General features: G+C 45.8%; 29 protein-coding genes (1 of these 29 only partly in view). 4 read left to right on the top strand and 25 right to left on the bottom strand.

Going from position 1 to position 57,671, the window contains the following annotated elements; genetic code table 11:
- Positions 1-298 precede the first annotated feature (298 nt).
- Positions 299-1,174, top strand: a complete 876-nt coding sequence (locus H509_RS28500; protein WP_051287446.1) for a collagen-like triple helix repeat-containing protein — start codon at positions 299-301, stop codon at positions 1,172-1,174.
- 176 nt (positions 1,175-1,350) lie between these two features.
- Here H509_RS28500 and H509_RS0119870 read toward each other — a convergent pair whose 3' ends face one another.
- From H509_RS0119870 to H509_RS26085, 11 genes are all read right to left on the bottom strand, one after another.
- Complete coding sequence (locus tag H509_RS0119870; protein WP_084159302.1) at positions 1,351-2,496, bottom strand: Ger(x)C family spore germination protein; 1,146 nt, start codon at positions 2,494-2,496, stop codon at positions 1,351-1,353.
- A gap of 2 nt (positions 2,497-2,498) precedes the next feature.
- Entirely contained in the window at positions 2,499-3,611 is a 1,113-nt protein-coding gene (locus tag H509_RS0119875; protein ID WP_028546625.1) for a GerAB/ArcD/ProY family transporter, read from the bottom strand.
- Between the two features lie 12 nt (positions 3,612-3,623).
- Positions 3,624-5,060: a spore germination protein gene (locus H509_RS26075; protein WP_051287448.1), complete on the bottom strand. Its 1,437-nt coding sequence runs from the start codon at positions 5,058-5,060 to the stop codon at positions 3,624-3,626.
- A gap of 197 nt (positions 5,061-5,257) precedes the next feature.
- Complete coding sequence (gene gntK / locus H509_RS0119885; RefSeq protein WP_028546626.1) at positions 5,258-6,808, bottom strand: gluconokinase; 1,551 nt, start codon at positions 6,806-6,808, stop codon at positions 5,258-5,260.
- A 57-nt stretch (positions 6,809-6,865) separates the two neighbouring features.
- On the bottom strand, positions 6,866-8,227 hold the full coding sequence (locus H509_RS0119890; RefSeq protein WP_028546627.1) for a GntT/GntP/DsdX family permease: 1,362 nt from the start codon (positions 8,225-8,227) through the stop codon (positions 6,866-6,868).
- Positions 8,228-8,336: 109 nt separating this feature from the next.
- Positions 8,337-9,014, bottom strand: coding sequence for a GntR family transcriptional regulator (locus H509_RS0119895; protein WP_028546628.1), 678 nt, complete (start codon positions 9,012-9,014; stop codon positions 8,337-8,339).
- A 143-nt stretch (positions 9,015-9,157) separates the two neighbouring features.
- The gene (gnd, locus tag H509_RS0119900) at positions 9,158-10,057 is read right to left on the bottom strand and encodes a phosphogluconate dehydrogenase (NAD(+)-dependent, decarboxylating) (protein ID WP_028546629.1); all 900 of its coding nucleotides are present in this window, start codon (positions 10,055-10,057) and stop codon (positions 9,158-9,160) included.
- Between the two features lie 175 nt (positions 10,058-10,232).
- A complete protein-coding gene (locus H509_RS0119905; RefSeq protein WP_084159303.1) occupies positions 10,233-11,342 on the bottom strand; it encodes a Ger(x)C family spore germination protein in 1,110 nt (369 codons plus the stop codon).
- Positions 11,329-12,432, bottom strand: coding sequence for a GerAB/ArcD/ProY family transporter (locus H509_RS0119910; RefSeq protein WP_028546631.1), 1,104 nt, complete (start codon positions 12,430-12,432; stop codon positions 11,329-11,331). Before H509_RS0119910 ends, H509_RS0119905 begins: the two co-directional genes overlap by 14 nt.
- Positions 12,413-13,876, bottom strand: a complete 1,464-nt coding sequence (locus H509_RS26080) for a spore germination protein (RefSeq protein WP_051287450.1) — start codon at positions 13,874-13,876, stop codon at positions 12,413-12,415. The genes H509_RS0119910 and H509_RS26080 overlap by 20 nt, the downstream gene beginning before the upstream one ends.
- Before the next feature lie 1,083 nt (positions 13,877-14,959).
- Entirely contained in the window at positions 14,960-16,363 is a 1,404-nt protein-coding gene (locus H509_RS26085) for an arsenic transporter (protein ID WP_084159304.1), read from the bottom strand.
- A gap of 223 nt (positions 16,364-16,586) precedes the next feature.
- Between H509_RS26085 and H509_RS0119925 the strand changes: the two genes are divergently transcribed.
- Positions 16,587-17,273, top strand: coding sequence for a chitinase N-terminal domain-containing protein (locus H509_RS0119925; RefSeq protein WP_028546632.1), 687 nt, complete (start codon positions 16,587-16,589; stop codon positions 17,271-17,273).
- A 65-nt stretch (positions 17,274-17,338) separates the two neighbouring features.
- Here the strand turns inward: H509_RS0119925 and H509_RS0119930 are convergent, their stop codons facing one another.
- The 5 genes from H509_RS0119930 to H509_RS0119950 all read right to left on the bottom strand — a co-directional run bounded on the left by H509_RS0119930 (position 17,339) and on the right by H509_RS0119950 (position 22,783).
- On the bottom strand, positions 17,339-18,430 hold the full coding sequence (locus tag H509_RS0119930; protein ID WP_028546633.1) for a GerAB/ArcD/ProY family transporter: 1,092 nt from the start codon (positions 18,428-18,430) through the stop codon (positions 17,339-17,341).
- Positions 18,431-18,438: 8 nt separating this feature from the next.
- Positions 18,439-18,660 carry a hypothetical protein gene (locus tag H509_RS0119935; protein WP_028546634.1) on the bottom strand — a complete coding sequence of 74 codons (222 nt, stop codon included), beginning with the start codon at positions 18,658-18,660 and terminating at the stop codon, positions 18,439-18,441.
- Positions 18,661-18,669: 9 nt separating this feature from the next.
- The gene (locus tag H509_RS0119940; RefSeq protein WP_169450968.1) at positions 18,670-19,836 is read right to left on the bottom strand and encodes a Ger(x)C family spore germination protein; all 1,167 of its coding nucleotides are present in this window, start codon (positions 19,834-19,836) and stop codon (positions 18,670-18,672) included.
- Positions 19,829-21,361, bottom strand: coding sequence for a spore germination protein (locus H509_RS0119945; RefSeq protein WP_245596201.1), 1,533 nt, complete (start codon positions 21,359-21,361; stop codon positions 19,829-19,831). The genes H509_RS0119940 and H509_RS0119945 overlap by 8 nt, the downstream gene beginning before the upstream one ends.
- A gap of 195 nt (positions 21,362-21,556) precedes the next feature.
- Positions 21,557-22,783: an RICIN domain-containing protein gene (locus H509_RS0119950; protein WP_028546637.1), complete on the bottom strand. Its 1,227-nt coding sequence runs from the start codon at positions 22,781-22,783 to the stop codon at positions 21,557-21,559.
- 288 nt (positions 22,784-23,071) lie between these two features.
- On the opposite strand from H509_RS0119950, the gene trhO reads away from it, so the two are divergent.
- Both trhO and H509_RS0119960 read left to right on the top strand, forming a co-directional pair.
- Entirely contained in the window at positions 23,072-23,968 is an 897-nt protein-coding gene (gene trhO, locus H509_RS0119955; protein WP_028546638.1) for an oxygen-dependent tRNA uridine(34) hydroxylase TrhO, read from the top strand.
- Positions 23,969-24,248: 280 nt separating this feature from the next.
- Entirely contained in the window at positions 24,249-25,313 is a 1,065-nt protein-coding gene (locus tag H509_RS0119960; RefSeq protein WP_028546639.1) for a hypothetical protein, read from the top strand.
- Positions 25,314-25,480: 167 nt separating this feature from the next.
- Here the strand turns inward: H509_RS0119960 and H509_RS0119965 are convergent, their stop codons facing one another.
- From H509_RS0119965 to H509_RS26105, 9 genes are all read right to left on the bottom strand, one after another.
- Entirely contained in the window at positions 25,481-30,157 is a 4,677-nt protein-coding gene (locus H509_RS0119965; RefSeq protein WP_028546640.1) for a non-ribosomal peptide synthetase, read from the bottom strand.
- 22 nt (positions 30,158-30,179) lie between these two features.
- A complete protein-coding gene (gene panD / locus H509_RS0119970) occupies positions 30,180-30,563 on the bottom strand; it encodes an aspartate 1-decarboxylase (protein WP_028546641.1) in 384 nt (127 codons plus the stop codon).
- 78 nt (positions 30,564-30,641) lie between these two features.
- On the bottom strand, positions 30,642-35,603 hold the full coding sequence (locus H509_RS0119975; RefSeq protein ID WP_028546642.1) for a type I polyketide synthase: 4,962 nt from the start codon (positions 35,601-35,603) through the stop codon (positions 30,642-30,644).
- Positions 35,600-39,811, bottom strand: a complete 4,212-nt coding sequence (locus H509_RS26925) for a type I polyketide synthase (RefSeq protein ID WP_051287454.1) — start codon at positions 39,809-39,811, stop codon at positions 35,600-35,602. The genes H509_RS0119975 and H509_RS26925 overlap by 4 nt, the downstream gene beginning before the upstream one ends.
- A 54-nt stretch (positions 39,812-39,865) precedes the next feature.
- Positions 39,866-53,269, bottom strand: a complete 13,404-nt coding sequence (locus tag H509_RS26095; protein ID WP_051287456.1) for a non-ribosomal peptide synthetase — start codon at positions 53,267-53,269, stop codon at positions 39,866-39,868.
- Positions 53,241-54,041, bottom strand: coding sequence for a CPBP family intramembrane glutamic endopeptidase (locus H509_RS0119990; protein WP_028546643.1), 801 nt, complete (start codon positions 54,039-54,041; stop codon positions 53,241-53,243). Before H509_RS0119990 ends, H509_RS26095 begins: the two co-directional genes overlap by 29 nt.
- The gene (locus H509_RS0119995; RefSeq protein WP_036698222.1) at positions 54,038-54,862 is read right to left on the bottom strand and encodes a CPBP family intramembrane glutamic endopeptidase; all 825 of its coding nucleotides are present in this window, start codon (positions 54,860-54,862) and stop codon (positions 54,038-54,040) included. The genes H509_RS0119990 and H509_RS0119995 overlap by 4 nt, the downstream gene beginning before the upstream one ends.
- Positions 54,863-54,928: 66 nt before the next feature.
- A complete protein-coding gene (locus H509_RS26100) occupies positions 54,929-55,780 on the bottom strand; it encodes a CPBP family intramembrane glutamic endopeptidase (RefSeq protein ID WP_051287458.1) in 852 nt (283 codons plus the stop codon).
- Positions 55,781-55,817: 37 nt separating this feature from the next.
- Positions 55,818-57,671, bottom strand: the end of a protein-coding gene (locus H509_RS26105; protein ID WP_051287460.1) for a non-ribosomal peptide synthetase. The gene runs 10,602 nt beyond the window's last position; 1,854 of the gene's 12,456 nt are visible here — the last part of the coding sequence; its start codon lies beyond the right edge, outside the window — the gene reads right to left on this strand; its stop codon occupies positions 55,818-55,820.

Genomic DNA, 57,671 nt, shown 5'->3' on the forward strand with positions numbered 1-57,671 from the left:
TCATATCCCATTGCATGAAACCGTATGCAAAAGCTAGGTCCCTCAAACTATAGTAATTGTGCCTCTCACATTTTCAATTTGCTAGAATATACTAAATATGTAACTTCTAACAGAATTATCGAATAAACGCCCTGAGTCTGCTTCTTCAGTTTGTCGTTTCTACTGATATGACCATTACGTAGTGAACATCTGCTAGAAATAAAGGCTGCTTCACAACGACTTCAAATAACATTCCATATCCTATTAAACGTGTTTAAGTTTCTATGATAAAAAAATGTCCAGGAAAGCGGTGAGTAAAATGTCTCAAGCAAATTTGCCAAATATAACACCTAGTATTACGATTTCAAGAGGTGACGCACTTAACCTGCTGCTAGCATCAATTGCGATAGAGGAATTAGGTCTTGGTCATGTTATTAACGCAGAAGCTGAGAAAATTCAATATGCAGTTGGAACTTTACCGGGTCTAACGATCCCAGCTACGATTAGCGACCTGCTTGCTGTTGATGCCAGTGTAAAGAGTACTTTACAGGAAGTGATAAAAAAGGAAATGCTGCTTCAATCGAAACTCGAAAGCATATTGTTAGCCCCTTCCCTTACTGGACCGACTGGCGCTACAGGCTCAACGGGACCTGCTGGAGGACCTACCGGACCTGCTGGACCTGCTGGTCCTACTGGGGCTACTGGTGATATCGGTCCTACTGGATTGACGGGTCCATGTGCAACATGTACGTCTGTATTAGGCTTATTCACCTATTTGGCTCCAGGTGGCGTCACTACTGTTATTCCTGAAAATGGAATAGTTCCACTTGCTAGTTCATCATTAAATAGCCCAGCAGGATCTTTTACCCTTAATGGCAATGGCTCAGTAACCGTTAATGTACCAGGCATATACCAGATTGATGCCAGAGCTCAAACGGAAGACTCGGGTGCGTTCTGTGTCTTTATTAACGGTGCACTTCCAGCTACATTCAGTGGTGGTGCGGTCTCAAACGGTGGCGGCGGCACTATAATTATTCCAACTTATTTTAATTTGCAAGCTGGAGACGTTGTTTCACTTGTCAACTGTAATACAGATGGAACTGCTAACACCTTAACTGGTGCTGAAAGTGGACGCAATACAGCCGCTGGCGTTCTCCGATTTGAACGCGTCGATCCTATATGCAGTTGCCCCTAACAGTGTATGAAACGTAGATATCACGTATCCGTTTTTTCACGAATCGCTACGTGCTGAAGTCGATCATATACACCTTGATCTTATTTCTATTAAGAAGTTACGTACACTCTAAAAATAACCCGTTCATGGCCACCTTATCACAAGGTTTCCATCCTTCGGGTTATTACAATATGCCCCTAACTGGTAATACCTACATTCGTAAATACTACTTTAATATCGGTTCGGATCCGCGCGTGCTTATACATGTCTCTCCACTGTTCTGTTGCAAACTGTTTCGTGCGAACGGAAGTACGATAAACAGCCCCATAGCCGATAGGGTCAACCTGCATTTGCTGGAGGCGCTTAAACAATACTTCATATTGTGCTGCAATCTGTCGACTTGCTGCATGCTCAAGTGCATGGATCGTTTCTCGTTTTTCCAAATCAATCTGCTCGCTAACCTCCTTTAACTGTCCCTTGACACGGATACGTACGTCAAAGACAGGTCCTTCTTCTTGTGCCAGCTTTATATTTGATTTGATTTTAATATTCGTCAACGTAATAAATAAGGGAGAAATACGCGGCAAATAGTGATGGTTAGATTCTTTTAATGAAAGTGCCAGTTCAAAAGAATCAAATTTGTAATTACCCATTGCAGATTTTAGCAATAAGCAATCATCTTCATTCAATCGACCGACCATTCGATCATCCTTCATCAGCGCCACACCTGAAATAACCACCTCATTTTGCTGGAGTTCAAGATAAGGAAGAACGGGATCTTTTCCCCCTCGATAATAGGTGCTCAAGAAATGGTGCAAGTTGGAGGATGGGATAATACCGTAATTGACATTTTTACGAATCAATTCGTACAAGTACTCCCCCATATTAATTTGCTGTTTATTCGTCGCAGACATAATCTGTTCAGCTGAACCTCCGGCAATAGCTAAATATACGTTAGTACCAATATCCGAATCCCGCTGCAACGTATCCGTTAATGTAATGATACCTTTTCTGGCAATGGGCTCACCATAAGCAATCACCCTGACCTGCCCAATCACATCTTGGGTGGGCATCTTCAAATTAAGTTTAGTGCGCACACCTTTACTTGTATTGTTGGATGCGCTGGTGAGCAGTGTGTTTTTAGCTTGATTATCGGTTGCGTGGTACGCAATAATAGTGGTCCGTATCCGCTCCTGTTCTTGCTGGCTTTGATCATATCCTAGTGCAATTACAATACTTAACTTATCAATGATCATTTGTCTCGCACAGCCGATACATAATACTAGCACCATGATCAGTAAAACGAGGCGTTTTCTTCTGGATCGTATTATCCTGATTATCATATTTATATATGTTCCTTCCGGCGTCGACAACGTATCCCAAGAATGATTGTGGCCATAACAAATAATACGAACGGATACATAAACGATAAAAAAATCGCTACATCGTTAATCAAGTTAGACAACACAGCTAATTGATCGCCTGTTTGTAACATTTGTATAATAATAAGCTGCACCAAGCATAGACCGATGTATACATTTTTTCGTTTCACTTTTACCATCCTCGTTATCCCTTGAATAATAACCCAACTTGTAATCATTAAATTAGCCAACACAATAATGAACCACATCATAATGACGATATACTCAAACCGCTCCAGAAAGCTGAATCCAACTGTTTTGAGCATCGTTAATGTATCCCATGAGTTATTGACAATTTGTTTGGGGCTGTAGTAACCAATCGATACTAGCATAATCATCAAATACAACACATTTACGATAAATAGTGCCATATGTGCATAACGATGAATACGGTGCGGCTCTTTCATATGTGAACTTGTATAAAATAAAACGTCATAACCACCAATCGTGGCCCCCATTGCTAACATTCCTTTAAAAAGCTGACTGATATTTGCCTCTATAACAGGAGTTAATTGATGAAAATCAGCTGTTTTCAAAGGAAAATAAAGCAACAGAATGAGCCAACTGACCAAAAGCAAATGTATAAAGGAGATCACGGATATAACCGTCAATCCCCCTGCTAAACCATATGCAATTAGTACAAAAAACATCAAACCAAACACCCAAATCGGAACATCAGGAAAGATCCAGATGAGAAGCACCTCAATGTAATTTCGTAATACATAAGTGGATACCGCCAGCCAATAACAGATGAGAACCCCGTTTATTATACTGCCTCCCCATTTGCCAAACAGTTGATTGTGGATTTCATACAAACTGTTAAAGTTAAATCGACTCAACGTCTTTACAATCATAAATACCGAAAAATGTGCGCAAATACCTGCTGCAATCACAGAGAACCATGCATCATGCCCTGCTTCTTTATACACATACTTTTGAAAAGCCAACATCCCTACCGTTATTTGAGATGTAATGACTATGGACATTGTAAATGCAGGGTGGATTTTCCTGCGAGTTGGTACCGTACACTCACTCATCACATCTGCTCCCTATTCCTTAAAATCCTTGTTACGTTTTACCATCTGGGAAGCGGCACTTCTTGTTATCACACTCCACCAGGGGTGCACCTTTGCATGTTCCTCAGTACGGGTTGACAATATACTTTGGGGCTGGAGATACGGCTTCCCAATGCTCGTCTGACGAGCCAAATGAATCGTCAGAAAGCTTATGCCGATGACAATACCTATACCACCCCAAAATCCAGCCAAAATAATGAAAGGAAATCGTAATATTTGCTGCGTATTGCTCATGGAGAAATTAGGAATGGTGAACGATGCTAGTGCGGCAAGCGCAACAATCATAAGCAGGACGTTGCTCACAAAGCCAGCTTCTACAGCCGCTTGGCCGATCACGATACCGCCTACAATACCCATCGTTTGACCCACTTTGGTCGGCAAGCGCACTCCCGCTTCACGTAACAGCTCAACGACTATCTCAAGCAGAAGTGCTTCGAATATCGGTGGGAACGGCACTTTGGAGTGAGAGCGTATTAATGTTTTCAACAGCTCTGGCGGTAAAATTTGATAGTGAAACGTAATTGCGGCCACATAAAAAGCGGTACCAAAAATCGAAAAAAACATCGCTGTAATCCGTAATAAGCGCAGCAATATTCCGATACTCCTGCGAGCGTTCATATCCGTGTTTACATGCAAAAACTCGTACAACGTCACAGGACATACAATGGCAAACGGGCATCCATCTACAAGGAGTGATATTTTGCCTTCGAGAAGAAATTTACAAACACGATCAGGACGTTCCGTATGTAAAATCGTTGGAAATAAAGTGCTGGAATTATCATCTATCAGCTGTGCGAGCTTTAAAGAGTCAAACACTCCATTTAGCGGTTCCAGTTCAGCTACTCTCATTTTTAACTGTTCGACAATGTGCGCATCAGCGGCCCCCTCCAGATAAAGCAACGAGACAGTTGTTTTTGTTGCTGTGCCAATCTGGATCACCTCTGAATGCAGTTTAGTATCAGGCAGCAATTGATAAATTAAGCCTAAATTAGTAGCCAGACGTTCAACAAATGCAACCTGTGAGCCAAAAATATCTGTTTCAATCTCTGCTTTAGCTAAAGTGCGATGTGGCAGAGCAGCCGTATTAAGCAGTAGCCCCTGATCCAGTTGTTCAAACTGGACGTAACACCAGCCATTCAACAGTTTGCTGCTTATATCAACCAGTTCGTCTGAGATATAAGCCTCCTTAATCGGGAGCGCATTCAGCAACACTTCAGGAGTAATAATCACGTGGCACCTTGTGACAGGCGGACATTGAATCTCATGAAGTACAGCTTCTTGGATCAGTTTCTCATCCGCCAACGAGCTAATAAATAATACGTGTAACATCTGGGTGCCAACCTGAACACTTCTACATTTAAATTCACTGTGGTGAGCGAACATATGCTGAATAGTATGAAGTTTCACCATGTTCCCTCCGATTTGTGTACAATAAAATGTTGTGATTTAGTATGAGCAATTTGGTGACTTTTTACATACGAATCTTTCTAATGTGAAAAATAAACAAAAAAGGTCAGTGATAACAAAATTTGTTATCACTGACCTTTTTGATGTGAGGCAGCTAGTACAGCCTGCAACCTGCTTATAAGTTTAAAAGTTACACCGCTCTATTCGACTTCAAACAACTTTTGTTGAAATTTCGATATTGCCGCATATTCGTCTTCCAACTTGCGAGGAATGGAAATAAATATCGGCAGCAGTTGATGATACAACTCCGCATGTTCTTTAATCGGCTTATGCTGATGAGTGGCACCAACCATATCAGATACGATATTCAAAGAGTCGGCGCGGCCGGTCGCATATAAACCAAGTACGACTGCCCCCAAGCAGGAGCTTTCATAACTTTCAGGTACGATTACTTCCTGATCAAATATATCGGCCATCATCTGACGCCATAAGGCTGAACGAGCAAATCCCCCAGTAGCATGAATCTTCCGTGGGCGACCGATCCGCTCTTCCATCGCCAACAACACCGTATACAGGTTAAAAATAACACCTTCAAGAACGGCACGGATCATATGCTCTTTGCGATGATGCATCGTCAAACCAAAGAATGAGCCACGTGCGTCTGCATTCCATAATGGCGCACGTTCACCTGTCATGTACGGGTGGAACAGCAAGCCGTCCGCGCCTGGGCGTACCTGTTGTGCAATGCTAGTCAGCAAGTCATAAGCGTCGATCCCTAGCCGCTTGGCCGTCTCTACTTCTGCTGCTGCAAATTCGTCACGTGCCCAACGGAACAGCATGCCCCCGTTGTTCACAGGACCGCCAATTACCCAATGCTTGTCCGTTAAAGCATAACAGAAGATGCGGCCTTTTGGGTCTGTAACGGGCCGGTCAATCACGGTACGGACTGCTCCGCTCGTTCCAATTGTAGCCGCGACCACCCCAGGCTCAATTGCATTCACGCCAAGGTTAGAAAGTACACCGTCGCTTGCCCCAACAATAAAAGGTGTAGAAGCAGCTAATCCCATTGCTGCCGCATATGTCGCATCAAGTCCTTGCACACTATGAGTTGTGGGTACAAGCTCCGACAGTTGGCTGCGTCTAATGCCTGCAATTTGCAGTGCTTCTTCATCCCAATCCAGTCGATTCAAGTTCATCATCCCCGTTGCGGATGCAATCGAGTAATCGACCACATATTGCTGAAACAGCTTGGCAAATACATACTCCTTTATTGAAATAAACTTAGCCGCTTGCTGAACAAGCTCAGGCTCCTCTGCGCTCAAATACATTAACTTCGTAAGTGGAGACATCGGATGGATAGGTGTGCCAGTCCGCAAATATAAGGCATGGCCGTCTAGCTCCTGTTTTAATTTCGCAGCATAATGACTGCTGCGATTATCTGCCCACGTCATACATGGTGTAAGCGCATTGCCGCTATCATCCATAGCAATGACACTATGCATGGCCGAACTAAACGAAACAAACAAGATACGCTCCGGACGGACAGCACTCTCCACCATGACCTGCTTTACGGTATAAATGACCGCCTGGAAAATAAGCTCCGGGTCCTGCTCCGCTATCGTCGCATTTGGTGTATATAAAGGATAACCTTTGCTGCTCTTGGCTACGACCCGACCATTTTCTTCGAATAATACTGCCTTCGTACTTGTTGTTCCGATATCTATACCGATCATATAATTGATTATACTCATAAGTGGTAAACCTTCTTTCCCGCCATCCTGCTTGTTTCTGTGTTGTACGAATTGTATCTACAAGACAACACTGAGTAGAAGTATAAACATCAACCCCACAAGTGACAATAGCGTTTCCATAACCGTCCATGATTTTAACGTTTGCGGGACGGACATATTAAAAAATTCCTTCACCATCCAAAATCCAGCGTCATTTACATGTGACAGTACGATGGAACCTGCTCCTGTCGCCAGTACGACAAGCTCCACGTTAGCCCCTGGGTTCATCGCCAGTACAGGAGCAACGATACCAGCCGCCGTTGTCATTGCAACAGTTGCTGAACCGGTAGCCACACGAATTAATGCCGCCACGAACCATGCAAACAAAATAATATTCACATTAGCTTGTGTCGCAATCTCAGCAATTGCGCCCCCAACACCGCTATTGATTAATACTTGTTTGAATGCGCCGCCTCCGCCAATAATTAATATGATAGTTGCCGTAGGCGCTAAACACTCACTTGTAAATCGTGACAAATCTTCTTTCGAAAAACCTCTCGCAAAGCCAAGCGAGAAAAAGGAAAAGACAACGGCAATGAGCAAGGCCATAATTTCATGGCCGATAAATTCACAAAATACGGTAATGCCACTTGCTGCTTCTGGATCAACGATGTGAGCAACAGATCCAACGAGCATAAGCAGAACTGGCAACATTATCGTAAACAACGTAATGCCGAAGCCAGGCAATTTCCGTTCGCCCTGTAAAGCAAACTGTTCGGCCAACTTTGCTGGCGGCTCTAATTGAATACGCTTACCGATAAACTTGCCAAATAGGGGCCCTGCAATAATAGCTGTAGGCAAGCCAATAATTAAAGAGTACAAAATCGTCTTGCCTAGATCCGCCTGATAAGCATCAATCGCAATCATCGGTGCAGGATGTGGCGGCACGAGTCCATGTACCGTTGATAAGCCGGCCAGTATAGGTATTCCGATCTGTAACAGCGGCATCTTAGTCTTGCGAGCTACGGTAAATACAATCGGAATTAAAAGAATGAGTCCGACCTCAAAAAAGACCGGTATGCCGACGATAAAACCAACAAGCATCATCGCCCAATGAACTCGTTTCTCTCCAAACCTGTCAACGAGAGTGGAAGCGATCTGCTCCGCACCTCCAGATTCAGCCATCATCTTGCCCAGCATCGTGCCAAGTGCGATCACGATCGCGATCGTTCCTAATGTGCCGCCAAGTCCACCTGTGATGGAACTAACGACTTCAAGCGGCTTCATTCCAGACAGCAAGCCGAGCATTAAAGCTGACAATAGCAAGGTAACAAATGGATTCCATTTATATTTTGCAATAAATACAATCAGAAACACAATGGCAACCAATGTCCAAATAAGTAATGTGGCATTGTGGCTAAGGCCAAAAATAGTAGTCATCCAATAGTCCCCCCTGTTGTAGGTTAGCATCTACTTTAAATGCGGTTAGCATACCTTTGATTTCATGTATACTTGTCGACAAGTTTGTGTAAAAGGAACGGCTTGTTCCTTAAAATTGTGGCAAGCTCTTGTGTAATGTTTGCCGCGAGTCTGCATAATAGTCTCTTACGACCTGCTGTATCGTATCCGAATTGTGCGACTGAAGCCCCTGAAGCATGATGCGATGCTTATCAATTACCGTGCTTAGCTTCTCCTGTTCGGCTGAAAAAATCTCTTCTGTTGTAATGAGCATCACCGTCATCACGATATGCCGGATGCTTGTCCACAAATGTAAAATCCGCTTATGATCAGCAGCCACGACGATCGCTTCATGAAATGAAAAATCCTGATAGGCAAATTCGACCACATCGTTATATTTAACGGCCAACTCCATTTTATCGATCATCTGATTACACTTCGTAACTAATGCATCTTGGTTGGCATTTGCAAGCCGCTGCTGAACAAAGCTCTCAATAAGAAAACGGACATCGTACAGTTCTTCCATATCTGCGGCGCTTAACCCCAATACGATTGCTCCCATCCGCTCCAATCGGATTAAGCCTTCATTGGATAGCATTTTTAATGCCTCTCTCACCGGAGATCGGCTTGTTCCAAATTCAGCAGCCACTCCGTTTTCTGAGATCACTTCACCGGGTCGAATGATTCCCTTGATGATCTGTAGACGTAATTCACAAGCAATGGAATCCCCTAATGAAACTCCCTGAAGCCACGAGGCTGGATAATGCATGAGACTCAACTCTCCTAATAAGTGTTTATTCGCCCTTATAACTAGCTCTGTTCATTCTATCACATCCACTTATGAACAGGCTATGAAGCTCTTTGGAGAGCGGACTTATTTTCACGATAGGAGACGTCTATTGTCATCTTTCTTTACTTACTCTTCACCACACCATGACCACCAAACTCATTTCTTAGTGCGGCAACAATCTTGCCGTGGAAAGTATCAGCATCCAAGGAACGGTATCGCATAAACAGCGACATCGCAATTACTGGCGCACTTGCTTGCAGTTCAAGCGCTGTTTCTACAGTCCATTTCCCTTCACCTGAGCTGTGCATAATGCCGCTAATTCCTTCAAGCTTGGGATCTTTTGCGAATGCGCTTTGCGTTAAATCCATCAGCCAGCTGCGAATGACTGATCCATTGGACCAGACACGAGCAACTTCTTCATAGTCGTATTCGAAGTCACTCTTGTCTAGTAATTCGAATCCTTCCGCAATTGCTTGCATCATGCCATACTCAATACCATTGTGGATCATTTTTAAAAAATGTCCGCTGCCATTCTTGCCTGCATACAAGTATCCCTCATTGACCGCAATGTCACGGAACAACGGTTCAATCAGGCCAAATTGCTCCTGATCTCCGCCGATCATAAAGCAGCCGCCTTGCGAGGCTCCCTCAGTTCCACCTGAAGTGCCGACATCATAGAAATGAATATGATGCGCACGCAGTTTCTCAGCGCGTGCAAGTGATTGCTTGTAATGTGAATTACCCCCGTCCATCACAATATCGCCTGGAGATAATAGCGGCATTAGTGTATCGATTACGCCGTCCACGATCTCACCTGCCGGAACCATAATCCACACGACACGCGGGGCGCTCAAATTCGCAACCAACTGCTCTATTGAATCAGCAGATACAGCACCTTCTGCTGCCAATCGCTGACGCGGCTCTTCATTTACATCATACACAACGACTTCATGCTGATGCCCAAGCATATTAAGTACAAGGTTATATCCCATCTTGCCTAGACCAATCATCCCTAATTTCATGCTGCTTCACTCCTAGAATAAGACTACAAGTATACTTGTATACAAGTTCGATTTTTATAATACTTGTTTCTTGCTAATCTGTAAAGACATTTTTGTAAGCGCTATTTTTAATCGTCATTTCACCGTCATTTCATAACGGGACAACAACCACTAGGATGTATGAAACCGCCTGAATCTAGTGCTCAATACCCGATTTAATTTTATCAATGACGATATTTGGACTAAACTTCACTTGTCTGAAATATTGCTCTTTATCTAATCCCCTCCATACGTCTGGATGATAAGCCATAAGCATACGTCCGATACCAAAGGCATCGCAGTTCGCACGTTGCAATTGATGAATGACTTCACCTGTTAGCTTGGTGAAGTATGCTTTATATTCGCGCAACAACTTGTCTTTATCTGCCTCCACATCGCCATTTGGATACTCGATCACACGCAGGACTAACTTCAAATGTAACGCCACATGAATTTGTTTATGCTCATCCACAGTAAGTTTAAGTTTCCGATTGCTCTTGGTGATGAGAAACGATACAATCTGACGTTGTGGAAACTCCTCTTTTGGGGACCCAAAGTTGAAAGAGAAACTGTTCTGCCTCGGCTTTCCTCCTTTTAACAGTAATAACAGTGGAGACTGTGTATCATTTAAATAAAATCCGGTATATTTGCGCTTGTCAAACAACGCAATGCCTTTTACACTTGCAAGCTGACTGCTACTTTCCAATTCAATATAAGGCAATGTAACGTCCTCTCCTGGGTCCATAATTACGGAAGCGATCGCTTGGATGTCTTCTTTCGGAATAAGCAGACTCTCTTCTGCACTTTGAATCAGGTTAAGCAAATATCTGCTTACGTTGCTTTCACTTTTACTTCTTAGTTGGATCAAAGGCAGCGCTTCCCCCTTCACTACCGCTAATCTGGCATCTAAAGCATTTCTTGGATTGCGATAATGAATGTCCAAAAAGGGAAGTATGTCATGAACAGCATAGGCCTCACCTAGCAAAAGCAGCTTATTTTTGGAGCTATCCAGCAAGCCGGAAGCTTTACGATTTAGTAAAATACGAGCTTCGCCTGGTGTGTTTGCCTCTGCTACAAGCGTCATATTTTGAAGGGAGTCCGCACTATTTAAGACAGGCGTAGCAGCACCAACACGCAGCCGCTTTTTAGAAGTCAGATCGTACGTCACCGTCTGCACAAGCGTCGCATTTTTCATTAAATGCTGATCCCAACAACCCGTGCACATTAAACTACAGCAAATGAGCAGCCATATTTTATTGTTCTTCACGCTTATCACCTGTCTTCTTTCTCACGATCGATATGAACAGCAGTAACGCCGGGATAATAGCTTGGAATAAATAGTGACACACGGTCAAATAGTTATTTACCACGTTCAGCTTGTCTGAGTCCAAAAGCCACAACGAAGTAATTAAAGTCAACAGACATATAACAGGTAAAAACGTTACATGTTTAGGAGCAGCAAATAAATGAGCCAACCCTTTCGCAGACAACAATAACAAATACATAAAGGAGGTCGCTACCGACACGATCCAGATGGAAATAAAAAATAGATCCATCCGTTCAATCACTCGGAAAGAATAAGACTTGATCATATAAATAAATGGCTCAGGTACTCGTTTAATATCGTTTGGACTCATAAAATAGACGAGGCTAATAAATACAAGATACGTATATAGCAGCGTCACCATCAAATGGGCCCTTATAACAGATTTTAATATTTGCGTATGACTTGCACGAACATAAGGGTATAAGAAAAAAACCAAGTCACACCCCAACATCGAAAAAATAGCTTCTCTGGAACCTTTAAAAATCGGCATCCATCCATTTTGAGCAACAGGTAATATGTATAAGAAATTTGCATTTCGCAGCGCATAAGAACTGAGTGCAATTAACACGATTAGCAGCGGAGTAACTAACATAAAAAAGCGAATCATACTTTGCAAGGAGTCTTTTACGATGTATGCACTAGTCAGCACCATCAACGAAAGCACAATCCAATGTGGGGTTCGTTCCAGTATCCAGCCCTCAATTATTTTCCCATATTTGGATAAAACATAACTACTTTGCAGCATAAAATAGATTGTATAGCCTATAATTAAACATTTTCCTAATTTATTCCCAGTTAATTGTTTGAAAATATCAAACATCATCATCCCCGGATATGATTTGCAAAGCAGCCACATAATTAAAATAACGAGCAGCATAATGACACCCGCAACTAATGTTGAGATCCAACTGTCCTGATTAGCATATTTAGCAATGTTGTACGGCAGGGATAAAATGCCTACACCAACCTGCGCCTGAATGACCATGTACACAATCTGATTTTTGTGGATGTTATCTTTTTTTACGACCAAGGAAGTTCCATCCTTTTGCACTTATTTGCTGCTGTATACGCTGCCATTTCGTCTGGCGTGGAGAAGGATCAGCTTTTCCGAACAGGAACGCCTGCACTTGTTTCTTTACATCCTCAAATGTAATGATCATAAAATAAGGAGACCCAAACGACTCCAATTTACACAAATGCCCCCATATTAAAATGATGCCAAAGGACATGCCTACAAAGCCTAGACAAGCCGCCAGCAGCATAAATGGAAATCGCAGCAGCCTCACCGTCTCACTCATTTCATGTGTAGGAATACAAAATGCGGCAATCGCCGTAATTGCAACCACGATAATCATCGTGGTCGAGATTAAGCCTGCTTTGACTATCGCATCCCCAATGACAAGACCACCCACGATGCTGACGGTTGCCCCAATTCTCGCAGGCAATCTGAGGCCTGCTTCACGAATAAGCTCGATCGTTAGCTCCATAATAAAAGCTTCAATGAGCGGTGGGAAAGGAATTTCGTTAATCGAGGTTTTGATAGGCATGACAAGCTCATCGGGCAACACCTCAAAATGAAAAGCAACAACAGCAATATAAAAAGCTGGCAGAAATATAGCTACGATGATACTAAGCCATCTCAAGCCACTAATGAACATACTACTCATCCAACGACTGTTATAGTCATCCGATGCACGCATAAAGTCATTAAAATGAACAGGCGCTATTAAGCAGGCCGGCGAGCCTTCTACAAAAATAATGACTTTCCCTTGTTTAAGCAGCGCAATGACACGATCTACTCGTTCTGTATTTAACATTTGCGGAAAAGGAGAACGTGGAGAATCTTCTATTAATTGCTCCAGGTCGCCTATACTGCGCAGACCACTAGTTGTTGCGTTCAAAATACGCTGCTCCATTTCCTCGATAACTTGTTGTTCCGCTCGTTGCGGCATATAAATGAAGCACAGTTCAGATTGTACGTCATCCCCTATTTTCATATATTTTACGACTAAATCCTTCGTTTTTAACGTTTTGCGAATTAAATAAACGTTACGTCTAAGCTCTTCCACAAAGCCTTCATGCGAACCCTGAATTACTTTTTCATTTTCCGGCTCCTCCACAGTACGAGGCGACTCAATGGATACATCTACTGCATAAATGGGATGCTCTCCTTCTATTTGAATCAAGCAGGAGCCTGTTAGCAGCAGCTCCTGTAAATTGTCCACCTTCTGTATGATCTTAAAATGTAGCGTAGAGGAGATCGCGATATTTTGCTGCTCCGCAACGACAGGCATTAGAGCTTCCATCACATAACGATGCAGCTTCTTTTTATCTGCAAGTGTGTCAAAATAAGCGATGAGGATGTTACACTGCGGTCCTTGGAGCGTTTCAATTGTAAAATCTTCTGCATGTTTAAATATAGCGTTTAAATGATGCTCCAGATGGACGCTGTCCATCGTTGTAGAGTTACACATCGTTCTATCCCCCCCTTGCTACACTTATCGATATGATTACCGAAACTTGGAATCGTATGCACAGGATTAGGAAGAGTTTGTTGTTATATCCCCTATATCGTAACGATAACGTAAGCCAGACTAGATTTTCATAGGGCTTAAAGGTAGGTGCGAGCTGGTGTTTGTTTAATAGGCTGTTCTTCCACTGCTCCTAGAGGAAGTGTCCACTGCTAGTATACTGTACTGTAGTAGTCATTTGACTCCGCATAAAAACTGTTCGGGTAGTGGTACGGTAGTGCGCGGTAGTGCGCGGTAGTGCGCGGTAGTGGCGCGGAATACGTGATCGGACAAGAGATCCGTTACGGGGTTGATGTAAGGATTATTAGGCAACTGAGCGGACAGGAGATACGCTTTTGGCATATTTCATCCCGATTTGGCGGTAGTTTGGAGGCAATAGCGGAATTCCTGTCCGGTAGCTGCACCAAAAGCGTGTTTTTGCCGCCCATAACGGATCGTCTGTCCACCAAAGCCAGCCTATTCAACCCAGATATCATCGCTCTCTATGCTCTCCGCTATTGTCTTGTATTTCTTAATGTGAACGTAGCAGCCATTCGGGCACACGAACCGATCATCGTTCCCTTCATAAGTCCAGTTCAAGGTATGCCATATGTCCTTTTAGTAACGACGTATGTTTTTTCCTTCATATAGCTGCCGTAAGGCAGGAGCGCATCAAAACGCGGTTCTTTGCCTCTCCTATCGCATACAAATCATTTCCTCCCTGCCATAGCCTGCTTCGGCTAGCACCGTCTCGGGTATCGGCAAAGAAGAAGCAGCCAGGGCTTCATAATGAGGGATGAAGCAGCGCGTATCGGTAGGGCGTTGGTACCAACTGTATAACATACTGTTCCGTTGTAGTCATTTGATTACGTATAAAAACCGTCCTTTGTGAAATGTTAGTGTCGTAACTTCCATATCCCAAGAAAACACAGTTTATTGTGCTTAATTATGACACTCAACAAAAATGGGGAGCCCGTAATCAAGTCAGCTTAGACTGACTTTCGGGACAGCCCCATTTGAGAACATGATATTCTTTTTAACGGTATCCTACTTTTCCACGCTCGCGCTTGACGTGGAGCCCACTTTTTTTAGCAGCATCACAATCGTTACCATAACAAGGGTTAATGCGGCTATCCATACCCAGACGTTGATCCCAAACACAGATATGAGCAGTAGCCAACTATAAAGTCCGATTAAGGTAATTAGCAAGGTAGGGATGGTAAGCATTATTCCAACCTTAAAATAATATCCCCATGTAATCTTTACACCTTTACGGGACAACACATGCAGCCAGAGCAAAGTTGCCAAAGATCCTATTGGAGTAATCTTTGGTCCGAGGTCTGAACCGATCACATTGGCATAAATTAATGCTTCACGGACGATCCCCTCCGTTGAAGTGCTCTTTATCGCAAGTGCATCGATCATAACCGTCGGCAAATTGTTCATAATGGAAGACAAAATTGCAGCCATAAAGCCCGTTCCTACCGTTGCTGCAAACAGTCCTTTGTCCGCTACCATCTGTATAAAATTGCCTAACAAATCCGTTAAGCCTGCGTTTTTAAGTCCATACACGACCACATACATCCCAATCGAAAATATAACGACCGACCAAGGAGCGTCTTTGACCATCTGTTTGGTTCGAATAACGGGACTTCTGCGCGCAGCCAGTAAAAAGGCTAACGCTGCGGTCCCTGCTATAATACATATCGGTATCGCAAAAAATTCACTTACGAAGTAAGCCATCACTAACGCCGCCAATATATACCAAGACAACTTAAATAATTTCATATCTTTAATGGCGGCTGTGGGCGGCTGTAATGAAGTATAGTTGTACGTTTTTGGAATATTTTTATGGAAACATACGTAAATGACCAGAATACTTGCTACAATCGAGAATAGGTTCGGAACGAGCATCCGACTTGCATATTCGACAAACCCAATGCCAAAGTAGTCCGCGGATACAATATTAACCAAGTTGCTTATAGTAAATGGTAGCGATGCGGTATCCGATATAAAGCCAACCGCCATAATATACGGCAGTATCATGACGTCGTTAAATTTAAGCGCACGAATCATAGCGAGCACAATCGGTGTCATAATTAGAGCCGCACCATCATTGGCAAATAATGCGGATACAGCAGCACCAAGCAAGATCATATATATAAACATCAGCATCCCGTTTCCTCCCGCAAGACGGGCCATATGCAGTGCTGACCATTCAAAAAAACCGATCTCATCCAGTACTAGTGATATCAAAATAATGGCGACAAAAGTAAGAGTCGCATTCCAGACGATGTCGGTAACTACAAGTACATCACCAAATGACACGACTCCGAAAGCTAGAGCCAAAAGGGCTCCTCCTGACGCAGACCACCCGATGTTAAGGCCCCGCGGCTGCCAAATGACCAAAGTTAAAGTCAATACAAAGATGAAAGATGCTAGTAGTATCATTTAAAAATGCCTCCATAAATTGGTTATGTACCGTTCAAATTCGCAATAAACAGAAAACCTCATTAAGTTTACACTGCATTACAGGCGGACGTCTATCACTCATCGACCTGATCGTGTGAGGCAAATTATCGTTTACTTCTTGGATTGAAAATGATATGTTCGATAATAGTGGTACATTATACCATTATAATTCCATATTATAGTAGAGAGTGGTGAGTAGAACATGTTTAAGTTAAAGAAAACGATAATCTGGGCAATAACTGCCGTATTAGTTACCCTTGGGGCAGCTGCTACCGCGACTAGTAAGGCCGTTGCCGCTGTCGACCCTCCATTCACGGCTAATGCAACGTACACAGGCAAAGATACCAACGGGTTGCACCATGTTCAAATTTCATGGGACAATCTAGGTGACAACGCCCAATACTATAACGTCTATCGTTACCCCACCCTATATCCTTGGGGAGGTGAAGCTGTACAAGGGTGCACGAACTTGACGACAACAAGTTGTGAGAGCCTTAGCGTTGAAAAGGGACAATTCCGCTATATCGTCAAAGCTAAGCTCGTTGATGGCCGAGAAATTAGCAATCAGTCAGGTAATACACTCGTTGACATTCATAGCTACACAGGGGCTCCTGCTACTCCCGTCATTTATACTACTTCTACAGCACCTCGCACGTACACCGTTGGTTTTAATATTACATCAGGCAACAACGCAGATATATGGGAACTCTATGAAAATGGTGTACTCGTGAACCTGTTTCAAGGATTTCTACTTGAAAATGGACAAGAGCCCCAGCATGCTTCTCGTACCTTTTATGACAAATCTAGCGGCACTTATCAATATGTAATCAAATTAAGTAACGCCTACGGGACAGCAGTCTCTCAAACGATTACCGTAGTCGTTCCTTAAATATTCCCGTGTGCAGATGTTGTTCCAAACCAAAGAACGCGGCATAGCTGCTCGCTATTTCGCGTTCAATTTGATTTGGCGCCAATAGAACGGCATTTGTGTACGATAAGATATAACAACGGGATCAATTGGACCCCTAGCAAAAAGATCGCAAAAGAGGGTGAGCCTACAAATGCCCCAAATTCGGCTGGACGCTGCATAAACCCGTTAGCAAACACATAAACAAGTGTCGCGAGCACAAACGTAATTGGACGGTGGCTGGGCAGCTTAAGAGCTTGCGCCAATAAATGAGCAGCCATATACAGCAGCAGCACACATTTTATAAACAAAGAGGACGACCAGAGCGAAATCATAATAGGGTCCAAATTTTCAATGATGTTGCCTATTTCCACAAACCGAATCAATTCCATCAGCGGAAACCGCAGATGTCCGCCCAAGTGCGGGCCAAACACAAACAGGGTAATTAGCCAGTACAGCATAATAAGCAGACAAGAGCTGATCTTCGTAATCATAATATACTTCATCGTCTTATTGTGAATCCGAAAATGAGGCAGCATGATCAGCACCAGCATCATTTCTGCAAACCACGGGGTTACAAACAAGACCGATTTCCAAATGGTCGTCCCGTTCCAATGTGTTACAAGCGCAATACTCATATCAGGCCAGACACTTCCAGGCAAAAATAAAAGGGTTAATAGCGATACCCCGAATACAAGAATAAACATGCCATCCGCCATATATACGATCGTCTGCAAACCACTCCTCGACACGACAGCCACACACACTAAGAAGCCTCCAGTTACAACCCAATCAGGTGTTCCAGGCAAGTAAGTAGAGCCAAAAAAGTCGCGGTATGCGTTAACTACAACGGTAAGCAGCAGCATGCAGTAAAACACAATCAGCAGCATAATCGTTTTATGCGGCCACTTCCCCATAATGCGCTCTCCGAATATGCCCCATTCCACACGGGGATCGTATGCAGCCAACTTGACAGCAAAAGATACGATAAATAAGCTACAGCAGCATGACAGCAATATGGTGATCCAACCCTCAAATTGTGCTATAAACATCAGTTGTCCCAGAAGGAACGCAAGTGGTGTTGATATTAAATAAATCATCCATAAACGAACCATCTGGTACGGTGTAAAGGCTCCCATACAACCACCTACTGTCTTTTAAATTGTATTAACGGGTCAAGCCAGCCCAGCAGCAAATGTACCACTGTATACGGAAGCGGCATCCAATGCCACAGCATCGCGGCAGTTTCAAAAAGTAAGCAAACGATCCATAACATGATATATACACGTTTAAAATACGTATGCTGCCCACGTACATATTTCCATTCCATGCCTGCAATCGCTGCAAATACCAATATTATAACAATCATATACGCCCCTTATTTCAAATTCCAAATCGGCTTTAACTCACCGTTATAATGTTTGATTTCAACGCGCGACAGGATGTCAATGCGTACTTTTTCCTTGTAATAATCAGGCCACATCGCTTTTAATCGACCCCACTCCGCCGGGTACCACCACTCCAGATATGAGCCTAATTGCAGCACATCAGCCTTCACCTGCTTAGACTTTAAAAGTGCGCTGCGCAGATCAGCAGTCAGTTTGTCATTAATGGCCTGCTCAATACTGTGGAGCACCTCCGGCTTCGAAACGTCAAGCTTCGTATCAGCCGCTACAATATCTGCTCCAGCTGTCATCTTTATACGAAATAAATGGCCACCTGCTTGCAAAACAGGTTTGATGGCTGCTTTTTGGTGATGAAGATTAACGGAGCACCTGCCTTCACGCAGCATGACCGTATACTGAGGATCTTTTAATGATCGGTACACCCATCCCACGCCCCTTGCTTCGGATTCAGACAACGTGCCGATCATTTTAGTAGACTGAAGCAGCGCTGCACCATTCATTACTACCCACATAGATGACGGCTCGGGCTCACTAATCATTGTTTTATTTTTGATTTTCAGCAAATTAACGGCCAGTCCTTGATGGTCACTAATGGATTGAAGAACGTCTTTTAGTCTCGTGTTTAGCAGTGTACGACGATTGGCAAACTCTCGTAACACTTCACTTGGAGATTGTTCATATATAGGCGACAATTTCGTAATATCTTTTGCTCTGCCTTCTGCAATAAAAAGATACGATTTTAGTTGAAAGGATTGTTGTCTCGCTCCCCATTCCACTAGTTCCTCAACCCCTTTTTCCGCATACTTTCTGCCGAGAACAATCACCTTTGTCTGTCCCCAAGTCAGTTTCCGCGTCAAGCTCTCTTGAATTTTACGAAACGCTTCCGGCAATGAATCCGCTTTTTCTGAAATGATAGCGACTGGGGAAGCAGAGCCTGTGCCTGAAGATTGTCCCATCGAGGCAAAGCGGTTCGGCAAAGGTGTAACTAGCGTGAGCTCTACCTCTCCTGGTACGTCGGTTACATCAATAAATAGCCCACTAACAAATGATCGATCATTGATCTCCATTTTGGACCAGCAGCCGGTAATACTTAGCGTAAGAACAGACATGAGTAAACTTACAAGCCATAATCTATTCATCTTCAGTTTGCTGCCTTTGTTCATGATTAGAGCCGAAGGAATACGGCCGTTTATTCATCTTGGGCCATCTGACACGCCAAAATACATCTTTCCAATCTTGCAGCACCAACGGCGCCAAGGGGTATAGATAAGGCACGCCAAAAGAGCGTAATGTGACCAGATGCCAATACATAATAAACATGCCGATAATAATACCGTACAACCCCAGTGCCCCGCCCATAATGAGCAATGGAAACCGCAGCAGGCGAAAAGCAAGCCCGAGCTCAAAATGCGGAATAATAAAAGACGCGATTCCTGTAATAGAGACAACGATGACCGTCGGTGCTGATACAACTCCAGCCTGTACAGCTGCTTGTCCAATTACGATCGCTCCGATGATGGACACAGTTTGACCAAGCGGGCGCGGGATTCGGATGCCAGCCTCCCTCAATCCTTCAAAAGTCAGTTCCATAATCAGCACTTCCGCCAGCGCAGGGAAAGGAATTTTCTCTCTTGCTGCTGCTATTGTTGTTAATAGATCAGATGGAATCATCTCCGGATGAAAAGTCGTAATCGCAATGTAAATTGAAGGAACCAAAAAGGAGGCTATGACAAAGAAAAAGCGAATCCACCGTATCCAGGTGGAAGCCACATATTGTTGAAAGTAATCCTCTGGTGACTGCATCAAAGAGAAAAAAGTAACCGGCACAATTAGCGTCTGCGGTGCACCATCCACCATAATTCCAATTCGACCTTCAAGCAAAGAAGCCACCAATGTATCCGGCCGTTCTGTGAATTGAATGATTGGAAAGGGAGACAAGGGCTCATGGTCAATAAACTCCGCGACATAATTAGATCCAAGTATGCTATCGATCTGAATCTCACTTAGTTTGGTTCCGACTTGCTGAAGCGTATCAGGATCACAAAGACCTTCTATATACATCAAGTAAGTTGTCGTTTGTGTATATTCACCTAAAGAATACTTAATCATTTTGAAATCAGGATGCTTAAGTTTATGTCTGATCAACGACACATTTGCGTTAATACTCTCGACAAAAGCTTCTTGAGGCCCGGTAATAAGCACTTCATTTTGCGCTTCACTTATGGAGCGTTGGCTGTATTTAGACAGGGGAAATAAGCACATCGCAGTCAGATTATCCACGATGAGAGCTGCGCTTCCATCAAGAATACCCGCAATTGCGTGCTTGACGTCAGTAACGGATACACTTTGCACGGAAGTTAAAGAACCGCCAAGAGCTGCCGACATCAATTCTTCCCCCGTAGCTGCTTGACCGGCAGCTTGCAGTGGTTTAATGATTTGGTCATATAAAATGGATTTATCAATAATGGACTCAATATAAATTAGTGTGCATGCCGAATCTTTGCCTGGATGGAGCTGCTGATAGCTGATGTCGGCAATGTGCCGCAACTGAGCCTGTATTTCCTCCAAAACATTGTCGTAGCTTTGCTCATTAGTTTGGGAGGAGGCGGGCTGCTGCCGCTGAGCAGTAACATGTTGATGTTGACGATGCATCCATTTAAACAAGTAAACGCCTCCTTTACCTTATAAAGCTTTAAAAAGTTATACCCTTTTTATGCCCAACAACTAAGGAAAGCATCCAAATATATGCACTTTCACTTCAACGTGCTTAGCACCCTACGCATGATCTATTCTAGCGACAAAAAGGCCAGAGCATTTTAGAAACGATGCCCCAGCCCGATTCTGCTTACGTGTAAATCCTTAAAATGGATTTGTGGCCTGACAGTTGCTGTTCGTGCTATCGGTAGTACAGGCCACCATAACACTCGTCTGTCCCCCAACACCTTCCGACAACGGTATCGTCCCTGTCATCGTTGGTGTCGTATAAGTCACACCTAAATCAGTACCAATCGTAAATGTACCTGTAATTAAGCTGACAAGTTGGCTTCGGAGAATCCAGCCGCCTTGATTCGGATTAATAGAGAAGGTCATACTGCCACCATCTGAAACGGAAGTGGAGTGCATATTAGCCCACGATGCGCCATATTTCGTCGTTATGGAGGCTGTCACTGGAGAATCTTTACCTGTGCCGATTGTAGCAGATACTTCAAATGAGTTAGTATTCGTAAATTGATTGGTCTTCACAGTTGACCAATTCAGTGTACGTGTTATATTGGAAGCCGTTCCGTTCCAGGTTACCTCGGAGACGGGTTTGTAAGCGGAAGTCGTGGTGACCGGACTCGATGCGGAATTGTAATACACTGAAAGAATGCGCGAAGAGGCATCATCATACATTTTTAAAGCTCGAAAATCGGCAAGCGTCTGTAAATACTTATAAAAATTGCTATCAAAATATGATTTTATACGCCAGCTTTGGTTAGTCGCCACAGGGCTTGCGCATGAATATCGAATCGGCCATTCTCCGTTGTTAATGTTGTTGTCTTTAATGTCCATACAGTCACTATCGTTTTCCACGCTACGAATCACAAAGGTGGTATCGCTGCTGGAGGCACGTTGGATGTACCACTTTTGAGAATTTGCAGTTGTGTTGCAATACTTGACGCTGAGCACGCTGAACCATTTGGCTTTCCAGCCATCATATCCCCATGTATTATCCATACAGAGCGCTGGATTTTTAGCTGACTTTAATTGAAATGTGCCATCTGATGAAACGATCATCGTCCATTCCTGATTCTTGTTGCCATAGCCGCCAAAGTTATACACTTGAAGCTTTTGTTCATTAACTGCATTTCCTTGCCAAATGTCAAGCACTTGATCTTTGTTGCTCGCACCCGTCTGGATATACACAGGCCCCCTCTCACCTGCTTGAATCGTGTCTGGTGCAATTGGCGCGGCTGCATAAACGATTAGTCCATTGCAGAGCAGACTTAAACATAGGGCAATAATCATTACTGCTGTGTTTCGAAGTCTGACAAGTTTCGATTGCTGATTGCGGACATGCGGGTGCGGGTTAAAGCCTTGTTCCATATTAAGCAGCCTCCCAATACATTTATGGTGCGCTGTTTTAAACGGTACTTTACTTAAGGACCACACTAAAACAGCACAATCTCATTCCTATTTAGTCTGAATTAGACTTATGCCTGCATGCTGCTTGCATGATCACTATTTTGTGTTGCTTAATCTATAAAAGTTACTTTACAAGTGTTTACAAGTGACTTTATAAACTCAAATGTTGACTAACTATTCGCAGTTCGCTAAAATGTATACTGAAATCGACACATACGATCCTCTTAAGAAAAAGGTGAACACAACTTCATGACGCCATATCAAATTTTACTATTTTACAAATATGTACCTATTGCCGACGCACAATCGTTTGCTTCCGAGCATCTCCAATATTGCAAGGATCTCGGCATTAAAGGTCGAATCTTAATTGCAGAAGAAGGCATTAACGGCACGCTGTCTGGAACGATTGCACAAACGACACAATATATACAGCATATGCATCAAAACCCTCTATTTGCAGATATGGTCTTTAAAATAGATCCTAGCAACGAGCACGCCTTTAAGAAACTTTTTGTACGTCATAAGCAAGAGCTTGTTACATTGCGCTACCACAAAACACTGCATCCACACATCGATGGCGGTAAACATTTAAGCCCTGTCGAGTTCCATGAGTATATGCAGCGCGACGACGTGCTCCTATTGGATGGCAGAACTGGTTATGAATATGATCTTGGGCATTTCAAAGGGGCTATTCGGCCCGAGGTGGATGCTTTCCGCGATTTTCCGACCTGGATTCGGGATAATTTGGCAGCACACAAGGACAAGCAGGTGCTTACCTATTGTACAGGTGGCATACGATGCGAAATGTTAACAGCAGTTTTGCGGGAGGAAGGCTTTAAGGACGTATATCAGTTGGATGGTGGCATAGTTACTTACGGTCAAGACCCTGATACGCAAGGCAGAGGGTTTGACGGTAACTGTTACGTATTCGATGAGCGTATTTCTGTGCGCATCAACCAGACCGATGAGCACGTTATCGTTGGCAAATGTCATCATTGCAGCAAACCTGTTGATCAATACATCAATTGTGTCGATGACAGCTGTCATTTGCAGCATCTTTGCTGTGAAGCGTGTGAACAGGAATTCAAGGGCTACTGCTCCACGACCTGTGAACAGCATGACCAAGCTGCATCTCCATCTTTATAACCTGTGCTTGCAGCTTTAGAAAAACCTCGACACCCACTTTACTGTGGATTTCGAGGTTCTTTTACGTACTTACTAGCATTGTCCCCTCTCTTGTGGACGCTTTTGAGACCGCTCCTTTGTAGGGTTACTTTTTCAAGTCTAAAACTAGCGATCCACCTGCTCTACCTATCTCATTTGATGTTCATATACTCATAATATTGAGTATATGCCATACTCCGCGCCTTTTCTATCATGTAGATACATCACTATCAGGCTATGCCTGACTATGGAGGCTGAACCATTGTCCAGATTGCAGTTGCCTATCTATCACCCGCCTATTTATGGATTGCTGCGTTGGGCTTATACCCTATGCATCACTGCACAGCAATCAAGTGCCAACGAATGGCTTTACAGCAACTTTATTCAGGTTCATTGCAATAAACATTTTATTGAGCTGGAAGAAGAGCTTTTTTTTGATTTTTATCATGGGCACTGGAATGAAATGCTGCATAACCCTTTCTTGGTGACCACATCTATTTCTACTAGCATGTTACAAGATTATGCAAACTACGCCGGAATAACGAATATCCTTGTCTCCCAATTAGACAGCGGTAATTACCCCGTTCTATTCGTTGACGAACAGTATATCTCTTATACAACCGCCTATCAAGCTTATCCATTTCCACACCATATTTTTATTTATGGTTATGATTTGGATGAGCGTATATTTTATACGTACGGGTTTGGTCATGACTTAAAGCTTGGGCATCATCGCACGTCATTTCTGGAGGTAGAGCAAGCTTTCCAATCTATCGTTCATATATTGGATCAAAAGCTTCGTATCGACCAGCACAGCTTTTTCTATGATCACAAACCAGCTGCTACTTATGAATTGGATCTTTATCGGATTCAGCATCAACTGCAAGACTACCTTAACTCCCATTCGGATTTAGGTCGTGGTGATTTCAAGACGGAGGGCCTTGCGTTTGGCATCGAGTGTTACGATCATCTCGTCCATTTCTTGCGTGCCGTTGAGCAAGGGGAGTCTTTTCTGTTGCGAGCCAATCCACCTCGCCAGCTTCATTTACTTTGGGAACATAAGAAGACGATGATGGAGCGTGTCGCGTACTTGCAGCGACTTGAGATTATTCCTGCTAATCAACAGCTGTTATCTAGTTTTATCCAAATTGCAAATCAGGCTCAAGCTGCTCGCGACATGTACGTGGAACATGTGTTTAAAGGCGTAGACAATGTGCATCAACGTATTATTGAGCAGTTATTCGCCTTACGTGATCAGGAAAGCGTATACGTGGAGATGCTAATTAAAGAGATAGAGCACGCCAAACACAATATGCTGTATATATAAGAATGTATTTGAAATCAAATTTTGATTTTTGAATTCTAATACGCACAACCGAATAGGTTTGAAAAAAAAAGGACCTTTACCCCACTTGAAGTGGATGTAGAGGTCCGTTTGTCGTTGATCGGGATGTTCTTCTGCCCTGCGAACACCGTTGGAGCAGCCTCACCTGTTTAGTCTTTGGCGGCGGCTGCTTCCATGTCTGTTTGCTTGACATTCAAGTAAGTTTCCAGCGTTGTATACAGTTGCTCAATAACACTTTGCTGCCAACAATTTTGATCAAAATCTATTAGCACCGTCAAATAAGTTTGATGCTTATACACGGTTACATACAAGTTGTGCAGCCCATCAATCGGTGTAGTCCATCGAACTAGACGCTGCTGCTCTGAATCAACAGACATATCGCTATAACGGAAGCCAATGTCGCATATCTCTGCTTCGCGACCTTGCGACTTCGACACTCCCTCTTGTCCCACCGGCTCTACTGGATGAAGGACCCATGATGCGGACTCATTCCGATATGTGGCCGTAATGAATTGTTCCCGCTCCATCCACCCAACTGTTCGTGAAGTATCATAAACTGATTGATTTTGTACACGTAAATTCATCCAGCGACTAAGGATCAGTTTGTCCTCCATAAAATTACAGCCTCTTAACGCATCAAGCAACACATGCAACAATGTCTGCTCCAAATCTTCATGACTTATTCGCGCTGAGTCGCCTGAAGGCTGTCTCCAGAGGCCCCTTATATGAGGATTACCCTCAGCAGATACCGGTACGATCAATGCTTGATGCCAACGCGCCATACGGCGTGTCATCGATTTAGGCTCTTCGTCTCCAGTAAAGGAATTGTTAGGTGAAATCGGAAGATTCGCCCGCTCAAGTCCCCTGGTCATCCATTTTGACCAATGTCGAAGTGAGACCGTTTTAGCAGGAAGACGTACTTGCGTATGTGCAAGCAATTGCTCATAAATGGTAGAAAAATCAGCAAGCAATACATTCCACGAATATTCATCTGCGACTAATCGATGAATTCGTAGTGCCAAGTATGGGCCTGTCAATGGCTCTGAGCTATCAAGCGCATCTGACCCTTCTGGGGATACATGCTGGTCGTACCCTTCACCCGTCTGCTGCGCTTGTGGCAGGATGACTTTAGCTTCTATCAGCGGCTCGAATAAGCTCATGTTCGCTACCTTATCCGCTCCCCAAATCATATGCTCTTCTGGAATCAAAGCACTACCTGCACAGTCCAATATCTCACCATTCTCCGCGCGGAACAAAGGAATGTACATCCCCCGATTATAGGCAGCGGGCTGTTCTCGGCTTCCGTAATACCCTATTCGCAGCCCATCATGATGCTCTGCAAGTCTGCTCAGGGCTAGCTTGACAATCTCTAGCTGATAACCTGATCCACGGCTGAGCACGGCTGAAAAATAGTGATGTTGAGCTGGACATAAAGTATTGGTTTGCAAAAAGCGTGTCTGAAGCTCCGTCAGGACGACAGTACCTTCCACATTAGCAGATAGGATTCCCCATTCTTGTTCCTGCTCTTGCTCTTGCCTGCTTAGATGGGGAGCTAGTCTACGAATGGTTCGATATTGAAACAGATTAGCGACATCAATCGTATACCCCCGTATTTCCAGTTGATGTCGCATTTGTATCGCCATAATCGAGTTGCCGCCTAGATTATAAAAATCGTCAGTAACCCCAAAAGCTCGATGTTGAAAAAACTGCTGCCAAATTTCAAGCAACTGAGTCTCCGCCTCTGTTTCTGGCTCTGTAATCGGAGCGACTTCAACATCGGCGTGCTGAAACGGATCTGGTAAAGCTTTACGATTAACTTTACCGGTAGGCGTTAGAGGAACCTCTGCCAACCGTATAAAAAACGCAGGAATCATATAATCAGGCAGCCGGCTCGCCAGCTCAGAACGAAGACGATCAGCTTCTAACGCTTCGGGCCCCACCCAGTACGCACACAAAACACGATCATCTGATTCGTTTGTCCAAGGATGGACGATTGCCTCGCTTACTCCCGTATAAGTCAGCAAAACTTGTTCGATCTCTCCAAGCTCAATTCGGTAACCTCTTACTTTTACCTGATGGTCTGCACGGCCTAAATAAATATATTCACCGTTTCGATTGAGACGCACTCTGTCACCGGTTCGATACATACGCTCTCCGGGGTGAAAAGGATGCGCTACGAACTTACTAGCTGTCAGTTCCGTATCATTTATATAGCCGCGCCCTACGCCAGAACCGCCTATACATAACTCACCAGCTACACCTGGAGGTTGCAGCCGCAGTTCCTCGTCTAGCACGTATGCCTCCATGCCAGCCAGTGGTGTTCCTATTGGAATAAGGGTTGACTCACACGGTGATGTAACTTCTTTGCTCATCATCCAGACCGTCGTTTCTGTTGGTCCGTACAAATTATAAATACGAGCCTCAGTCCTTGCTTGCACTTGCGCCAGCAAATGAGAAGTTAATGCCTCCGCTCCAATCATCATTATTTTCAACTGCTGCATACATTCCAAATGCTGCTCATCACGCAGCCACATTTTTAAACGCGAAGGTGTAATCTGGAGGACATCCACCTGCTCTTGCAGCAGTGTTTCATTTATGAGCCGTGGGTCCTGCTGTTCACGTTCTTGCAGCAGAACAACGGTCATTCCACGCGCAAGTGGAATAAGGTGCTCCACAACAAAAATATCAAACGATACCGTAGCAAGACCTGCCACTTTGTATCCGGCTGAAAACGGAATTCGCTCGCTGAAGCTAGTTATAAAATGGGCCAAGGACCCCTGTGTAATCATAACCCCTTTCGGACGTCCCGTAGATCCCGAGGTGTATAAAACATAAGCGAGATGGTCCACCGCTGTTATGCAAGTGAGATTATCATCTTGATCCGCATATAATTCCGGATCATCTAAATACCATTCTTCTAATGAAGGAATCATTCCCGCAAGCGAGTACTCCGTTAATAAATACTGCTCTCCGCAATCCTGTAGCATCGTTCGAATCCGCTCTTCTGGGAAAGAGGGATCTATTGCCACATAGGCGCCGCCTGCTTTTAAAATACCAAGCATCCCAATAATAAGTTCAGGCGTTCGTTTAGTGAGCAAACCTACGATACACTCTGGTCCCACCCCTCGTGACCGCAACGTATGAGCTAACTGATTGGCACGTGAATTTAAGCTGCTGTAAGTTAACTCACGATGCCCACACTTGAGTGCTATGACATCAGGCGTTAAGGCTGCTTGCCGCTCAAATTGTTGATGAAACGGCAAAACCTCACTTGCTAACCGATCCCCTTCGTTAAAAATAATTTGTGAAATATAGGCGGCTTCCTCAGTTGGCTCAAGCAGCTGCAATTCGGATAATCGTTGGGAGGACTTCTCCGCGTATCGTTCAATAATTCTCGTGAAATAGCAAAGGTAACGCTCTACCGTGTCCCGTTCAAACAGGTCGCTTGCGTACTCCATCCGGAGCAGGATCGAATCGTGAGCCTGTCTGCACTGCAAGCTCAAATCAAACATCGAAACGCCATCGTTTGCTTGTGGGATGTAGTCAAAAAATTGAAACAATGTCGAAAAAATCGGATTTTGACCCATCACCCGGTTCGGATTCACTTCGGATACGATACGCTCAAATGGCAGTCGGCTGTTCTTTAAGCCAAGCAGCGTCTTCTTCTTCACTTGCGCAACGACATCAGCCAACGAGGTCCGTTTATCGAATTGAACTCGGATACAAGTCACATTAATTAGCACACCTACTACGTGCTGGAGTTCTGGTTTATTGCGTTGGAGTACTGGGACACCAACAATAATGTCATCTTCACCTGTTAATTTGTGCAGCAGCATCACATAACAAGCTAGAAACAGCATATGCAGAGTAACATTAGAGCGTTTGGCCGCTTGTGTTAAAGGGTCTACCAAATGACCACTGATGGATGCCGATACATAGCCTCCACGATGTGTGCGGGGGAGCGCTGGCTCGTAATCACCTGGCAAACGTAAGGAGGGTAATGGATGACTTAACTCTTTCAACCAATATTGTTCCATCCCGTGAGCCTCGTCCGAACGCTCCCACAACAATTCATCCTGCACATAATCTACATATTTAATTGGCAGCTTAGGCAATGCGGCAGGGAGGCCAAACGCCTCCTGCCGGTAATAGGCGAACATCTCATCTACGATCACCTTTGTACTCCAGCCATCCATTATGATGTGGTGCATGTTCACATAATAACAATAATGATGTGCGGCAAGTCGGAACAGCTTAGCTGTGACCGGAGGAGTAGTCAAATCAAATGGTGTCTGCTTATCCATCCAAATCTGCCGCTCCAACTCCTCCTCTGGCTTCATATGTGCTGTTAAATCTATATATTGAAGCCGCAGCTTAACGTCAGTACGTATTTGCTGCTTCGGCTTGCCCCCTACTTCTACAAATGCGGTTCGCAACGATTCATGCCGTTCTGCTACGAGCTGAAGGGCTTTCTCTAGCGCTGCTATATTTAAATCTGCGGCAGGAAGATACATTCGATAATCTTCCTCCGGCATTTGCTCAGCGTGCGCATTTGTATGCAGATGAACATAAAAGGGACAATTGTACGTCGTAAGTTCCGGCTCCATTTGCTGCTGTAGCCACATCCCACGTTGGGCATGAGAAAGATCATACAATTGCACAGATGCATCTGATACAGCTGTGCGTTGTTCATCTTGTCCCCTTGCATGCACAGATTTCGAGGAACCTTGGCGTAAGAGATTAGTCAGCTGCTCCTTAGCCATCTCTTTTGATATCTTGCCGGCTGCTAGCTGTTCTAATATAAGCCGCTGCATCTGCTCGTTCATTAGCGCCTGGCCTCCCCTATGTTTATACCATTGTAGAGTGTAGTTCTGTGTAACGCTCATCAATCATCTCGTTGTCATCGCCCATAAGAACAACTCGCGGCTTGTGTACCAATGCCTCTTCGTTGCTCATCAAAGCATAAGACATAATAATAACTTTGTCGCCCGGCTGCACAAGCCGTGCTGCTGCACCGTTCAGACAAATCATTCGACTGCCCCGCGGGCCAGAAATAACGTATGTTTCCAATCTAGCGCCGTTATTGATGTTTACAACCTGTACCTTTTCGTTTTCCAAAATATCCGCTGCATCTAGTACATTTTGGTCAATAGTAATACTACCCACATAATTCAAGTTAGCCTCAGTAACTGTAGCGCGGTGGATTTTAGCTTTGTGCATTTCTCTAAACATATAATTTCCTCCTTATAATGGGGTTCTAATTAAAAATAGCTATTTAAACATAAAGGTAACCATAAAAGAATGATACGCTCATGAATTAGAGCTGGAATGCGAATTGGTCGTATGCAAACGTACATTAGCAGTGTCTACTGACAAGGTCCCCTGTTCAACCTGCGTCAATAGCTCATCCAGATCGAATTGTTCAAGTACCTCTGAATGGGCAATGTTTGGCTCTTGAGCAGCTATCGTTGCGAGACGCTTTGCCTGATCTCTTTGCTCCTGAATATACTTTCCTAGTTCTCGTATAGTAGGGTACATAAAAAGATCCGAAATATTTATCGTACCTGGGAATAAACGCTCAAGCTGGGGAAGCATCGTAATCGCTAGTATGGAGTCACCCCCTAGGTCGTAAAAGCTATCATCAATCTCAATTTCTTGTCTGCCAAACAGTTGTCCCCATACTTGGGCTAATCCCTGTTCGATCTCATTTGCAGCATCTGTTCCTAAGAGCGTAACCGTACCTGCTGTCTCCGTCCGTTCTTGGACAGCTTGCTGCTTGTCCGTAAACCGCAACTGCAAGGCGCTTTCTTTCATCCAGCTTTCAAGCTCAGTAGATAGCGGCATCATGCTTGAAAGGCCTGCTGATAGCGCTATAGACCAATTTATATGACCTGCAATAGCGTTCGTGACGGGCACACCCATCAATTGTTCCAGCATCGCTAACCCTTGCTTCGTTGATACGGCATGAAAAATATTGCTCTCAAAGTCCACATCGTAATCTACCGCCATACCAACATCGCTCCATGATGGCCAATTAATCGATAGCGTTCGTCTTCCACGTAAACTTCTCAGCTTTGCGAATCCATCCATGTACCCATTGGCTGTGGCATAATCCGCCTGACCGTAACCACCCATAATACTAGAAAATGAGGAAAACAGCACCATTACATCCATCGGGTCTTCGGACGTTACTTGATCTAGCAGCCAAGTTCCTTCTACCTTTGGTGACATGACGGCTGCAAAAGAGGACTCTGACTTGCGCGTAATTACACCTTCCCCTGCAACGCCAGCACAATGGAACAGCCCGTATATGGCACCGTGACGTTCGCGAATCGAGTGAAAACAGGTACGAAGGTCATCGATATTTGTCAAATCGACTGCTTGCACCTCTACCTCTACAGCTTGTTCCTGCAACTCCATAAGTGCTCTTACTATGCGTGCAGTTTTAGGCTTGTCTGAACAACTTTGCAGCGCCTCCCATTGCTCAGGATCAGGGCAACCGCCTCTATTTAGCAGCACAAGATGGCGAGCACCACGTTCAGCTAAATAACGAGCCACCTCCAAGCCCAAACCGCCTGTTCCGCCAGTAATGACATAGGCCCCGTCAGAACGGTATGCAACAGGAAGCTTGTCCAAAGCAGCAACCGGAACAACGCCAAATCTTTCCGCATAGCGGATGCCATTGCGATAAGCGCAATGGAGCACCGCATCATTTGAAGCAAGCTCCTTGAGCCAGACAGAGGCCGGCGTGAAATCGTCTATATCCAAGCAGGACGTCCTAATATCGTGATGCTCTTGGCTAATCACATGCAGCAGGCTTGACAGTGAATAGCTTTCCGGCTGTAGATAAGGCTCATCTCCAGTCACCATATCGGCATATCTCATGACCGAGGCTAGGCGAACAGGAGTGCTTGGCATTAATGTGACCCAACTCCGAATAAAGTGAAACAGACTGTATACACCATCGTCCAAACGCTTATGAAGATTCGCAAGCGTGTCTACAGGCCCCTGCTCGCTGGCAAGTAACATATGCAGGACATATGACACCTTATCCTCCCGGATGGATGCAATCAGTTGCTCATAGTCCGCTGCCGCTGCACCCACTGTGTATCCAGTTGCTGTGCGTGAGAAGCAACTACCCCTTACGACCTCAATTACTTGTAGGTCACGCTGTCTTAATTCTTCTGCCGCGTCCTTCGCCATTCGTGATTGGTCTGTTAATAACAGCACAGTCTCCCTTGGACTCAGCCTTGTTAGAGGATCATGGCCTTCATTTCCTTCATTTCCTTCATTGCCGTCCGCAACTTCATCGCCTGAAATGGAATCGTGTACCCATTCCTTGCGGAACAAATGTGGCTCATCAGGACGAAGCGTATCAATTTGACGCACTTTTTTTTGCGTAAAATGATCCACATCCACAACCACATTTCCCGCTTCATCACAGATCGTCACTTTCATGCGAACAACTTCCTTTGCACGATCTTCGGCGGCAGATGGCTGCATGCGAATGTAAGAATACAAGGTGGAAGGCACTTCACCGTAAACCCGTAATCCTTCATACATAAAAGGCAAATACATGCCGCTCGTAATCATATCGCCGCAAAAGGTGATTGCCACATCCATCAACGCGGGATGAAAGGACATTTGCTGCCTTTCCATATCATAACGATTGGGCAATGTTAAATGTAAGAGCAATTCATTTTCACAGGTGTATACATCTTCAAACCGAATATCCGTCCAATGGCTACCAAACTGTATAGCTGGATTACGCACCTCATAATCTGCGCCCCAATCCTGCTCTGTCAGACGGGAGCGAGTGCTCATAACGTCAAGTACGGGGTGCTGTTCCTTAGCCTTGACAGTCATAGCTCCAGTTGCATGAACTAGCCATTCCGTTAAACCTGCATTAGGCTCTTCCTGTTTACTTACGATACGGAATTCGAATCCACTTCCGACACGTCTTACGATGGTATGTGTTTCAATAGCCTGGCTCTGCTTAAACACTAGAGGTGTATGAAAATATACGTTGCTAAATTCCAGCACACCATCGTTAACGTAGTTAGAGCAGGCTTGACGCGCCATCTCAATGTAAGTAGTACCTGGAATAGTAGGTGAAGCCAGTACACGATGATCACTTAACACCCAGTGCCTATCAGGATGAAAGGAGGTAACAAACACCTCTTCGTCAAATGTACGTATCGCTAATCGTTCTAGCAGCGGATGTGCCGCTGCATCAGCTTTCCTCTCTTCACTGGAAGGAGCCATCCCCAACCAAGGAGAGTCCAACCAGCAGCGCTTACGTTCAAACGGATAGACTGGCAATCTTATGGCAGCAGGAGTAGAAGAAAGTACAGAATACATTTCGTCCCAAGGCACTTGTGCGCCACGCACATACCACTCGGCCAGCTGCTGCAATTGCTCCATATAAGCAGCACTCTGCCCTGCTGCTTGATACGTTAGGGCACGTGCTATCACTTCGCTTGCTTGTCGCCCTAATTCGCGCTGTTCGACTTCAGTAATCGAAATACCATCTTCCTTCTTTCTTGTGGTCAGCTTGTGCTGGCCAAAAAAAACATATGGATTACCCGTCGGCTGCTGCCGCCACTCGTGCAGCCGTACAGCTATTTCTGTCCACTGACTTACAATTATGGCAAGCCGATATTCGTAATGGCCTCGACCAAGATTGGATACATAGCAGATAGAAGCTAGCTGTTCATTTTCTGATTCAGATACTACATGAAGTTCATCAGTTGCTTGGTTCTCTCCTAACAAAGACGTATTCATGTATTGCGTGACTAATGCATCCAATGATTGTTGGCTTCTGGCTGATAAAGTTAGAACATATGGTGTGGGTCGTGATGAATTCAATGCCGGTCGAGTCCGGCGCAGCGGCGCTTCTTCTAAGATGAGGTGGCAGTTTGTTCCGCTAAGTCCAAAGGAGCTGATTCCGATTCGAAGCGGCCCTGTTTCCTCCCAAGCCTTTGTCTCTGTATTCACAAAAACAGGGGAGTCTTCAAAATTGATTTGCGCGTTAGGCCGCTCGTAATGTAGCAGTGGCGGCAGCTTTCGTTGTTTAAGCATCACAATCGATTTGATCAGTCCAGCAATACCCGCAGCACTGTCCAAATGTCCTATATTGGATTTAACCGTGCCGATAGGTCTCGGCTCCCCTTGCACGGAGTAGCGTCCAAACGCTCGCTTGATTCCTTCAATTTCAATCGGATCTCCAAGCTTCGTTCCCGTTCCGTGCGCCTCCACGTATCTGATTGTATCCGGCGTAACCCCCGCATCCTCCCATGCGCGTACGATGCAATCTTCCTGCGCTCTTGCGTTAGGCGCCGTAATGCCGTTGGAATTGCCATCCTGATTTGTGGCACTACCTTTAATAACAGCATGGATCACGTCTCCGTCCGCTAACGCACGAGCAAGCGGCTTTAACAAGACTGACGCAACCCCTTCGCCCCAGCCAGTTCCATCTGAACTGGCGTCAAATGACTTGGTGCGGAAGTCCGTGGAATGGATACCGATATTATTTTTGTCATGTACCATCGGTAGCAAATTTAACTTAACGCCGCCTGCAAGGGCCATGTCACATTCTCCGCTGCGGATTGCTCTTACTGCCAAATGAACGGCAACTAAAGAGGAGGAGCATGCGGTGTCCACAAGCAAACTAGGCCCGTGCAAATCAAGCATATAGGCAATTCGGCTTGCAATAATGGAAGACACGTTGCCTGCCGTCGCAATTTGTGACTGACCTGGCATCATACTGGCAATCATACGCTCATATAAGGGCCAGCCGTTATACCCCACGTAAACACCTGTTCGACTTCCTTTTAGCCGTGAGCCTCCATATCCTGCATCCTCTATCGTTTTCCAAGCTGTTTCCAGAAACAATCGCTGGTGAGGATCCATTAGGCTGGCCTCTTTAGGGGAGAGACGGAAAAAATCATAGTCAAACTTGTCAATTTCCTCTAAATATCCACACTCAGACAGCGACAACTCTGATAAGCCAAGCTGCGTAAGCATAGCAGCAACATCTTGTAGACGCGTTTCTGGAAAAGGACGGATGCAGTCCTGACGGCCTTCAAGCACATGCCATAAGGCGTCTTCACCATTTGCACCAGGCAGCTCGAAAGACATCCCAATGACCGCGATATCATGTGGACTTTCCACTTCCTCCTGTTTAAGCAAGGTCAGCAGTTCAACGCCAACACGCTTATCCATTTTTCCTGCAACTGTATAATCAAATATAGTCTGGCGTAATTTGCTCATTGGCGCTTCTCCTCCTTCTTGTCCAAACGAAGATAGGCCTCCCCCTGTGATAGCTGCCCTTGTTCAACCTGATCAAATAAAGCAAACAGTTCAGCTTCATAATCGGCTTGATTTAACGAGCTCATATCCGTATTCTGATTTGCTCCAATTCGGGTGTCCGCATGAAGCCCTTTAGATTGAGGTTCCATGCGTTCGTTGACGTCCATTTCTTGCAGTCGCTTGTCGATGAACAAAGATAAAGACTGGATCGTGGGGTGCATAAACAGGTCTACCATTGTCGTTACTCCTGCGTATCGCTCTTCAAGTAAACGATGTACGTTAACAATCATGATCGAGTCTCCACCGATATCAAAAAAGTTAGCCTCCGCATGAAATTCCTCAAAACCAAGCACTTCCCGCCAAACCTGCGCAATATAAGCTGCCATTTCCGATATTGATTCTCCTTTAACGACAACCGGCTTAAGCTGCCTCGTTGGAGCTGTATTCTGTCCTTGAGGCGATGCGACAGCTACTTGTAATCGCTGATGGAGCTCTGGGGATAGCGGCAGCGCCGCTGCAAGCTCGGCACTGCCTTGGAGAACGGAAGACTGCCATTCCCCTGCCATGATAACCGGCGGCCCTCCTGAAAGCACATAATCCAAAATCATGCAAGCCTGGCGATTTGAAATTGGCTTAAACCACGTATGATTCATATTAACGCCGCGATCAACAGCCATTCCTGTTTCGCGCCACGTCGGCCACTGAATGGAAACGGTTCGTGAGGTGCGCGCTTGACTTCGATAAAGAGCAAAATAATCCAGAAACGCGTTGGCTGCCGCATAGTCGCTTTGACCTGCTCCACCAAAAGCACTAGTCATGGAAGAGCAAAGTATAAAGAAATCAAGCTCATCATTAGCCGTCGCACGCTCCAAGTTCCAAGTACCTTGCACTTTGGGCGCTAATACTTGACGGAACACCTTCATTTCTTTACGAATAATAAACCCTTCGCCAGGAACACCAGCGCAATGCACAACCCCATTTATTCGACCAAATTTCGCTCGCAGGTCCGTCATTAGCCCCGCTACCGCTTGTTCATCACATACATCCACAGCATAGAAATGTACGTGAGACCCAAGGGATTCCATTTCATGTGCAGCTGCTTGCAGCTTCTTTAAGCGCTTAGCTGAGTCCGAGAATTCGTCCGTTAAATTAAGGGCATCGGCATCATCACTTTGCTCTAGCTGAGTAGGTATATGTCGTCCAACCAATGCGATAGAAATGGGGTGCTGACTTGCAAAGTGTCTTGCGAGCGTGAGACCAATGCCTCCAGTCCCCCCAGTAATCACATATACTCCGTCCGATTTTAAGCTTCGACTCGTATCAGGCTGTGCGTCTACGACCGCAGTCGCTGCGACCTCAAGCTGCTCACCATCGGCAACGGAAGCTTCCAGTCTTGCTTGGTTAGCAAGTGACGTATGACCAGTGCCCCCTTCCGATGCCGTAATGCTCACTTCCGGCCTTGATCCTATCGACTCAATCTGTTCTCTGTATCGCACATGGTTTCGTTCAGCAACTATCGTTGTCTCGAATCTGTTAGCTGCTTCAGCAGCAATCTCTTCAGCAGTTGTACAGGCGTCAACATCAAAAATCCGAGTGCTGATATGTCCGTATTCAAACGGAATTGACTTGCTAAACCCAATAACCGGCCCGTACTCTGGTCTGATCAATACATCTTCTTTTGTGACAAGATGGGCATGGCTCACAACGGTCAGCATGTCTAATGGCTGTGAACTACCAGTAGTTAAATAGGCTTTTATCCATGAAAACTGTGTATATACCCCCCATTCCAGACTCTGAGCAAACAACGTCTTACTGTTCATCACGTTAGTTTCCACGTCCTCGTGGTCAGGGGTCATATCAAATAGAACTTGTGTTATATACGTGTTGTCTGTACTACTTTGCAGGAACACTTCCGTATAATCTTGCGGTGTACCGCGTACAACATATTCATCCTTTGATAGCGCCGTAAATACAGTACCCAGCTTCATATCTGTGACCCGCACCCCACGACTTTGCAACAATTCCTTTACTTGCTGCGCTCGTGCCTGACCTCGGTGAACTAACATAACTCGATTTCCCGAAGTATGGAGAGAAGCTGCGGTTTGCACTTTTAGCATTGAATCTGCATGCTGATCCTTCTCAGATGACATTGGATCAGATGGAAGCCAGGTACGGACATAAAGTTCCGGTACATTTTCTACTTCATCTTCGCCTGCAACCTCACCAAGATGAATCCAGCAGCGCTGCTTTGCAAACGGATAAACTGGCACGTGTAGACGACGATTCACCTTGTTCGCATAAATTGCTGACCAGTCCAGTTCATCCCCGTTTACATAACGTTGTGCCAACACATGAAGAGCTTTTTCGTCGCAAATGCTTTCGTCAAAAGCTGATCGACTCTCTTCAACAGCTTCAACCGTGCCCTTCGCACTGGACGAATGAACTGGAGTTGTTGCGGCCTCTCCCACGCCATAATAAACCTTGCCAGTTAGATGTGGATCTACTTTATCCACTTGCTCTGCTTTTTCTGATTGATCTTGCTTTTCCAGAACGACGCGCTCTAGCACTTCTCTAAGCTGATCCATCGTCTGAACAACTGCAGCAATCCGGTAAGCATAGTGACCGCGACTCGTGTTGACGGTATAACACCAGTCACCAAGACGTTGGCTTGATTGCGAGCCATCGGCCACAAGATGCTCCACATAATGTGTAAGCAGGACGCGCAGCTGGGATCGATTACGTGCAGACGCCGTGAAGAGATGGAAGCCAGCTCCAGCGTGCTGCTGCACGTCTGAAGCGGGCGGAGGTTGCGGCGCTTCTTCCATAACTAGGTGTGCATTGGTCCCACTTAAGCCAAAGGAACTAACGCCGCAGCGTCGCGGATGATTTGGCGCGCTCTCCCATGTCTGCAATCTCGTCTCTACATAGACAGGCGAATCTGCAAAGTTTATTTGTCGGTTTGGCGTTTGAAAATGAACCATCGGCGGCAGCTGTTTATAATAAAGAGCTAATGTCGCACGAATGACACCTGCAATACCCGCACACGAGTCCAAATGCCCTATGTTGGACTTCACGGTAGCAATCGCACAGAACTGTTTGCGATCAGTGTAGCGCGCCACTGCATTACGGATGGCATCAATTTCAATCGGGTCGCCAAGCTTCGTCCCTGTTCCGTGCGCTTCCCAGTAGCCAAGTGTATCTGGGCGAATGCCCGCCTGACGCCAAGCCTGCATCAGCACCTCCTCTTGAGCCTCACGATTCGGCGCCGTTATGCCAACGGATTGACCGTCCTGATTAATGGCGCTTCCCTTAATGACCGCATAGATGGGGTCGCCATCCTGTTGCGCCTTATAATAAGGCTTCAGTACGATGGCTGCGACCCCCTCTCCCCAGCCAGTTCCATCAGAACGCTCATCAAAGGTTTTGGTGCGGTCATCCGATGATTCAATTCCTATCTTGAATCCACTTTTGACTGGCAACAGTTGTACGCGCACTCCGCCGGCGATCGCCATTTGACAATCTCCGGCACGGATCGCTTGGCACGCCAGATGTATCGCTACTAATGAGGACGAGCAGGCTGTGTCAACCAGCATTGCAGGTCCTTTTAAGTCCAGCAAATGAGCGATTCTACTCGGAATGATCGGTGCCATGTTTCCTGCAAACGCAATGTTGACTGCTTCTGGTTCGGCAAGCTGTACCATCTGCTGATATATGCCAGCGTGGTTACTGTTAAAGCCTACATAAATACCTGTACTGCTGCTGCGTGCTCTTGTTCCTCCGTAACCTGCCTGCTCCAGCGATTCCCAAGCTACTTGGAGAAACAAACGCTGCTGCGGGTCCATAAGCGCAGCTTCTTTTGGTGAAATCCCAAAAAAATCGTAATCAAATACATCGATGTCTGTGAGATACCCTGCCTCGCCAAATTCAATCGCTTCCGTTCTGTTTGCAAGTTGCTGAAGACGTCGCACATCGTGTTCTCTTGCCTTTGGCAGCTTGCCAATGCAATCGGCCCCCTCCTGCATCAGCCGCCAGAAATCACGAATATTGTCAGCTCCTGGCATTCGTAGTGAGATTCCAATAATAGCCATCTCGTGTTTGGATACTTCCTGAACAGGTGGACAAGCTGATTCGTTTGGAGGAATCGACAGATCAAACAACTTCTTTTTCATAAACGAACCTCCATTATGTGAATTTGTTCAGTCATATTTAATCCCTGCCTATGTCTAATGTGAGATGACACCAACATCCGGTGTGACATGACGTAATTGATTCATAAGCTGCACGATCATTTGCAGCAGTTCGCGCATCTTTTCACCTTCCAGTAAACCGGCATCGAAGGTCAACGAAAGGGTAATCTCGGCTTCCTGTTTATCTACTACGAGCAGTACACCGTACTTGCGCAGCCAAGATCCGCTTCCTTCCCACCTTCTTGCTTCAGCTAGCAGCGGGTAAACTGCATTGCGGACCTGATGCGTTGAGTCCTTCATCAGATTACGCATCGCGTAAGAATCTGACTGCACCCGTGTGCGAACATTAGCGTACGTTTGTAACACATGCTCTACATACTCCGGTATATCAGACACAGCATTCATATTAATCGGAACAACTACCGCTCTACTTTCGGCACCACGAGCAGCCGTCACGTAATGAATAGGTACGTACTCACCTTCACTTGCTTCATACAGTGCATATGCATAAGCTGCCATTACCCCTTGGAACCAGCGTTCATTTTGATCAGCCGTCTCGTTATTTCGCGCAAACCACTCCGGCTGCACGTTACGGTTCACCTTAGCTTGTAATGTCGTTTCTTCATATGCACCTGCTCGTTCCAGCACCATCTTATTAAGCAGTATTACAGCATCTTCACCAATTGCAGAGCTATCAGCTTGCCGCAGTGTAATCTGTTCCGCAAGGTCCCTTATCGTTGGGTAAGCAAATAAGTCGGTTACTCGCAGCAATTCAGGATAAAGTCGGTTTAGTTTCTGATAAACCTGAATCAACAGCAAGGAGTTGCCCCCCGCTCTGAAAAAGTTATCACGCAGGCCAACCTGTCCTATTCCCAACACCTCGCGCCATATTCCTACCAGTGTCGCTTCAGCATCCGTTGTAGGGATGTAGGACCCTGTATCATCCTGATCGATGGTCAGCACAGGCTTTGGTAGTGCTTGCCGATCCACCTTGCCGCTTTGCGTAAGAGGCAAAGCAGGCAGTTCTATCAAATGGGCAGGTACCATGTAAACGGGAAGTGAAGCTGCTAAATACGAACGCAGTTCTTCTTCACGCAAGCTTGCACCATCTTCGTTCATGGCAGGGGCTTCAACAGCATGCTCGCTGCGAATGCTATAGTAGCAACAAAGCATTTGCCCTCCGCTATCAGAACGGTTCACGACTACCGCTTGATTGATAATAGGATAAGCTGTGACACAAGCTTCAATTTCACCTAGCTCAATTCGGTAACCGTTTATTTTCACTTGATGGTCTACACGACCCACATATTCCATCAATCCGTGCGAGTTTATTCGAGCCAAATCACCTGTGCGATACATCCGTTCATTCGATCGGAACGGGTTGAGAACAAACCGTTCTGACGTAAGCTTGTCACGCTGCCAATAACCTCGTGCTACTCCTGCCCCACCGATATAAATTTCACCGATGACTCCCGGAGGTACAAGTCGCCTGCTGGCATCGAGTACATAAATGGCAGTATTCACAATCGGTTTCCCAATGGGAACCCCAAACCCTGTGTCAGTCTGCTCATCAAACTGATGCAGCATACACCCTACAACCGTCTCCGTCGGACCGTATTCATTGTAAATGGCAAGAGGTATTGGCCAACTTTTTGAGATTCGAGCTGCGATTGAAGCTGATAATTCCTCCCCGCCAACGATGAAGGAGTGTACCGCACTAGTAGTTATATCCATATCGGGCAGCAATGTTAGATGAGCAGGAGTCAGCTTAACAATCGTAACTTGTCGTTCTGTCATGATTCGTCGTAATATAACGTCTATCGTGAGCTCATCGCCATATATAACTAGGCGATGCCCCCCTGTCAGCGGAACAAATAATGAAGTAATCGTTAAATCAAAGGCAATGGAGGAATAAAGTGCAAACGTCTCTTCTGCTTGTTTGACATATGCCCCACGTGCCCACGCGATATAGTGCGATAAGCCGCGCTGTTCCACCATTACTCCCTTAGGCTTTCCTGTTGAGCCGGATGTATATATGACATAAGCCAGACGAGATAATTCATCCGCGCACTCCACTGCATGCAACGATGACGAATCATATTCATCAGCATTTATGACCCTACATACATCGCCCCCACTGCTGTTGCTGCTACTGTCAGAAGATTCTACCGCTCCATATTTGTTCAGCTCCTGCAGCCACAACTCTACATCTAGCAGCAAGCCATTCCAACCACCTTCAGCACCACTCGCTTGTTGTTCGATTGTCAAATTTGGACCTGAGTGGATAGCTGATCGTTTATTTCCGAGCTGCTCCCCCCAGCCTCCGGTGATCTCGACCGTTGTGTGATCAGTCAGAACGAGCATGGTGCCACTGTCCAGCAGCATATACTGTATCCGCTCTTGCGGATAGGCAGGATCAATCGGCATATAGGCACCACCAGCTTTGTGAATAGCTAGAATCGCGGTTACCAAAGCCGGTGATCGTCCCATCAAAATACCTACGATTCGCTCAGGTCCCACACCAAGCTTGCGCAGCTTAACTGCAAGCTGTGTGGCTCTATCGTCTAGTTCACGATACGTTACCTCTGTTCCTTCATGGCAGATAGCCGTTCTGCTTGGCGTCAAGGCGGCTTGCTGCTCAAACAACCGATAGACTGGCTTCGCAGTTGACCTCAAGTCAGTTGAGGTAATTAGATCCCACTTGGCAAGCATAATTTGCTGCTGCTTATCGTCCAGAAGTCGAAGCGCATCCCAATCGTTGTCTGGATCGTTTGTCATTTGTTGAAGTATATATTTGTACTGCTCCGCCATACGTTCAATCGTATCTGGTTTAAACAGTGCTGTAGCGTATTCAAAGCGAATGCGTATATCTTGCGCTGCTTCTATCGCTTCAAATGTAAGGTCAAATTGGCTTGCATGCCTGTCAAACGGAAGTGGACGGAATGAAACTTGACTCGTACTCATTTGAGGGCCATCCATGTTTTGAAGTACAAATAACGTATCAAACAACGGATTGCGCCCCGGGTCGCGATTCCATGACAGCTTGTCCACTAAGTCTTCAAACGGATAAGCCTGATGTTCAAACGCCTGCATCAACTCGCCGTGCAAGCGATGAATGCGGTGTCTGATTCTCTCACTGCTATCTATTTTGCTGCGAATGAGAACGGTACTGACAAACATGCCGATAATATGCTCCAGTTCGCTTCTGTCACGACCTGCTACTGGGGTACCTACAATAATGTCGTCTTGACCAGTCAATCGATGGAGCAGTGTCGTGTACGCAGTGAGCATCACCGTATACAACGTTGTACCTTCAGCTCTCGCTAATTGCTTGACAGCAGAAGTAAGTTCAGCATCCAAATGGAAATAATGACATCTGCCCGCATTACTCTTTAAAGGTGGCCGCGGGAAGTCCGTCGGCAGCTCAAGCACAGGCAGTTCGCCATCCATCGTGCTTAGCCAATAATTTTCAGCCTGCTTGTATTTATCGCTCGCTCGTGTTTGCTGCTGTACACTTGCATAGTCTGTATACGATAACGCAAGTGGCACTAACTGATGCTGCCCATACAAGGCAGCGAGCTCACGGACCAGTATGATCAACGATGTGCCGTCAGAAATAATGTGATGCATATCAATCAGCAGCAAATGGCGCTTATTACTGCGTGCTTGTGCTTGATTATCCGAGCTGACGATGTGCGCTTCAGTCAAAGCTTTCTTTTGGAGCAGGGTAACGAGTCTTACACGCATAAGCGGTGCTTCTAGTAAGTCAAACGGGCGTATGAACGTATTCATCAGGTCATTTAATGCCACGTCATCCCAGCCCAACTCGTTATATAACGTCTCTTCCTCCACAACAGCCTCGTCAAGTTTAAACGAAACGAACGGCGCAACCCGCTGTACAGGTTCCCCATCCACCATGTCAAAAGTAGTACGCAAACTCGGCTGACGCTCGATCAAACTGTTAAGCGCCTGCTCCAGCCTTGAACTGTCCACCTCACCTTCAATGGCCACCACAATAGGTAGATGGTAAGCCGTCGTATCGCCGCCAAGATGCTGCAAAATAAATTGCCGCTTTTGCGCACTGGAAAGCGGGTGCGACTTAGTTGACTCCGCAAGTATAGTTGTTTGTTCCTGCACTTGGGTTGGCGCAGCTGAGTCACATGCAACGAAGCGCTGCTGTTCTGCCGCTAGGTTTGCCGTTACAGCTTCGTCTGCATGGGCTGCCGCGACTGATTGCATAGCAGATGCAGCGTTCATTTGCAAATGTGTACTGCCATCCTGCTTGACTGTCCCAGCAGACCACATCTGGCTTTCTTGAACAGGCATATAGTCGTGCGCGGCAATAGGCTGTATCGGCTCCAGTAAATCCGCAAATGGATTTTGCTGCTGTCCTTCCCAGAACGATTCTGGCTCTAGTGTATCGATTCTCGAAGCCATCTCAGATAATGTTGGGTACTGGAACACTTCGCTTAACTGTAAATTCACTCCAAACTGCTCCCGAACACGGTTCACCAACATAGCCGCCTTTAAAGAATGACCACCTTGATCAAAGAAATGATCGTCTGCACCTATACGATCGAGATTTAATACTTCTTGCCATATAAGGGCAAGCGACTTCTCCGTCTCGCTTGTTAGTTCTGCATAGATGCGCTCGCCAGCGATATCCGCCTGTCCTGGCTGCGGCAGCGCTTTACGATCGACCTTCCCCGTTGGTGTCAAAGGAATAGCATCCAGCTTGACATAGTAAGTAGGCACCATATATTCTGGCAGCTTGCGCTGTAAGCCTTGACGGAGTTGAGCAGTCGTTACCTCCTCCGAACAAACTAAGTAAGCACATAACTCACATTCATCCACGTCACCTGCATTTTGTTGTGCCGACCACACATGAATGACAGCGTCCTTCACATATTGCAGCGCCAGCAGTTGATGCTCAATCTCGCCTAATTCAATCCGATGGCCTCGAATCTTCACTTGATGATCACGTCGTCCAGCAAAAGCAAATTGTCCATTAGACAAGCGTCTGCCAATATCTCCGGTGCGATACAGCTTTTCGCCTTGGCGATAAGGATGTTCTACAAATGCTTGCATCGTCCAATCTTCATGAGCGATATATCCACGGCCAAGCCCATCCCCGCCAATGTGGATTTCGCCTAACACCCCTATCGGCTGCAATCGTCCGTCTGCATCTAGCACCAGCATCTCTGCGCCTGCAATTGGTGTACCGATCGTAATTTCTGTCGCAGGCTCATGGTGAGGCTGTATAGATTGCTTGTCTGTAAATTCGCCTACCTGCAATAGACGAGATTGGGCTTGCTCATCGTACCCTCGTCCTACGTTAGTCACGTCCTGTACGGCTGTCCATACCGTCGTTTCTGTAGGGCCGTACAAATTATAAATGCGAGCTTTCGTACTGGATTGCAGTTCAGACAGCAAATGTCGTGACAGCGGCTCAGCACCAATCATTAAAATTTGCAAGTCCTGCCAAGCACTCAAATCACCAGACTGAGCCACCCACCACTTCGTGCGTGACGGTGTGGTTTGCAGCACCTGAACGTGATGCTTGCGAATTAATTCGCTTAATCGAGCGGTGTCACTCTTCTCTTCATCGTTAGCAAAGACGATTTTCATACCTAACGTTAAGGGGAGCAATGTCTCGACGATAAAAATATCGAAGGAAACTGTAGCAAGTCCCAGTATCGCCTGTCCCGCTACCATCTCGAACCGCTGTGCAAAGCCGTCGATAAAGTGACTGAGTCCCTTATGCTCGATCATGACACCTTTAGGCCGTCCCGTTGAACCCGACGTATACAAAATGTAGGCCAGATCATGCTCATCATTCACCTGCTTCAGTTGCGCAGCGAGTATGTGATCCGCGTACATATTCGGATCGTCCAGAAGCCATTCCTCAGCAGCCTGCAGCGAGCCTGCATATGCTCGTTCCGTTAATACAAACTTTGTGCCACAATCCTCGAGCATCAGTTCAATGCGCTCCCTTGGGAATGAAGGATCGATGGCCACATATGCGCCTCCTGCCTTTAGGATCGCCAGCAATCCAATCAATAGCTTGGAAGATCTGCCTGCCAACAGCGCAACAATACTGCCTTGTCCTACCCCACGCTGCCGAAGCGTATAAGCAAGCTGAGTTGCCCGCTCATTTAATTCGTTATACGTTACAGATTCGCCCTCACATATGATGGCTGTTGCTTGCGGAGTTTTGGCTGCTTGCTCCTCAATTAACTGGTAGACACGTTTCATCCGATTGTCAGATGAAGACGTTCCATTCGTGATTCGTTCTGTTACTGGCAGTGCTCCATCGTTCGCTTTATGGTTGCTTGCGAGCAGCATATCCAACTCATCAGCAGCGAGCAGATCCAGCTCCTTTAATTGGCGATGCGGGTCTGCCGCCATTTCAGCTAATAGCTTCACATAATGACGGGCCATACGAGCGGCTGTAGCCGGTTCAAAAAGTCGAGTTGCATACTCCAGATGGAATCGAAGGATATGATTGTCCTCCGCTGCTTCCAACGTCAGATCAAATTTGCTCATCTGCTGCTCTAATCGAATCGGTTTGAAATGAACGCCGGCTGCCTTCAGCTCCGCCTTATCCATATTTTGCATAATAAACATCGTATCAAATAAAGGATTTCGACTTGTATCTCTTGCCGTAAAAAGCTTGTCTACCAAACGTTCAAATGGGTAGTGCTGACGCTCCATCGCTTCAATGACACGACGCTGCAACCGTGACACATATTCTTTAATGGTGAGCTCTGGATTCGCCTCACTTCGAATAGCCACGGTGTTAACCATCATGCCTACAATTTGTTCCATTTGAATTTGTGTGCGGCCGGCTACTGGTGTGCCTACTACAATGTCCTCTTGACCGCTGTAGCGGCTGAGAAGCGCAAAGTAGCCTGCTAGCAAGTATGTGTACAACGTCACACCACATGTCTTTGCACTTTTGCGAATGCGTGCACTTAACTCACGATCCACTTCAAACAACAATTGACTTCCTTCGTAGCTTTGCAACTCAGGCCGTTTATAATCAACAGGCAGCTTCAATACAGGAAGCTCGCCCTGAAATACATCAAGCCAATATCGTTCCTGCTCCTGCATTACTGGCCCTTGGAGCTGACGCTCTTGCCACACTGCAACATCCTTCATCTGTATGGACAGCGGAGCTAGTGATAAGCCTGCGTATAACGCCGTCAAATCCTTCATCAGCACAGCCATAGAAAAGCCATCAGATATAATGTGATGCATATCAAACAACAGCATATTTTTCGTCTGTTGCTGGTCAGAACCGGCTTCCTGTTTCACCAATGTAACCAGTTCCACTCGGATCAGCGGATACGTGGCTAGGTCAAAAGGTCGGACAAACTCGTCCATAATCTTCATTTCTTCCCCAAACGCTGCTTGCCGCTCCGTCAGTACAATGCTGGCTTGTTCGTGCACAACTTGTACCGATTTATCTTGATCTGCCGCAAAAGAAGTACGTAAAGATTCATGTCGATCAACGAGGCCTTGCAGTGCCGCTGCAAGCGCTTTGTAATCCAAATTTCCAACTACTTCAACCGCAGCTGGCATATTGTAAGCAACACTATCGTTATGAAGCTGGTCCAACAAATAAAGCCGATGTTGGGCTGCTGTAGTCGGATAACGATTGGCACGTACCGTTGACATCTTGACTTCACTTGCTAATTCTGCCTGCTCCGCCCTTACACGTGTGGGATCAAGATCTGTGTTTTCACGACGCTCTAGCTGTCTATCTTCCAAATATTGTGCCAATTCCGCCACTGTAGGCCGTTCAAATACGACAGACACCGGAATTTCCTCTTCAAACAGCTCGCTTAATCGAGATACCAGCATCGTCGCCTTAAGTGAGTGTCCACCTAATTCAAAGAAATGTTCGTGAATACCCGCGTCTGGAATTCCGAGAATGTCACGGAACAATTGTGCAACCATCATTTCTTTTTCCGTACGTGGTTTCACTCTAGTTTCGCTTAATGCAGCAAGCTTGTCCGGCTCAGGCAGCGCACGACGATCAACTTTGCCATTGGCCGTAAGCGGTATAGCTGGAAGCGATACAAAGTAAGAAGGAATCATGTACTCCGGTAATCGAGCAGCTAAATATTTTCTAAGGGTAAGTCCACTAATATCCGGGTCCCCGACAATATAGGCACATATATATTTCAGCCCTTGCTCTTCTTCACGTGTAACCGCAAGTACTTGCCGTATACCTTCGTATTCGCTCAGATGTACCTCGATCTCACCCAGTTCAATGCGGTAGCCTCGTATTTTTACCTGATGATCGATTCGTCCAATAAACACAGCATTGCCGTCGGGCAGCCATTTGGCCAAATCACCTGTTCGGTACAGCGTCTTGCCTTGGAACGACGGATGATATACAAATCGTTCCGCTGTCAATTCCGGCTTGTTCCAATATCCACGGGCAAGACCCGCTCCGGCTATACACAATTCACCAGTAATACCTGCCGGTACAATCTTGTTTCCATATCCGAGTAAATACACTTCGACGTTGTGCATTGGCTTGCCAATTGGCACATTACGACCTTCCACTTTGTGATCCTGGAAAACGTACATATTGGAGCAAACGGTAGATTCGGTTGGTCCATATCCGTTAATAATGCGCATGTCCGGATTTAACTGCTTAAATTTGGCTAATGTGCTGTCTTTAATTGGTTCTACCCCAACAAGCAGCTTGTTTAATTGTAATGATTCTGACTGTTTCTCTAGCAAAACAGCCAGTTCATCGAGCAATGTCGGCGGCAAATAGGCAAAAGTTATGGCTGATCCGCCAATGCAGCGTGCAATGGATCTTACATCCAGCACACCACTATCCGGATAAAACACAAGTGTTGCTCCGAACATAAGCGGTGTAAACATTTCGCATACACTGACGTCAAAAGATAGATTCGTCAAGCTCAAAAATCGGTCTTTAGACGTGATCGTATTTTCATAGAGCAAATTCATAGAATGAGCAAAGTTAAAAAAGTTATGATGAGTGATCATTACCCCTTTAGGACGACCTGTTGATCCGGAGGTATAGATGACATACATCAACTCATCCGCTTCTATCGCCAAATCTAAATTACTTCCATCCCCTTCAAGCCACTGCTCACTATTTAAATCGATACTTATTCCTGCAAATGGGAGTGTCTGATTGTCCCCGTCAATTAAGAGAACAGATGCTCCGCTATCTTGCAGCATATATAATTTTCGATCCGCAGGATTAGAAGGATCGATCGGCATATATGCCCCTCCAGCTTTCAGTACAGCAAGCAAACCGACCATTAATTTAACGGAACGTTCTGCCATTACGGCAACGATCGTCCCCGAACTGACCCCATTCGTCCTCAGCACGCGAGCGAGACGATTAGCCTGCTCATTCACTTCCTTATAAGAGAGCTGATCTGCTCCGCATTCGACTGCTATATGGTCTGGATAAAACTGTGTCATTCGTTCCATACGCCGATGAATCGCCTCTATCTCGCCAAACGAAGGGGCTGTGTTGGAACAGACCGAAGTTCTTAATTTAAGTTCTTCCTCAGCCGTTAGCATACGATAGCTGCCTAATGTTAAGTGCGGCTCCTCTACCATCTGCTCAAGCAAATACACATAACGGCTCATCATAGTCTGTATTGTCTCTTGTCGGAACAAAGCCGCGCTGTATTCCACCACAAACCTAAGCTGCTCACTTCGTTCAACCGCCTGAATCATCAAGTCGTATTTAGCAGTCCGATGATCATATCGCTGATGAATACAACGTACCTCTCCAAGCTTTAACTCCGGTATATCTAAATTTTGCATAACAAACATCGTATCAAACAACGGGCTGCGGCTCGGATCAAAGCGCTCATGACCTAGCACCAGTTCCTCAAATGGATAGTCTTGGTGGTGCATACATGCCAAAATCGTATTCTGAACTTCTTTGACATAATCAAGGTACGTTTTGTCCGCTTGTGGATAGCTGCGAATGACGACCGTGTTAACAAACATCCCGACAACCGATTCCAATTCGGTGCGCGATCGACCTGCAATCGGCGTTCCTACCGCAATGTCCGTTTGACCAGAGTAATTGGCAAGCAACGTATAGTACGCTGATAAAAGGATAGGAAACAAAGTGCAGTGCTGCGCCTGAGCCAGTTGGTGCAGCTTAGCCGTTAATTCAGTCGACACGTACACATCAAACGTCTCACCTGCATTACTTTTGACAGGCGGTCGCGCAAAATCTGTCGGAAGTTCCAACACTGGCATATCCATCAAACCTTCACGGAGCCAAAATTGGCGATGTTCTTCCATATCTTCCGTACGACACCGCTCCAATTGCCATGCGGCATAATCGCGGTAAGAGACGCTTGGCTCTACCAGCTCACCGTCTGTGTACAACGTCATCATTTCTTTAATGAGCAAGCCTGTTGAAGTTCCATCTGACACAATGTGATGCATATCCAGAAACAGGACGTACTCTAATTCAGCAATTTGGAACAGCGCCGCACGCAACAGCGGAGCATGCTCCAACTGAAAAGGAGTATGGTGTAATTTGAGCAGTGCAGGCAATTCCAACTCACTCGCCTCGATCAGAGGGAGATGAAAAGGAACGTGGTCTGAAATCCGTTGACGAATCTCACCGTTTTCGATTAAAAACGAAGCTCGCAGCATCTCGTGTCTGGCAATGAGCGTCTGTAGCGCCTGCTCCAGCTTGATAACGTCGAGTGCTCCTTCCAACCGCAGCGTCTCTGGCAAATTGTAACTCTTGTCCGCAGGAACTGCTTGCTGCTGTAAATATAAACGGCGTTGCGCTGGCGATACAACGTAAGTCTCCTGCTTAGGCAGCCGAGGAATTGGCTCATCTTGATACGACTCCGCATGGATTCGTTCCGCAACGAGGCTAGCCAGTTCCTTAATCGTCGGTGATGCAAATAATTGAGCGGCTTCCAGTTTGATTTGCCATTTGCCATAAATGAGATTCATCACTTTAAGTGCCATAATGGAATCTCCACCAAGCTCAAAGAAGGACCGGTTCAGTTCCAACTCCTCATAACCGAGTGTATCCCCCCACCAATCGGCAATCTGCTGCTCCAAAGAGCTGTAGTCTTCGCCCATTGTAAGCACCTGCACGGAGTCATCCTTACTATCTGTCAAGCTCCGTGAAGCAATTAACCGAACATGCGGCACTTCGTGCTGTCGAGTGCTAAGCCATGTCTCATACCTGCGCCGCCAATCCGCGAGGATCGTCTTCATCTCGACTGCCAACTCTGGCGGCAGCTCTGTCTCTTGACCGGGATCGCCTGTCAAGAAAAGGGAGTCCCAAGAAGACACAGCAGCAGGCTCCACCCAGCATCGCGTCGGTTCAAACGAATACCCTGGCAAAGGCAGCTTGCGATGCACTTCGTTGCTGTATAAACGGTCCCAAGATATGTATGCGCCTTGTATGTAGGATTGGGCTAACTTTTGTACTAGCTGGTTATCATTTAGCCAGTCCGGATTAACATCGATTAACGTGTCAACGGTCAGCCGTTGACACGATGATGCGGAATTGTGTTCCATAGCCTCAGCAAATGGAAATTCGGACACACGCCCGCCATAAATTCCATCTGTGATGGCTTCATCATAGGTTGAATGCATCTGCCCTAACATGGGGCTTGTTTCCATTCCCGTCGTACGAGCAGCAGACGAGAGGCTTGACGGATATATTTGCTCACCGAGCATCATTTTATCGATAAAATCCGACTCTTCACTTGCAAATCGCAGCTTATCCACAAGCTCGTTCAAATTGCGGGCTAAAATGGCAAGTCGACATGCATAATGACCACGCCCTGTGTGAGCTGTATAACAAACGTCGGCCAGACTCCAGTTAGCTGGCGCTGCTGCTATGCGCTGCACATATTCTACTGCCATCCTTTTTAATGCCGCTTTTGTTTGAGCCGAAAGCGTAAACAACTGCAAACGTCCGTCATTGAGTGCACCTGCTAATTGTGTGGCAGACCGATCTGCATTGGCCTGATATGCGAGTTGGTTTTCGAATACATCTAACCTTGCTGCTTCTTCTAACACAACGTGGCAGTTTGTACCGCTCATACCAAAAGCGCTTACTCCACAGCGTAAAGGTGTGTCCGCATATTCCTCATGCGGCTTCCACGCCGAAAGTCGGTCATTGACATACAAGGGCGATTCCGTCAACGACAGGCTACGATTCGGCTGTTGAAAATGCAGGGTGGCCGGTAACTGTCTGGCTCGCAGTGCTAATACCGCCTTTAGCATACCAACCATGCCTGCTGCATGATCCAAATGGCCCACATTACTTTTTACGGAGCCAATAGCGCACAACTGCCGCTTCTCTGTGTAGCGGCGGAATGCACGCGTCATGCCTTCAATTTCGATCGGGTCCCCGAGTGCTGTCCCCGTGCCGTGGGCCTCCATATAACTGACCGTCTCAGGATTAATACCAGCATCCTGCCAAGCCCGAATAATAACGTCCTCTTGCGCAACCGCATTTGGCGCTGTAATTCCAACAGACGCACCGTCCTGATTCATAGCACTACCTTTAATAACAGCGTAAATATTGTCGTTGTCCTGCTCGGCCTTGTGAAGTGGCTTGAGAATAAAAGCAACAACACCTTCACCAATGCCCGTTCCGTCAGCAGACTCGTCAAACGGCTTTGCCCGATAATCACTCGCTTCAATACCGAGCCGGATGCCCGTATCCATCGGCAGCAAGTTTAATTTGACACTTCCTGCAATTGCTGTGTCACATTCTCCGCTTCTTAGCGATTGACAAGCAAGATGAATCGCAACTAAAGAGGAAGAACATGCCGTATCTATGCTAAGACTCGGTCCTCTAAAATTGAGCAAGTAAGAAATGCGGCTTGCGATCATCGGACTCAAATTGCCTGCCGCCGCCAAAGAGAGCGATTGTGGGCTCAACGTTTCCAGCACACGTTTATAATCATGAAGTGTATCTGCATTATGGCCTACAAATACACCTGTTCTCGTATCTCGCAGTCCATCGCCACCATAACCGGCATCTTCAATCGCCCGCCATGCTGTCTGTAGAAACATACGCTGGTTAGGGCTCATCAGAGCTGCTTCGTGGGGTGATAAACGGAAAAAGGCATAGTCAAACTCGGACACGTCATCCAGATAAGCACCCTCAAAAAATACGACTTGGTCCTCATTCACACGCAGTTTGTTGAGGTAGGCTTTCATTTGGAGTCGACGACTGTCAGGAAATGGACCTACAGCATCCACCCCTTGTTGCAGACGCTCCCAGAACTGGTCATACGTTGCGGAAAGAGGGAGCTTCGCCGAGATGCCAATGATGGCAATATCGTGTAAAGAAGCTTCCGCTATATAGGTGTCTAATTGATCGTTTTCTATCGTATCTAATGTCTCATTTTCCAACAGCTGCAATTGAAACATCTACGCTCCTCCTTCCATTACGCCAAATTGCGGCTATACAGCCGAGTAAGATCAGCACGCTTACGATCAACATTTTCATCGCCACGCCCGAGTCTTTTCCATCAATCAGCAGTGATAGCAAAATAATCGTAGTTGTACTGGTTGCATGTGTAATCAAAACAGGCCACAGCGATCCGGTAAAATGCCGCACTAGAGCATACAATATAGCACCGAGCGCAGCAAAGCTTCCTACGACAATATCCATAAATACGACACCAAACAATAAAGCCTGACCCACAACAGCAACTACGCTGTTAAATTTTTCTAGCAAACTGTTATAAATGATGCCTCGAAATAACCATTCTTCAAATAACGTACCGATAATAGCACTGTTAAGCAGCACGAGCCATAAAACCTCACCTTGAGCTATAAATGTAACCAGATTGGCAATCGACGGCGCAATCTCCGCAATAAGCGGTATCCTCGTAAACGATAGAATAAATATGCCAAGACTTAATCCAAGTCCAATTACCGGAAAAGTTTGGGATTTGTTCCAGCGATGAAAGGAGCCGATTCGGATCAGTGTCGTACCAAATAAGGGCAGCAAGGCCGCAAATATTAGCAAGGCGACTAAATCTGCGGCCGCCATCACAATCGTGGCGTTCCGTTGTACAAAAGCATGTAATGGCGCATAAATGGAACCTTGATAAAGTACTGCATTAACAGCAAACATGACAGCAACGTACAGGACAACAAACAGGAGCACTCTTGCCACTGTTGCTACACTCCTCATGGTGCTTGCACTCCTTTTGGTTGCGTATAACTTATAATCGAAGGACTCGCCTTACGATGGCGCCGTGCGTAACGCATACATACACCAATAATGAGAATGGATACAGCCATGACAGTGATTTGTAAAGTTAAACCTGGTAGCTTTAAATTTGAGTTCCACATAACATACTGCACGCCCTGACAAGCGATTTGCGCAATAACGGGTGCCCAGATGGAATCAAACCATACGTACAACAAGGCAAAAATTACTGCACCGAGAAAACCGTATAAGGATAACACCGGATCTCCCTGGAAAAATAAAATACCGTACATGATCCCTTGCAGGACGATTGCAAGCCATACCGGAAACACCGTGCGAAATTCGTTAAGCAGCAGTCCTCTGAACAACGTCTCTTTATAAATATTTCCTAATAATAAAAAGGCAAGGAAGACATACCATTCTGCACGATTAATGTAATCCAGAAGTACGATAAATGTACTGCCTTCCGGTCCCCGGAAAGTAGGCAGCATGGAGAAGGCGATCGTAAATATTCCGGCTGCGGCTCCAATGACACACGCGTAAGCAGCAGGAATAGCCCCTAGACGTTGATAACGAGCAACTTTGAATATAGGCTTGCGCAGCAAAAACCATAAGGCCAAAGCCATTAATGGAAAACCAACGATGTCGTTTAAAATAATAATAAACAGCGTGTTACGTTCAAACCACGGTGACAGCGGGTATAAATACGTGAAAAACAGATGATTAATGGTGTAAAACCAAGCAAAGTAAATTCCAACGATCAACAGTACGGAGACTAACATAAGCCCCACTCTTTTAAGCATAGATGTTGCTCCTTTCGACTTATAAATGGGGTAACTGGCTCCCGTGAACGGGAGCCTCCAATATGATTAAGCGCCGGTTGGAGCAGAAGGACGCTTAGTTGCCCCTGTTTCCGAGCTTCTAGCACCACGCGTCCATACTCGCCATGAAGCTCCAAACAAGAAGAGCAAACTAATTAACGTAATGACGATAAGCGCTGTTTGACCTAAACGGTCTGCCCACTCGAACAATCCTGCATATTTAGCCAGAAAAATGGAGCTCATCGCAACTACTTGCACCGTTATCGGGGCCCAGATCGATTGCATGCGTACATATAACATGCCGTAAATGAGACCTGAGCCAAAACCGATCAGGGCCACTTCGAGTCCAGGCTGCACCGCGGCGTACAGCAGGGCCTGAATGAGCAGAGCCAGACTCGTATTCATGATCGTACGCAGTTGGTTAAATACGATGCCACGAAACAAAATTTCTTCAAATGCAGGGGCGATCACACCCGCCCCTATAATGACATAAACAATCGAATCCGCATGCATCAAGTTGCCAACCAGCGCAGGGATCGCAGCCATATGTGCTTCAATCCAATCGATTAGCACTAGCCCGATGCTAAACGTGCACCCGGCGATTCCCATCGCGAGCAACAGCAGAAATTGTTTACTGCTGAGCCGATCCATTCGGAAGGAACGAAACAGTACAATTTGCGGATCACGGCGCAGCCTTGACTGAATTTGAAAATAAACTACGTACAGAAGCAAGGTAAGTAAAAAAGTAACGGCCATAAATACCGTTTGATTACGCATCATAAACTCAGTGTACGATTGTAGTGCAGGGACTTTATAAGCGGAGCCGTGAACATTCAGGACAAGGAAAAATAGTCCTATGCAAACGACAACGTTTACGATCATCCAACTTGCTTTTTTCATCAGCAATTCTTCCTTTCTTAACTTGTCTGTCTGCAAGTTATCCTTTATCTGTGGAAGCGGCTGTTTCTGAACGGATTGAATGAACCGTCTGTTCAAACTGTTGCACAACTAGCCTGAGCAGTTTTACATACCCTAGAAGCCACTGCTTCATTCGCTCTTTATCCAACCGCTGCCCATTAAATGCCCATTCACCCTTTAACACAACATGGTCTGTGGTTACAATCGGCAAGGACACGATCAGTTCATGTGCTTGAAGCAACTCATAGTTGACAGCGAGCCTATGCGGTGCCCCTTCGTAGAACAACGGAGCGATCGACTGATTTCTGGAACCCTCTCCAGTTGGTGTCTTGCGCCATTGTTCTAGTCTGTTAAGTACGTGCGGTTCTGCTGTCACTATACTGACTAATTCGTGAAAATCTCGTGTGAGGCTAAAGTCAATGTTGACGAGCCGCGCCTCTCGCTTATCGTTCACATGGAGCAGTTGAACGTCCTGCGCACCAGTTGCTTGCTTAAAATACCAAGCCAATACAGCTAGCATAAGTTCATTCACACGAATTCCTTCTGAATAGCTTACTTTTCTTAATCCATTTAGCAGCTTCTGATCAACCTCAAAGCGGTATAAGCCATTCCACTCTGTTGCGGAAGAACGATTTAACAGCTGCTCCGGCACCTGAAGCCCGCTCCAATCCGCACGAAGATGATCGGCCAGCAAAGTATCAATGTAGGCTGCAAGGTCTGAGACGGTTGGATAGTTAAATAAATCCGTCACTTTAAGCAATCCCGGGTACTGGTGGTCCAGCATGTGATGCATCCGAATAATAAGCAGAGAGTCGCCACCGCAATCAAAGAAGTTATCTCGTGATCCAATGCGTTCGCGCCCTAATAGTTCCCGCCATACACTAGCCACAACCTCTTCTGTGCCCTCTTTTGCTGCTACAAATTCGTGACCTGAATCTACACGATGCTCAGGTCGCGGCAGTTGACGTCGATCAACCTTTCCGTTAGATGAAAGCGGCATATGATCCAGCTCCACATAAACGGCAGGTATCATATACTCAGGAAGCCGCTGTTGTAAGGAGGCACGTAGTTGAGCTGCTGTTACAGGCGCTGTTGTGACCAAATAGGCACATAAATAATCAGCTCTCGTGTTATCCTCCATCTTTACTACAATGGCATCCCGTACGCAGGGCTCCTTCAGCAGCGCATGCTCGATCTCCCCGCACTCGATGCGGAAGCCACGTACTTTAACTTGGTTGTCTAATCTTCCTAAATACTCCACATTTCCGTCAGGCAGCCATCTGGCCATATCTCCGGTACGATACATTTTGCTGTCTGGCACAAAAGGGTTCTCAATAAACCGTTCTGCCGTCAGCTCCTCCCTGTTCACATACCCGCGTGCCAAACACGTACCCGCGATGCATAATTCACCTGGAATACCGATTGGCTGACGTTGAAGCTGCTCATTTACAACGTACAGCTCGGTGTTATAAATCGGCTTTCCTATCGGAACAAGCGTGCCCTCCCATTGGCTGCATTCATAGTAGGTTACGTCAATGGCTGCCTCTGTCGGTCCGTAAAGATTAATGAGGGCTGCATTGGAATGAACCGTCACGAGTTGTTTAAAACGTTCCACATGCTCAGCCTTGAGCGCTTCGCCGCTTGTAAATACATAACGCAAGCTGGCTAAACGGTTTCTGGCCTGCGGGTTATGTTCCAGATGAGCTAAAAACAGCTCCAACATTGAGGGAACAAAATGAATCGTCGTCACACGGTGCTGCTCAATCGCAGCTACAATTGCATTCGGGTCTTTTTCTCCACCAGGTTCCAGCAATGCTACTTTAGCTCCGCCGAATGCCCACCAAATCAGTTCCCAGACGGATACATCAAATGT

The sequence above is a fragment of the Paenibacillus taiwanensis DSM 18679 genome, from assembly GCF_000425125.1.
Taxonomy (GTDB): domain Bacteria; phylum Bacillota; class Bacilli; order Paenibacillales; family Paenibacillaceae; genus Paenibacillus_B; species Paenibacillus_B taiwanensis.

What these genes read in the sequence shown, in the direction of transcription:
- H509_RS28500 (WP_051287446.1), top strand. Translation starts at nt 299, where the DNA reads ATGTCTCAAGCAAATTTGCCAAATATAACACCTAGTATTACGATTTCA.
- H509_RS0119870 (WP_084159302.1), bottom strand. Translation starts at nt 2,496, where the DNA reads ATGATAATCAGGATAATACGATCCAGAAGAAAACGCCTCGTTTTACTG.
- H509_RS0119875 (WP_028546625.1), bottom strand. Translation starts at nt 3,611, where the DNA reads ATGAGTGAGTGTACGGTACCAACTCGCAGGAAAATCCACCCTGCATTT.
- H509_RS26075 (WP_051287448.1), bottom strand. Translation starts at nt 5,060, where the DNA reads ATGGTGAAACTTCATACTATTCAGCATATGTTCGCTCACCACAGTGAA.
- gntK (WP_028546626.1), bottom strand. Translation starts at nt 6,808, where the DNA reads ATGAGTATAATCAATTATATGATCGGTATAGATATCGGAACAACAAGT.
- H509_RS0119890 (WP_028546627.1), bottom strand. Translation starts at nt 8,227, where the DNA reads ATGACTACTATTTTTGGCCTTAGCCACAATGCCACATTACTTATTTGG.
- H509_RS0119895 (WP_028546628.1), bottom strand. Translation starts at nt 9,014, where the DNA reads ATGCATTATCCAGCCTCGTGGCTTCAGGGAGTTTCATTAGGGGATTCC.
- gnd (WP_028546629.1), bottom strand. Translation starts at nt 10,057, where the DNA reads ATGAAATTAGGGATGATTGGTCTAGGCAAGATGGGATATAACCTTGTA.
- H509_RS26080 (WP_051287450.1), bottom strand. Translation starts at nt 13,876, where the DNA reads ATGTGTAACTCTACAACGATGGACAGCGTCCATCTGGAGCATCATTTA.
- H509_RS26085 (WP_084159304.1), bottom strand. Translation starts at nt 16,363, where the DNA reads ATGATACTACTAGCATCTTTCATCTTTGTATTGACTTTAACTTTGGTC.
- H509_RS0119925 (WP_028546632.1), top strand. Translation starts at nt 16,587, where the DNA reads ATGTTTAAGTTAAAGAAAACGATAATCTGGGCAATAACTGCCGTATTA.
- H509_RS0119930 (WP_028546633.1), bottom strand. Translation starts at nt 18,430, where the DNA reads ATGGGAGCCTTTACACCGTACCAGATGGTTCGTTTATGGATGATTTAT.
- H509_RS0119935 (WP_028546634.1), bottom strand. Translation starts at nt 18,660, where the DNA reads ATGATTGTTATAATATTGGTATTTGCAGCGATTGCAGGCATGGAATGG.
- H509_RS0119940 (WP_169450968.1), bottom strand. Translation starts at nt 19,836, where the DNA reads ATGAATAGATTATGGCTTGTAAGTTTACTCATGTCTGTTCTTACGCTA.
- H509_RS0119950 (WP_028546637.1), bottom strand. Translation starts at nt 22,783, where the DNA reads ATGGAACAAGGCTTTAACCCGCACCCGCATGTCCGCAATCAGCAATCG.
- trhO (WP_028546638.1), top strand. Translation starts at nt 23,072, where the DNA reads ATGACGCCATATCAAATTTTACTATTTTACAAATATGTACCTATTGCC.
- H509_RS0119965 (WP_028546640.1), bottom strand. Translation starts at nt 30,157, where the DNA reads ATGAACGAGCAGATGCAGCGGCTTATATTAGAACAGCTAGCAGCCGGC.
- panD (WP_028546641.1), bottom strand. Translation starts at nt 30,563, where the DNA reads ATGTTTAGAGAAATGCACAAAGCTAAAATCCACCGCGCTACAGTTACT.
- H509_RS0119975 (WP_028546642.1), bottom strand. Translation starts at nt 35,603, where the DNA reads ATGAGCAAATTACGCCAGACTATATTTGATTATACAGTTGCAGGAAAA.
- H509_RS26925 (WP_051287454.1), bottom strand. Translation starts at nt 39,811, where the DNA reads ATGAAAAAGAAGTTGTTTGATCTGTCGATTCCTCCAAACGAATCAGCT.
- H509_RS26095 (WP_051287456.1), bottom strand. Translation starts at nt 53,269, where the DNA reads ATGTTTCAATTGCAGCTGTTGGAAAATGAGACATTAGATACGATAGAA.
- H509_RS0119990 (WP_028546643.1), bottom strand. Translation starts at nt 54,041, where the DNA reads ATGAGGAGTGTAGCAACAGTGGCAAGAGTGCTCCTGTTTGTTGTCCTG.
- H509_RS0119995 (WP_036698222.1), bottom strand. Translation starts at nt 54,862, where the DNA reads ATGCTTAAAAGAGTGGGGCTTATGTTAGTCTCCGTACTGTTGATCGTT.
- H509_RS26100 (WP_051287458.1), bottom strand. Translation starts at nt 55,780, where the DNA reads ATGAAAAAAGCAAGTTGGATGATCGTAAACGTTGTCGTTTGCATAGGA.